62 protein-coding genes, 8 tRNA genes, 3 rRNA genes and 1 pseudogene (1 of these 74 cut by a window edge) are annotated in these 56,534 nt (G+C 38.8%); 55 read left to right on the top strand and 19 right to left on the bottom strand.

All coding sequences use genetic code 11. The annotated features are described in order from the left end of the window. On the bottom strand, window positions 1-620 hold the 5' portion of the coding sequence (locus MHB48_RS18060; RefSeq protein ID WP_342601427.1) for a rhomboid family intramembrane serine protease. Its footprint begins 7 nt before the window's first position; 620 of the gene's 627 nt are visible here — the first part of the coding sequence; it begins with the start codon at window positions 618-620; the stop codon falls past the left edge of the window. Between the two features lie 68 nt (window positions 621-688). Here MHB48_RS18060 and acpS point away from each other — a divergent pair, with 68 nt between their 5' ends. The 27 genes from acpS (at window position 689) to MHB48_RS17925 (ending at window position 19,601) form a co-directional block, all read left to right on the top strand. Then, window positions 689-1,042, top strand: a complete 354-nt coding sequence (acpS, locus tag MHB48_RS18055; RefSeq protein WP_342599243.1) for a holo-ACP synthase — start codon at window positions 689-691, stop codon at window positions 1,040-1,042. A gap of 97 nt (window positions 1,043-1,139) precedes the next feature. After that, on the top strand, window positions 1,140-2,117 hold the full coding sequence (locus tag MHB48_RS18050) for an outer-membrane lipoprotein carrier protein LolA (RefSeq protein ID WP_342601426.1): 978 nt from the start codon (window positions 1,140-1,142) through the stop codon (window positions 2,115-2,117). A gap of 69 nt (window positions 2,118-2,186) precedes the next feature. After that, the gene (alr, locus tag MHB48_RS18045; RefSeq protein WP_342599242.1) at window positions 2,187-3,293 is read left to right on the top strand and encodes an alanine racemase; all 1,107 of its coding nucleotides are present in this window, start codon (window positions 2,187-2,189) and stop codon (window positions 3,291-3,293) included. 134 nt (window positions 3,294-3,427) lie between these two features. Continuing rightward, on the top strand, window positions 3,428-3,709 hold the full coding sequence (locus tag MHB48_RS18040; RefSeq protein WP_340923940.1) for a transcriptional regulator: 282 nt from the start codon (window positions 3,428-3,430) through the stop codon (window positions 3,707-3,709). Window positions 3,710-3,713: 4 nt separating this feature from the next. After that, window positions 3,714-4,064, top strand: a complete 351-nt coding sequence (locus MHB48_RS18035; RefSeq protein WP_340923938.1) for a type II toxin-antitoxin system PemK/MazF family toxin — start codon at window positions 3,714-3,716, stop codon at window positions 4,062-4,064. Between the two features lie 635 nt (window positions 4,065-4,699). Next, on the top strand, window positions 4,700-5,527 hold the full coding sequence (locus MHB48_RS18030; RefSeq protein WP_342599241.1) for an STAS domain-containing protein: 828 nt from the start codon (window positions 4,700-4,702) through the stop codon (window positions 5,525-5,527). Continuing rightward, the gene (locus MHB48_RS18025) at window positions 5,527-5,889 is read left to right on the top strand and encodes an STAS domain-containing protein (protein WP_342599240.1); all 363 of its coding nucleotides are present in this window, start codon (window positions 5,527-5,529) and stop codon (window positions 5,887-5,889) included. The genes MHB48_RS18030 and MHB48_RS18025 overlap by 1 nt, the downstream gene beginning before the upstream one ends. A 6-nt stretch (window positions 5,890-5,895) precedes the next feature. After that, window positions 5,896-6,297: an anti-sigma regulatory factor gene (locus MHB48_RS18020; protein WP_342599239.1), complete on the top strand. Its 402-nt coding sequence runs from the start codon at window positions 5,896-5,898 to the stop codon at window positions 6,295-6,297. 15 nt (window positions 6,298-6,312) lie between these two features. Then, complete coding sequence (locus MHB48_RS18015) at window positions 6,313-7,311, top strand: PP2C family protein-serine/threonine phosphatase (RefSeq protein WP_342599238.1); 999 nt, start codon at window positions 6,313-6,315, stop codon at window positions 7,309-7,311. A 69-nt stretch (window positions 7,312-7,380) separates the two neighbouring features. Continuing rightward, window positions 7,381-7,725, top strand: coding sequence for an anti-sigma factor antagonist (locus MHB48_RS18010; RefSeq protein ID WP_340923925.1), 345 nt, complete (start codon window positions 7,381-7,383; stop codon window positions 7,723-7,725). Continuing rightward, a complete protein-coding gene (rsbW, locus tag MHB48_RS18005; protein WP_340923922.1) occupies window positions 7,712-8,182 on the top strand; it encodes an anti-sigma B factor RsbW in 471 nt (156 codons plus the stop codon). The genes MHB48_RS18010 and rsbW overlap by 14 nt, the downstream gene beginning before the upstream one ends. Beyond that, entirely contained in the window at window positions 8,160-8,945 is a 786-nt protein-coding gene (gene sigB, locus MHB48_RS18000) for an RNA polymerase sigma factor SigB (protein WP_342599237.1), read from the top strand. Before rsbW ends, sigB begins: the two co-directional genes overlap by 23 nt. Next, window positions 8,942-9,538, top strand: coding sequence for a PP2C family serine/threonine-protein phosphatase (locus tag MHB48_RS17995; RefSeq protein ID WP_342599236.1), 597 nt, complete (start codon window positions 8,942-8,944; stop codon window positions 9,536-9,538). Before sigB ends, MHB48_RS17995 begins: the two co-directional genes overlap by 4 nt. Window positions 9,539-9,737: 199 nt before the next feature. Next, window positions 9,738-11,906, top strand: a complete 2,169-nt coding sequence (locus MHB48_RS17990) for a Tex family protein (protein ID WP_342599235.1) — start codon at window positions 9,738-9,740, stop codon at window positions 11,904-11,906. Window positions 11,907-11,968: 62 nt separating this feature from the next. After that, window positions 11,969-12,439, top strand: a complete 471-nt coding sequence (locus tag MHB48_RS17985; protein ID WP_342599234.1) for a SprT family protein — start codon at window positions 11,969-11,971, stop codon at window positions 12,437-12,439. A 79-nt stretch (window positions 12,440-12,518) separates the two neighbouring features. After that, window positions 12,519-12,593: transfer RNA gene (locus MHB48_RS17980), tRNA-Asn, on the top strand. A gap of 5 nt (window positions 12,594-12,598) precedes the next feature. After that, window positions 12,599-12,670: transfer RNA gene (locus tag MHB48_RS17975), tRNA-Glu, on the top strand. A 22-nt stretch (window positions 12,671-12,692) separates the two neighbouring features. Continuing rightward, window positions 12,693-12,768 (top strand) — tRNA-Asp (locus MHB48_RS17970). 3 nt (window positions 12,769-12,771) lie between these two features. Next, a tRNA-Gln gene (locus tag MHB48_RS17965) sits at window positions 12,772-12,846 on the top strand. A 10-nt stretch (window positions 12,847-12,856) separates the two neighbouring features. Then, window positions 12,857-12,929, top strand: a tRNA-Lys gene (locus MHB48_RS17960). A gap of 64 nt (window positions 12,930-12,993) precedes the next feature. Further along, window positions 12,994-13,080 (top strand) — tRNA-Leu (locus MHB48_RS17955). Between the two features lie 16 nt (window positions 13,081-13,096). Further along, a tRNA-Arg gene (locus MHB48_RS17950) sits at window positions 13,097-13,173 on the top strand. 28 nt (window positions 13,174-13,201) lie between these two features. Beyond that, window positions 13,202-13,275: transfer RNA gene (locus MHB48_RS17945), tRNA-Gly, on the top strand. A 150-nt stretch (window positions 13,276-13,425) separates the two neighbouring features. After that, window positions 13,426-14,979: ribosomal RNA gene (locus MHB48_RS17940) — 16S ribosomal RNA — on the top strand. A 235-nt stretch (window positions 14,980-15,214) separates the two neighbouring features. Then, a 23S ribosomal RNA gene (locus MHB48_RS17935) occupies window positions 15,215-18,143 on the top strand. 56 nt (window positions 18,144-18,199) lie between these two features. Then, a 5S ribosomal RNA gene (gene rrf, locus MHB48_RS17930) occupies window positions 18,200-18,315 on the top strand. The 16S, 23S and 5S rRNA genes sit together here with 8 tRNA genes alongside, the layout of an rRNA operon. A 326-nt stretch (window positions 18,316-18,641) precedes the next feature. Next, window positions 18,642-19,601 carry a nuclease-related domain-containing protein gene (locus tag MHB48_RS17925; protein ID WP_342599233.1) on the top strand — a complete coding sequence of 320 codons (960 nt, stop codon included), beginning with the start codon at window positions 18,642-18,644 and terminating at the stop codon, window positions 19,599-19,601. A gap of 150 nt (window positions 19,602-19,751) precedes the next feature. Here the strand turns inward: MHB48_RS17925 and MHB48_RS17920 are convergent, their stop codons facing one another. Next, complete coding sequence (locus tag MHB48_RS17920; protein ID WP_342599232.1) at window positions 19,752-20,105, bottom strand: VOC family protein; 354 nt, start codon at window positions 20,103-20,105, stop codon at window positions 19,752-19,754. A 235-nt stretch (window positions 20,106-20,340) separates the two neighbouring features. Here MHB48_RS17920 and MHB48_RS17915 point away from each other — a divergent pair, with 235 nt between their 5' ends. The 5 genes from MHB48_RS17915 (at window position 20,341) to MHB48_RS17895 (ending at window position 23,579) form a co-directional block, all read left to right on the top strand. After that, window positions 20,341-20,715 (top strand): GntR family transcriptional regulator, encoded by a 375-nt coding sequence (locus tag MHB48_RS17915; RefSeq protein WP_342599231.1) that lies wholly within the window; start codon window positions 20,341-20,343, stop codon window positions 20,713-20,715. Next, the gene (locus tag MHB48_RS17910) at window positions 20,715-21,599 is read left to right on the top strand and encodes an ABC transporter ATP-binding protein (protein WP_342601425.1); all 885 of its coding nucleotides are present in this window, start codon (window positions 20,715-20,717) and stop codon (window positions 21,597-21,599) included. Before MHB48_RS17915 ends, MHB48_RS17910 begins: the two co-directional genes overlap by 1 nt. Continuing rightward, window positions 21,583-22,317 carry a hypothetical protein gene (locus MHB48_RS17905; protein WP_342599230.1) on the top strand — a complete coding sequence of 245 codons (735 nt, stop codon included), beginning with the start codon at window positions 21,583-21,585 and terminating at the stop codon, window positions 22,315-22,317. The genes MHB48_RS17910 and MHB48_RS17905 overlap by 17 nt, the downstream gene beginning before the upstream one ends. Further along, complete coding sequence (locus MHB48_RS17900) at window positions 22,314-23,012, top strand: hypothetical protein (protein WP_342599229.1); 699 nt, start codon at window positions 22,314-22,316, stop codon at window positions 23,010-23,012. The genes MHB48_RS17905 and MHB48_RS17900 overlap by 4 nt, the downstream gene beginning before the upstream one ends. 81 nt (window positions 23,013-23,093) lie before the next feature. Next, on the top strand, window positions 23,094-23,579 hold the full coding sequence (locus MHB48_RS17895; RefSeq protein WP_342599228.1) for a GNAT family N-acetyltransferase: 486 nt from the start codon (window positions 23,094-23,096) through the stop codon (window positions 23,577-23,579). A 460-nt stretch (window positions 23,580-24,039) separates the two neighbouring features. Here MHB48_RS17895 and MHB48_RS17890 read toward each other — a convergent pair whose 3' ends face one another. Beyond that, complete coding sequence (locus tag MHB48_RS17890) at window positions 24,040-25,023, bottom strand: PQQ-dependent sugar dehydrogenase (protein ID WP_342599227.1); 984 nt, start codon at window positions 25,021-25,023, stop codon at window positions 24,040-24,042. Window positions 25,024-25,186: 163 nt separating this feature from the next. On the opposite strand from MHB48_RS17890, the gene MHB48_RS17885 reads away from it, so the two are divergent. Together MHB48_RS17885 and MHB48_RS17880 are read left to right on the top strand one after the other, a co-directional pair. Then, window positions 25,187-25,921 (top strand): sulfite exporter TauE/SafE family protein, encoded by a 735-nt coding sequence (locus tag MHB48_RS17885; RefSeq protein ID WP_342599226.1) that lies wholly within the window; start codon window positions 25,187-25,189, stop codon window positions 25,919-25,921. A gap of 22 nt (window positions 25,922-25,943) precedes the next feature. Further along, a complete protein-coding gene (locus tag MHB48_RS17880) occupies window positions 25,944-26,903 on the top strand; it encodes a D-2-hydroxyacid dehydrogenase family protein (RefSeq protein ID WP_342599225.1) in 960 nt (319 codons plus the stop codon). Window positions 26,904-27,029: 126 nt separating this feature from the next. On the opposite strand, the gene MHB48_RS17875 is transcribed toward MHB48_RS17880, so the two are convergent. The 6 genes from MHB48_RS17875 to MHB48_RS17850 form a co-directional block, all read right to left on the bottom strand. Further along, complete coding sequence (locus MHB48_RS17875) at window positions 27,030-27,362, bottom strand: hypothetical protein (protein WP_342599224.1); 333 nt, start codon at window positions 27,360-27,362, stop codon at window positions 27,030-27,032. A gap of 322 nt (window positions 27,363-27,684) precedes the next feature. After that, on the bottom strand, window positions 27,685-28,284 hold the full coding sequence (locus tag MHB48_RS17870; protein ID WP_342599223.1) for a YitT family protein: 600 nt from the start codon (window positions 28,282-28,284) through the stop codon (window positions 27,685-27,687). A 252-nt stretch (window positions 28,285-28,536) separates the two neighbouring features. Continuing rightward, window positions 28,537-28,947: a DUF3021 domain-containing protein gene (locus MHB48_RS17865; RefSeq protein WP_342599222.1), complete on the bottom strand. Its 411-nt coding sequence runs from the start codon at window positions 28,945-28,947 to the stop codon at window positions 28,537-28,539. Then, complete coding sequence (locus MHB48_RS17860) at window positions 28,944-29,402, bottom strand: LytTR family DNA-binding domain-containing protein (protein WP_342599221.1); 459 nt, start codon at window positions 29,400-29,402, stop codon at window positions 28,944-28,946. Before MHB48_RS17860 ends, MHB48_RS17865 begins: the two co-directional genes overlap by 4 nt. A gap of 52 nt (window positions 29,403-29,454) precedes the next feature. Continuing rightward, entirely contained in the window at window positions 29,455-30,195 is a 741-nt protein-coding gene (locus MHB48_RS17855) for an ABC transporter permease (RefSeq protein ID WP_342599220.1), read from the bottom strand. A gap of 12 nt (window positions 30,196-30,207) precedes the next feature. Beyond that, a complete protein-coding gene (locus MHB48_RS17850) occupies window positions 30,208-30,927 on the bottom strand; it encodes an ABC transporter ATP-binding protein (RefSeq protein ID WP_342599219.1) in 720 nt (239 codons plus the stop codon). A 407-nt stretch (window positions 30,928-31,334) separates the two neighbouring features. On the opposite strand from MHB48_RS17850, the gene MHB48_RS17845 reads away from it, so the two are divergent. The 12 genes from MHB48_RS17845 to MHB48_RS17790 all read left to right on the top strand — a co-directional run bounded on the left by MHB48_RS17845 (window position 31,335) and on the right by MHB48_RS17790 (window position 41,925). Beyond that, entirely contained in the window at window positions 31,335-32,264 is a 930-nt protein-coding gene (locus MHB48_RS17845; protein ID WP_342599218.1) for an AEC family transporter, read from the top strand. Between the two features lies 1 nt (window position 32,265). After that, the gene (locus MHB48_RS17840) at window positions 32,266-33,876 is read left to right on the top strand and encodes a sensor histidine kinase (RefSeq protein WP_342599217.1); all 1,611 of its coding nucleotides are present in this window, start codon (window positions 32,266-32,268) and stop codon (window positions 33,874-33,876) included. Next, complete coding sequence (locus MHB48_RS17835; protein ID WP_342599216.1) at window positions 33,860-34,552, top strand: response regulator; 693 nt, start codon at window positions 33,860-33,862, stop codon at window positions 34,550-34,552. Before MHB48_RS17840 ends, MHB48_RS17835 begins: the two co-directional genes overlap by 17 nt. Before the next feature lie 141 nt (window positions 34,553-34,693). Beyond that, window positions 34,694-35,707 (top strand): tripartite tricarboxylate transporter substrate binding protein, encoded by a 1,014-nt coding sequence (locus MHB48_RS17830; RefSeq protein ID WP_342601424.1) that lies wholly within the window; start codon window positions 34,694-34,696, stop codon window positions 35,705-35,707. 54 nt (window positions 35,708-35,761) lie between these two features. Beyond that, window positions 35,762-36,211 (top strand): tripartite tricarboxylate transporter TctB family protein, encoded by a 450-nt coding sequence (locus tag MHB48_RS17825; RefSeq protein ID WP_342599215.1) that lies wholly within the window; start codon window positions 35,762-35,764, stop codon window positions 36,209-36,211. 18 nt (window positions 36,212-36,229) lie between these two features. After that, a complete protein-coding gene (locus MHB48_RS17820; RefSeq protein WP_342599214.1) occupies window positions 36,230-37,756 on the top strand; it encodes a tripartite tricarboxylate transporter permease in 1,527 nt (508 codons plus the stop codon). Between the two features lie 377 nt (window positions 37,757-38,133). Next, entirely contained in the window at window positions 38,134-38,955 is an 822-nt protein-coding gene (locus MHB48_RS17815) for an alpha/beta hydrolase (RefSeq protein WP_342599213.1), read from the top strand. A gap of 353 nt (window positions 38,956-39,308) precedes the next feature. Next, a complete protein-coding gene (locus MHB48_RS17810) occupies window positions 39,309-39,626 on the top strand; it encodes a hypothetical protein (protein WP_342599212.1) in 318 nt (105 codons plus the stop codon). A 12-nt stretch (window positions 39,627-39,638) separates the two neighbouring features. Next, entirely contained in the window at window positions 39,639-40,043 is a 405-nt protein-coding gene (locus tag MHB48_RS17805; protein WP_342599211.1) for a MerR family transcriptional regulator, read from the top strand. Next, on the top strand, window positions 40,040-40,648 hold the full coding sequence (locus tag MHB48_RS17800; RefSeq protein ID WP_342599210.1) for a pyroglutamyl-peptidase I: 609 nt from the start codon (window positions 40,040-40,042) through the stop codon (window positions 40,646-40,648). Before MHB48_RS17805 ends, MHB48_RS17800 begins: the two co-directional genes overlap by 4 nt. A 74-nt stretch (window positions 40,649-40,722) precedes the next feature. Next, window positions 40,723-41,391, top strand: a complete 669-nt coding sequence (locus tag MHB48_RS17795; RefSeq protein ID WP_342601423.1) for a GNAT family N-acetyltransferase — start codon at window positions 40,723-40,725, stop codon at window positions 41,389-41,391. Between the two features lie 138 nt (window positions 41,392-41,529). Further along, entirely contained in the window at window positions 41,530-41,925 is a 396-nt protein-coding gene (locus MHB48_RS17790) for a DUF4181 domain-containing protein (RefSeq protein WP_342599209.1), read from the top strand. Window positions 41,926-41,934: 9 nt separating this feature from the next. On the opposite strand, the gene MHB48_RS17785 is transcribed toward MHB48_RS17790, so the two are convergent. The 6 genes from MHB48_RS17785 to MHB48_RS17760 form a co-directional block, all read right to left on the bottom strand. Then, on the bottom strand, window positions 41,935-42,801 hold the full coding sequence (locus MHB48_RS17785) for an AraC family transcriptional regulator (protein ID WP_342599208.1): 867 nt from the start codon (window positions 42,799-42,801) through the stop codon (window positions 41,935-41,937). Window positions 42,802-42,953: 152 nt separating this feature from the next. After that, on the bottom strand, window positions 42,954-43,406 hold the full coding sequence (locus MHB48_RS17780) for an 8-oxo-dGTP diphosphatase (protein WP_342599207.1): 453 nt from the start codon (window positions 43,404-43,406) through the stop codon (window positions 42,954-42,956). Window positions 43,407-43,575: 169 nt separating this feature from the next. Continuing rightward, the gene (locus MHB48_RS17775) at window positions 43,576-43,992 is read right to left on the bottom strand and encodes an NUDIX hydrolase (protein WP_342599206.1); all 417 of its coding nucleotides are present in this window, start codon (window positions 43,990-43,992) and stop codon (window positions 43,576-43,578) included. A 134-nt stretch (window positions 43,993-44,126) separates the two neighbouring features. Beyond that, on the bottom strand, window positions 44,127-44,582 hold the full coding sequence (locus MHB48_RS17770) for a hypothetical protein (protein ID WP_342599205.1): 456 nt from the start codon (window positions 44,580-44,582) through the stop codon (window positions 44,127-44,129). Between the two features lie 280 nt (window positions 44,583-44,862). Then, window positions 44,863-45,531 (bottom strand): GNAT family N-acetyltransferase, encoded by a 669-nt coding sequence (locus MHB48_RS17765; RefSeq protein ID WP_342599204.1) that lies wholly within the window; start codon window positions 45,529-45,531, stop codon window positions 44,863-44,865. 46 nt (window positions 45,532-45,577) lie between these two features. After that, complete coding sequence (locus tag MHB48_RS17760; RefSeq protein ID WP_342599203.1) at window positions 45,578-46,486, bottom strand: carbon-nitrogen hydrolase family protein; 909 nt, start codon at window positions 46,484-46,486, stop codon at window positions 45,578-45,580. Window positions 46,487-46,884: 398 nt separating this feature from the next. On the opposite strand from MHB48_RS17760, the gene MHB48_RS17755 reads away from it, so the two are divergent. Together MHB48_RS17755 and MHB48_RS17750 are read left to right on the top strand one after the other, a co-directional pair. Beyond that, a complete protein-coding gene (locus MHB48_RS17755; protein ID WP_342599202.1) occupies window positions 46,885-47,400 on the top strand; it encodes a hypothetical protein in 516 nt (171 codons plus the stop codon). Window positions 47,401-47,475: 75 nt separating this feature from the next. Continuing rightward, window positions 47,476-47,901, top strand: a complete 426-nt coding sequence (locus MHB48_RS17750; protein ID WP_342599201.1) for a GatB/YqeY domain-containing protein — start codon at window positions 47,476-47,478, stop codon at window positions 47,899-47,901. A gap of 37 nt (window positions 47,902-47,938) precedes the next feature. Here the strand turns inward: MHB48_RS17750 and MHB48_RS17745 are convergent. After that, window positions 47,939-48,709: pseudogene (locus tag MHB48_RS17745) on the bottom strand (NRDE family protein). 191 nt (window positions 48,710-48,900) lie between these two features. On the opposite strand from MHB48_RS17745, the gene MHB48_RS17740 reads away from it, so the two are divergent. Further along, complete coding sequence (locus tag MHB48_RS17740) at window positions 48,901-49,539, top strand: hemolysin III family protein (protein ID WP_342599200.1); 639 nt, start codon at window positions 48,901-48,903, stop codon at window positions 49,537-49,539. Window positions 49,540-49,619: 80 nt separating this feature from the next. On the opposite strand, the gene MHB48_RS17735 is transcribed toward MHB48_RS17740, so the two are convergent. Continuing rightward, window positions 49,620-50,111 (bottom strand): hypothetical protein, encoded by a 492-nt coding sequence (locus tag MHB48_RS17735; RefSeq protein WP_342599199.1) that lies wholly within the window; start codon window positions 50,109-50,111, stop codon window positions 49,620-49,622. Window positions 50,112-50,495: 384 nt separating this feature from the next. Here MHB48_RS17735 and MHB48_RS17730 point away from each other — a divergent pair, with 384 nt between their 5' ends. After that, window positions 50,496-50,771, top strand: a complete 276-nt coding sequence (locus MHB48_RS17730; protein ID WP_342599198.1) for a hypothetical protein — start codon at window positions 50,496-50,498, stop codon at window positions 50,769-50,771. 380 nt (window positions 50,772-51,151) lie between these two features. Here MHB48_RS17730 and MHB48_RS17725 read toward each other — a convergent pair whose 3' ends face one another. Beyond that, entirely contained in the window at window positions 51,152-51,478 is a 327-nt protein-coding gene (locus MHB48_RS17725; RefSeq protein ID WP_342599197.1) for a nucleoside triphosphate pyrophosphohydrolase, read from the bottom strand. A 234-nt stretch (window positions 51,479-51,712) separates the two neighbouring features. Between MHB48_RS17725 and MHB48_RS17720 the strand changes: the two genes are divergently transcribed. Together MHB48_RS17720 and MHB48_RS17715 are read left to right on the top strand one after the other, a co-directional pair. Further along, window positions 51,713-52,444, top strand: a complete 732-nt coding sequence (locus MHB48_RS17720; protein ID WP_342599196.1) for an MBL fold metallo-hydrolase — start codon at window positions 51,713-51,715, stop codon at window positions 52,442-52,444. 272 nt (window positions 52,445-52,716) lie between these two features. Next, the gene (locus MHB48_RS17715; protein ID WP_342601422.1) at window positions 52,717-53,433 is read left to right on the top strand and encodes a DUF4386 domain-containing protein; all 717 of its coding nucleotides are present in this window, start codon (window positions 52,717-52,719) and stop codon (window positions 53,431-53,433) included. Window positions 53,434-53,440: 7 nt separating this feature from the next. Here MHB48_RS17715 and MHB48_RS17710 read toward each other — a convergent pair whose 3' ends face one another. Continuing rightward, window positions 53,441-54,025, bottom strand: a complete 585-nt coding sequence (locus MHB48_RS17710) for a Crp/Fnr family transcriptional regulator (RefSeq protein ID WP_340923822.1) — start codon at window positions 54,023-54,025, stop codon at window positions 53,441-53,443. Between the two features lie 297 nt (window positions 54,026-54,322). Between MHB48_RS17710 and MHB48_RS17705 the strand changes: the two genes are divergently transcribed. The 3 genes from MHB48_RS17705 (at window position 54,323) to MHB48_RS17695 (ending at window position 56,443) form a co-directional block, all read left to right on the top strand. Further along, a complete protein-coding gene (locus MHB48_RS17705; protein ID WP_342599195.1) occupies window positions 54,323-54,946 on the top strand; it encodes a CoA pyrophosphatase in 624 nt (207 codons plus the stop codon). 162 nt (window positions 54,947-55,108) lie between these two features. Further along, window positions 55,109-55,429 carry a hypothetical protein gene (locus tag MHB48_RS17700; RefSeq protein WP_342599194.1) on the top strand — a complete coding sequence of 107 codons (321 nt, stop codon included), beginning with the start codon at window positions 55,109-55,111 and terminating at the stop codon, window positions 55,427-55,429. 222 nt (window positions 55,430-55,651) lie between these two features. After that, window positions 55,652-56,443: a 3D domain-containing protein gene (locus MHB48_RS17695; protein ID WP_342599193.1), complete on the top strand. Its 792-nt coding sequence runs from the start codon at window positions 55,652-55,654 to the stop codon at window positions 56,441-56,443. The last annotated feature ends 91 nt before the right edge of the window (window positions 56,444-56,534 follow it).

Genomic DNA, 56,534 nt, shown 5'->3' with positions numbered 1-56,534 from the left:
GATTTAAATTTATTTCTACGTTTCTTCCAAGCAGCGATTCGTTTAGGATGGAAATAAATAATTCCGATAACAAATCCAGTAATTAAACCCGCGATATGAGCGGTTGTATTAATGCCTGGTTGAATAAAAGTCATGATAACTCCAATAACGATAATTGGTATAATGATTTGTTTTAACTGTGGTAAGAAATTTTTCGTATAATAAACTAAAGCAGCAAAAGCTCCGAGCATTCCATAAATTGCACCACTTGCACCAACGCTCGTGTAATTCCAATCATGTATTAAATAAGTAGCCACATTCCCAATTAGACCTGCTAACAAATAAATAGTTAAGAAACGTGCTTTTCCAGCAATTTGTTCAAGCTCTGGTCCAAAAATAAACAAAGAGAACATATTAAATAATAAATGTGAGAGAGAAGCGTGCAAAAATATTGGTGTAACTAAACGCCAGTATTCGCCTTCACTAATAAGTAAGTTAAAATGAACACCTAAGTTAAATAATTGATTTCCGATTATCGGCATACTTGTCAAAATATAAATAGCAATGTTTAATGCCAGCAAAGTAGAGACAACTGGATATAATTTAATGTATTGTTTAAAACTTTCTGTTCTTGTAAACATCATCTCACCTCAAATTTTCTACTAATAGTATATCCTTTAATAAGGGTATTTGGAAAGGAGAAACAATCATGATTATTGGAATAGGTCTAGATATAACTGAAATGAATAGAATTAAATCAATTAAAGGAAAAACGTCAAAATTTGAAGAGCGTATTCTGACGGATAGAGAAAGATTACAGATGAACGATTTATCAGATCAACGACAAATAGAGTTTTTAGCGGGGCGATTTGCTGCAAAAGAAGCATTTTCCAAAGCAATGGGTACGGGCATTGGGAAGGAATGTAGCTTCCACGACATTGAAATTCTTCGAGAAATAAGTGGAAAACCATCTCTTTATTTTCAAGGAAAACAAGTAAATGGCTTTGTTTCTATAACACATACAAAAGAATATGCAGCTGCTCAAGTAATTCTGCAATCATAAACGGTCGTCCACCTACATACAATGAATGAACGCAGTGATAATAGAAAGGGTGGACTGATTGAAGAGCCGAGTGGCTAAACTGTTTTTTTTATTTGCAATGATCCTGGTACTATCTGCATGTGGAGCGGAGTCAAAAGAAGATGTCTTAAAGAAGTTGAGCAATAAGTGGGTGGACACAAAGGGATATGAATTAACTGCGCAAATGAGTATCCTTACAGGGCAAGAACCTAGAGTGTATGACGTGGAAGTATGGCATACAAAACCTGATTTTTACCGAGTAAAAGTGTCAGATGCAAACGCAGAAAACACGCAAATGATTGTCCGTAATACTGAAGGTGTATTCGTTGTAACGCCAGCTCTGAACAAAACGTATAAGTTCCAAAGTAAGTGGCCGACAGAAAATAGCCAAGCGTATTTAATTGGCTCTCTAGCCCAAGATATTAAGAAAGATAAAAATTCTACATTTAAAGAAGAAGGAAACCAGTATATATTTGAAACAAAAACAACGAATAATCATAAAAATATGCTGCCTTCCCAAAAGATTTATATCGATAAAAAAACATTACTACCAACGGACGTTTCTATCTTAAATGAAAACAAAGAAGAACAAATTCATATTAAGTTTAACCAAGTTTCACTTGGGAAAACGCGAGCAGCGGGGGAATACAAAATTGAAACGCCAGCTGCGAAAGCAGAAGGAAATACTGTAGAAGCATCTGCAGAGTTGGAAAACCCTGTATTTGAAACGCATTATCCAGTAATTAAATGGGACAATGTGCATTTAATAGATGAAAAAGTTTTGAAGGTAGAAGATGACAAACGAGTCATATTAACATTTAGTGGAGATAAAGATTTTACCATTGTCCAACAGCTAAGTAATCCAACTCTGTCTTCAACGATTCCTGTATTTGCTCCTGGAGATCCAGTAGATTTAGGAGTTGCAATTGGGGCGGTAACTGATCAATCGCTTACTTGGGAACAAGATGGCATGTCCTTCTTTATAGCATCTTCTACTTTAAGTAAAGAGGAAATGATTGAAGTTGCTTCATCTATGACTGTTACTGGCCTAAAATGATTATATATTGACGCCTTCTAATCTCAAGTAGCATAATCAGTGTAAATAGATGAAAAAGAGGGAAGTCATATGTCGCAGAAACACTATCGACCAACATTTATCGAAATAAATTTGCAAGCGATTGAATCGAATCTGAAACATTTGAAAGACACGCTTCCAAAGCATACCAACATCATCGCTGTAGTAAAAGCAAATGCATATGGACATGGGGATATTGAAGTTGCAAATGCTGCTCTACAGGCTGGTGCGATCCAATTAGCTGTTGCTACACCAGAGGAAGCTCTTCATTTAAGAGACGCGGGTATTACTGCGGAAATTCTTGTTCTTGGGGCATCACCAGCTACTTTTTTACAAGAAGCATTTGAACGTAATATTACATTAACAGCATATTCACTAGAGTGGCTTCTTGCCACTCGCCATTTTAACAATCCTTTGAAATTGCATATTAAAATCGATAGTGGTATGGGTAGGATAGGATTTACAGAGGCCGAAGAATTAACAGAGGCACTCGATTTTATACAGAAGCGAAATTGGCTGCAAGTAACGGGTGTGTTTACACATTTTTCTACTGCTGATGAAGAAGATCATCAGTACTTTATGGATCAAGTGAACAAATTTGAAAGACTACTCGATTTATTTAAAGAAAAACCAGCCGTCGTGCATACTTCTAATAGCGCTGCGGCTCTTCTATATCCAAGTCAAAGATGGGATGCGGTACGTTTTGGTATATCCATGTACGGAATTGCCCCATCCTCTTGGGTAAATAAACAACTTCCATTTCCTTTAGAAAAAGCACTCTCACTTCATACGGAAGTAGTGCATGTGAAGAAAGTCAATAAAGGCACATCTATCGGCTATGGAGCAATGTATACAGCAGATTCTGATGAATGGATTGCCACCCTACCAATTGGTTATGCAGATGGATTACTAAGAAAGCTGCACACTCAATCGGTTTTAATAAACGGAAAAAGAATGCCAATCGTGGGGAAAATATGTATGGATCAATGTATGGTACGTGTAGATGAAAAAGTTAATGTTGGGGAGAAAGTTGTGTTACTAGGGAACCAAATGAATGAAGAGATTAGCATAGAAGAATGGGCAAATACTTTAGATACAATACCGTATGAAATATGTTGCACATTTTCTACTAGAATCCCGAGAATTTACAGTAAATAATTATTCGACAAAACAAAAGTGCTAATTGCATAATTTGTCTAACCATTTCTTATTATGTCTTTTATTTCAGCTCTAGTAATGGTAAGATGAAGTAAATTGTCAGATAGGGAAATGTTTTGTCGGAGGTGTTTGCTGTGGTAAGTGATAAAAAGAAAAAGGAAGCGGTTATTGAGCTTCCAATGCAAATGGTTAATGGAGGAGTAAAAACCATTAAACAATCATTAACTGGTAAGGAAAGCGTTGTTCGTGTCCAAGCAAATGAATATATGAAGAAAGGCCAGGCAAATCTCATAAGAGAAGCGATGATGAAAGGCTATGTTGAAATGTCTCATATTAATTTAACCATTTCTTCGGAATGTTTACATGCAGAATATGAAGCGCAACATACGACAGAGCGACTCGTAAGTGGAGGATGAAAACTTGATCGTAAAACGTGGGGACGTTTTTTTTGCAGATTTGTCACCGGTAATCGGGTCTGAACAAGGTGGGACCAGACCCGTTTTGGTGATTCAAAATGATATTGGTAATCGATTTAGTCCAACTGTTATCATTGCCGCAATTACTGCTCAAATTCAAAAAGCAAAATTACCAACACATGTGGAAATTAATGCAAAAGAATATGATTTTGAACGTGATTCTGTTATTTTGTTAGAGCAATTACGAACGATAGACAAATCTAGGCTTACAGATAAAATTACGCATCTTGATGAAGATGTAATGGATCAAGTAGATCACGCATTAGGCATTAGCTTAGGTATCGTGAAATTTTAATACATAGACAAAACACAGTGTGTAAGCGACAAATACACATTGTGTTTTTTTAATTTCAAAAAATACAACACGTATTGATTAACCAAAAGTACCCAGTAAATTGCTTGTTAAAATGGTGATAACAGACTAGGCACTCTAGGTATAGGTGCTTTTGGAGTGCTTGGAACTGTACGAGTTCTACATCATTACCTGGATTTCTTGATGCGACAAAGTCGCATCCCTCCGCATTTTTTGATAATCGTATCGTGTGGTAGTCGTTCGTCCGTCACTCTCCATAGCTACTTGTAATAGAAGTGCCATAGCTTATGGAAATAAAAGAATAGGCCCTTTCCTATTGATACACTAAGCAGCCAAAGATGCAATTTTGGCTGCTCCGTCCTGCTACACTTAGCCCACGGTAATGATGTAGTGATCATTTCGTCCAAAGCGAACCAAAAACGTACAAGTGCAAAATGGAATCCTTGCGCATTTCTTGTGAAATTTTAATGGTGGGAATTGGACAATCAGCAGCCATAAAAAATAATTCTTAATGAAAAGAATACTTAGGAAAACTTAATAAGATGTAAATATCCCCAATCTTCGTTACAATAAAACTACTATTATTTCAATTTTCAATAAGGAGATGTATATAAAACATGAATAGACAAATTGCAACATACATTCACGAAAATATCGATGGGATACTAGAAAAATGGAAAATCAAAATGGAAGATGAGAAAGATGATAGATTCTTTCAAGTAATGTCTGATCAAGTAATAGATCATACAGCTCGTGAGTTTGGAGAGTTAATGATTTCTAGTTTAACAGAAGAAAAAGAAACATACAGAGGAAAATTAAATGAGTTTTCCGTACAGATTGTTCGATTCGGCTGGTCCGTTTCCTTTGTATTAAAGACGTTGTCTAATTTTACGGAAGTTATATATGAGAATCTAGAAAAAGCCGAGTACTTAAATGAAAGTAATTATAAGTCATATAGAGAAATATTGAACAATTGGCTAACTCCAATAACACATAGCATTGTAGATGCGTATTCAAAAGTCTGGGAAAAAACAGTAAGTTTACAAAAAATAGCGTTACAAGAACTATCTGCATCGCTTATTCCTGTTTTTGAGAAAATTTCAGTGATGCCTTTAGTTGGGACGATTGACACAGAGCGTGCAAAGTTAATCATGGAAAACTTATTACAAGGTGTTGTGAAGCATCGAGCAGAAGTAGTATTACTTGATATTACTGGTGTTCCAGTAGTAGATACGATGGTAGCCCATCATATAATTCAAGCAGCTGATGCCGTTCGTTTAGTTGGAGCTAAATGCATGCTAGTCGGAATTCGTCCAGAAATAGCCCAGACAATAGTAACGCTTGGTATAAATTTAAATGACTTTACAACAACAAGTACCTTACAAAGAGGTGTTGAACAAGCCCTTGCTCTTACAAATCGTGCAATTGTAGAGGTGAACTCATAATGATGACAAGGATTCCTATTTTAAAACTAAGAGATTGTTTAATTGTTTCTATTCAGTGGGAGTTAGATGATCAAACCGCTCTTGCTTTCCAAGAGGATTTATTGAACAAGCTACATACAACTGCAGCAAGAGGAGTAGTAATTGATTTAACACCAATTGATTTTATCGATTCATTCATCGCAAAAGTACTTGGTGATGTAATTAACATGTCGGGTCTTATGGGAGCTAAAGTAGTCATTACAGGTATACGACCTGCTGTTGCGATCACCTTAATAGAACTAGGTATAAGACTTGAAAATGTGGTAACAGCTCTAGATTTAGAAAAAGGATTGGAAAAACTAGAACGAGAATTGGAGGCCTAATTCAATATGAACTTAAGGTCTTCTGTGGATATTATCAGCGAGTGGGACATAGTTGCTGCCAGACAACTTGGAAGAAATGAAGCGAAAGATATAGGTTTCGGTACAGTAGACCAAGCTAGAATTACAACAGCAATAAGTGAGCTTGCCCGTAATATTTATTTATATGCTGGAAAAGGAAATATAGAGATCAAACAAATTACAGAGAGCAAACTTAAAGGATTATTAGTAATCGCATCTGATAGTGGTCCTGGTATTCCAGATGTTCGCAAGGTTATGGAAGATGGCTACACTACATCAGGCGGACTTGGGGCTGGTTTACCTGGAGTAAAGCGTCTAATGGATGATTTTAAGATAGAAACAGAAGTAGGAGAAGGTACTACAATTAGTGCCACAAAGTGGCTTAGGTAGGAGGTCAACTGAATAATGCCTCAAGAATTCAAAAAAGAATATAAAAAAATATTAGAACAATATACATTAAGACAAACAGAACATAATTTGTATGAAGGACAAAATTTTAGTAAGCAACTTATTCAAAAGAATATTTCCCCAGAAGAAGTAATTAGTATACATAAGGCTTCTTTAGAAGAAATAATTCCTGACTTACCAGCAAATGTTTTGCATTCTTTTGATTTATTAATAGAAGTAATGGTTCGTTATGGACTAGCTCTTAAAGAACATCAAGCATTAATTCAAAAACAGCAAAACTTTAAAATGGAAATGGAATTAGCTTCTAATGTTCAACAAACGTTACTTAAAACAAAAGTACCGGAAATGCAGGGATTAGATATTGGTATGATTTCTGTACCAGCAAAAGAAATGAACGGAGACTATACGCATTTCCTACATGACGAAAAAACGGTAGGAATAGCTGTGGCAGATGTTATCGGTAAAGGAATTCCTGCCGCTCTTTGTATGTCGATGATTAAGTATGGAATGGACAGTCTAGATGGTGCAGAAACAGATCCAATTATGGTGTTGGATGTTATAAACAGAATTGTGGAGAAAAGCGTAAGCGACTCCATGTTTATCTCTATGTTTTATGGAACATACGATACATTAAAAAGTGAGTTTACGTATGCTTCTGCTGGACATGAGCCACCACTTTTTTATTGTGCAAAATCTAGCAGTTTTGCAGAATTACAAGCAAAAGGCTTATTACTTGGTGTCATAGCAAACGTTGAGTACGAACAACATTCTATTGTCCTCGATAAAGGCGACTTCATTGTTATGATGACTGATGGCGTAACGGAATGTCGCTCGAAAGATGGCTTTATAGAACCACAAGCAGTCATGGATATTATTGAAAGTGTAAGAGATCAATCTGCACAGGAGATGGTAGAGTTTGTGTTTCATAGATTAGAAGAATTACAGGAATTTGAACTTCGAGATGATTTTACTCTTGTCATTTTCAAGAAAGTATAAAGAAAATGTTTATCATTAACTAGTATGTGGTATAGATTACTATATATAGTGAAGATGGGGGAGAAGTAGATGAATATTACGATAGAACTACAACAAGAGGATATGCAAGTAAAGGGGATAATTAAAGGAGAGATTGATGCATTTACAGCACCAATGCTTCGTGAGAGATTAGCAGAGATAGATTTAAAAGAAAATCGCCACGTGGAGTTAAATTTAACAGACGTAACCTATATGGATAGTACAGGATTAGGCGTATTTGTGGGCTTTTACAAAAGTGTGAATGAATCAGATGTGCATGTGGAATTAACTGGACTTTCATCTCGCTTGAAAAGATTGTTTGATATAACTGGCCTTGGAGATATTATGGATATTCAAACTGTGAGCGAAGAGGTGAAAATAGATGAAACCGTTTGATTATGTTGAAATCCGTTTGCCAGCAAAGCCGCAGTACGTTAGTGTAGCAAGACTTACTATTTCGGGTTTAGCAAATCGTCTGGGATTTACGTATGATGATATCGAAGATTTGAAGATTGCAGCAAGTGAAGCCATTACGAATGCAGTTCAACATGCATATACAGAAGATGAAGATGGTGTAATTGTTATTGGATGTGCATTATATAAAGATAAGATGGAAATTATGGTAGCGGATCATGGGAAAAGTTTTGACTTTGAAGAGACGAAAGCAAAAGTTGGTCCGTACCGTGAAATAGATGAGGTATCTTTTTTGCGAGAAGGCGGGCTTGGTTTATATTTAATTGAGACGTTGATGGATGAAGTAAAAGTCCACCACCAAGAAGGTGTAACTGTATTTATGACGAAGTATGTCGGAGTAGAGCAGGTGGATGAAAATGTCGAACACATCACTTCCTAACAAACAATCTAAAGAGAAGATATTAGAATGGATTAAAGAATACCAACTGACGGAGTGTGAAGAGGCTCAGACCAATTTGGTAGTCAATTATAAAAGGTTGGTTGAGTCTATCGCTCGTAAATACTCAAACGGTAAATCTCATCATGAAGACATTGTTCAAGTAGGGATGCTAGGACTTCTTGGTGCAATAAGAAGATATGATCCATCCTTTGGAAGGAATTTTGAGGCCTTTGCAATCCCAACAATCATTGGTGAAATCAAACGATTTCTACGAGATAAAACATGGGCAATACATGTACCTAGAAGAATAAAAGAACTAGGTCCTCGTATTAGAGCAGCAGTTGAAACTTTAACAGTCGAATTTCAACGATCTCCATTAGTGCCAGAAATTGCGGACTACTTAAGTGTAGAAGTAGAAGATGTGCTAGAAGCAATGGAAATGGGAAAAAGTTATCAAGCGTTATCGATGGACCATTCATTAGATTCAGATTCCGACGGTAGTACAATTACGTTATTTGATGTAATTGGAAACGAGGATGGAGAATTTGAAAAAACAGATCAGCGTTTACTTGTAGCCGATGCACTAAGTGTACTATCCGAACGCGAAAAAGAAATAATTCAGCTTACATATATCGGGCAGCTGAGTCAAAAAGAAACTGGAGATAAACTCGGAATTTCTCAAATGCATGTTTCAAGAATTCAGCGTAAAGCTATTAAAAAATTGCAACAGGCAATATTATCGTCAGGTGGCGTAATAAATTGAAGGATTTTTCAGATAAAAAAGTAGAGTTGCTAGTATATCAGGAAGCCAAAATGGGAAATTTAGAATCTGGAGATACATACTATGTATCTAAAAATGAAGACTTTATGATTTGCGCTATTGCAGATGGACTTGGAAACGGTCCTGTGGCAAAAGAATCAGCAGATATTATACCGAAAATATTGGAGCAATACCCGGAAGAATCTCTTGATGAATTACTATTACGTAGTAATGAGCTAATGGTTCAAAAAAGAGGAGCGGCAGTAGCGCTTGTTAAAATAGATTATAAAGCACAAACGATATCTTATAGCTGTGTCGGGAATATTAAATTTTACATGTATCAACGATCAACAGGTAAAATGATTTATCCTTTGCCAGTCATGGGTTATCTATCTGGTAGAAAACAAAAAATAAATACACAAACTTATGCCTGCGCAAAGGAAGATTTATTTTTACTTCATTCTGACGGTGTAAGCATGAAAAGTCCAAAAGCTACGATAAAGGAATCATGCAATGCCAAATGTCTATACGAATCTGTGTACAAGGAAATCGAACACGGAGACGACGCAACTTTTATAGTAGGAAGCTTACTCTAGTTAACTAGGGTAGGCTTTTTTTATTAAAACTGACACTTCTGACTGTTAACCATGATAGGAATGTTTGGAGTGTGGCATTTTGCATATTTAATGGATGAATATGTTTGGTCCTGTTTAGACAGTTGATACGACTCCAGTTAGAAGCGCTCTAGCTCTCCGTATGTTAAAATAAAACTTATAAGGAAAGGATGTGTTTGTTTTGGAAATAAAGAAAATGCTCCAGCTCGTTTCTAAAGAAACAGGCGTAAAATCTTCACAAGCTGAACAAGTAATTAAATTATTAGAAGAAGGAAATACAGTTCCTTTTATCGCACGATATAGAAAAGAACAAACTGGATCTCTAGACGAGGTTCAAATAAAAGCAGTAGAAGATCGATACAATTACATACAACAGCTAGAACAGCGAAAAGAAGAAGTCATTCGACTAATCGACGAACAAGGAAAACTTACCGACGAACTATCTGCTTCTATTCATAATGCAACGGTACTTCAACGAGTAGAAGATTTATATCGCCCCTATAAGCAGAAACGCAGAACAAAAGCGACAATTGCAAAAGAAAAAGGGTTAGAACCATTGGCAGATTTGGTAATGACTTTCCCAAAAGAATCAGTGCAAAAACTTGCAGCTGAATATTTGAATGAAGCAGTAGAAGTTCATACTGTTGAGGATGCACTACAGGGAGCGAGAGATATTTTAGCAGAGCAATTTGCAGATGATGCGAAAATCCGCGAACAAATCCGAACTATCTCACGTGCAGATGGAAAGGTTATTTCCTCTGTTAAAAAAGAAGAACTAGACGAGAAAAAAGTATTTGAAATGTACTATGATTACGAAGAACCGGTAAAAAAAATTGTTCCGCATCGTATTTTAGCTCTTAACCGTGGAGAAAAAGAAGATGTTTTAAAAGTAAGTCTTCAAGTCCCACAGGACAAAGTAATAACAGTTATGCAGGCGCACTGGATTCCCAATCATACATCTAGTGATGCTGTGGAGCATGTAAAGGTAGCATTAGAAGACTCTTATAAGCGACTAATCCAGCCATCTGTCGAACGTGAAATACGAACAGAGCTTACAGAAAAAGCGGAAGCACAAGCCATCCATATTTTTTCGGAAAACTTGCGTAACCTCTTATTACAACAACCTTTAAAAGGAAAAGTAATTCTCGGTGTAGATCCCGCGTATCGTACAGGGTGTAAGCTTGCAGTAGTAGATGATACTGGTAAGTTATTAGAGGTTTCTGCTATATATCCCCATGCACCAAAAATGGATATAGAAGGATCTAAAAAGAAAGTTCTTTCTTATATAAGTAAGTATCCAATTTCATTAATTGCAATAGGGAATGGAACAGCCTCTCGTGAAACAGAACAATTCATCGTAGATTGCCTAAAAGAAGTAGAAGGTGAAGTTGCATATGTGATTGTCAATGAAGCTGGTGCCAGCGTCTATTCTGCCTCTGAAACAGCAAGAAATGAATTTCCAGACTTACAAGTAGAGCAGCGTAGTGCAGTTTCAATTGCAAGAAGACTCCAGGACCCACTAGCCGAACTAGTGAAAATAGATCCTAAAGCGGTAGGAGTAGGCCAATATCAACATGATGTATCACAGAAAAAATTATCGGAATCGCTCACTTTTATAGTAGAAACTGCTGTTAACCAGGTTGGAGTAAATGTAAACACTGCATCTGCTTCTCTTTTACAATATGTTTCAGGATTATCTAAAACAGTTGCAGAAAATGTGGTGAACCTACGAAACGAACAAGGTAGATTTACTTCTAGAGCGCAATTAAAGAAAATTCCACGTCTTGGTGCGAAAACATATGAGCAAGCAATTGGGTTCTTACGTGTTCCTGACGCAAAAAATCCATTTGATGCAACAGGAATTCATCCAGAAAGCTATAAAGCAGCAGAGCAAGTATTAGAAATTGCCGGCTTGAAGAAAAATCAAATAGGCTCAAAAGAAGCAGAAGAAGCGTTAAAAAACATATCAATAGAAGAAGTTAGCAGAGAGTTAGAAATTGGTGAAATCACGTTAAAAGATATTGTAGACACTCTTATTAAGCCGGCGCGTGATCCGCGTGAAGCATTCCCGCAGCCTATATTGAAAAAAGATGTACTTAAGTTAGAAGACTTAAAAGCAGGAATGGAGCTCCAAGGAACGGTTCGAAACGTAGTAGACTTTGGTGCCTTTGTAGACATTGGTGTAAAACAAGACGGTCTAGTGCATATCTCCAAATTGAAAAAAGGTTTTGTCAAACATCCACTTGATGTTGTGTCTCTAGGAGATATTGTAACTGTATGGGTAGAACAGTTTGATGCGAATAAAGGAAGAATAGCTCTGACTATGCTTCCGCCAGAACAACAAGTATAACTAATTAGAGTTGTCCAATGAACTTTTCGTTGGACAATCTCTTTTTAATAGGAGAGAGTGATATGACAGATGAAAAATTGTATGAACTAGTTTGTAATGTATCGAAAGAGATTTTTGGTAAAGACTTTCTGCATAGAGCTTTTTTTAATAAACGATTGCGGAGTACTGGTGGAAGGTACATGTTAAGAACACACGATATTGAAGTTAATCCGCTTGTTTTTGAAAAACATGGCATAGAAGAATTAGTAGGGGTAATCAAACATGAGCTTTGTCATTATCATTTACATATAGAAGGAAAGGGATACAAACATAGAGATGCTGACTTCAGAGAGTTATTAAAGAGGACAAACTCTCCTCGATTTTGCTCCACGCTTATTGAAAGGAATAAGCAAGTAAGGGCCGCAAAATATACGTATCAATGCGTAAAATGCTCGCTTTTATATAATCGAAAAATTCGGTTAAATACAAAGAAATTCAGGTGTGGCAAGTGTTTGGGTGAATTGTTTTTAATTCCTTTAGAAAAACTTAAATAAATTTCTAAAAAGTAGTTGACGTTTCGCAAAAGGCTCTTTATAATAATAAAAGTCGAGTAAAACAAACGACAAAAATTATTCCGAAGTAGCTCAGTGGTAGAGCAATCGACTGTTAATCGATTGGTCGTAGGTTCGAGTCCTACCTTCGGAGCCATTCATGGCCCCTTGGTCAAGCGGTTAAGACACCGCCCTTTCACGGCGGTAACACGGGTTCGAATCCCGTAGGGGTCATTTACCAAAATACATATTTAAAGGTCCCGTGGTGTAGCGGTTAACATGCCTGCCTGTCACGCAGGAGATCGCCGGTTCGATCCCGGTCGGGACCGCCATATTGGGGTATAGCCAAGCGGTAAGGCAACGGATTTTGATTCCGTCATGCCCTGGTTCGAATCCAGGTACCCCAGCCATTTCTTGTACGAGCCATTAGCTCAGTTGGTAGAGCATCTGACTTTTAATCAGAGGGTCGTAGGTTCGAATCCTACATGGCTCATCAATTATTGTTGACATTGTTGTTTGCTGATAGTATAATCAAACTTGTCCTATTTAATAACTATGCGGTCGTGGCGGAACGGCAGACGCGCTAGGTTGAGGGCCTAGTGGGGGATAACCCCGTGGAGGTTCAAGTCCTCTCGGCCGCACCAAGCAATGCAAAAAGATGCGCCCGTAGCTCAATTGGATAGAGCGTCTGACTACGGATCAGAAGGTTGTGGGTTCGACTCCTGCCGGGCGCGCCAATAAAACAATAATTTATATAATATATATGCGGGTGTAGTTTAGTGGTAAAACCTCAGCCTTCCAAGCTGATGATGAGAGTTCGATTCTCTTCACCCGCTCCATTATTTAATACCATGAACATTGAAAACTGAACATGCAAAACGTTAAGACATATAGCTTGAAAGACTAACTTCGGTTAGCTTGATAGCAAAACAATTTTGACATCATTTAATGATGATGCCAGCAAAACAAATGAGCTTTTTAAGTTCTCTATTATGGAGAGTTTGATCCTGGCTCAGGACGAACGCTGGCGGCATGCCTAATACATGCAAGTCGAGCGAATGACGAAGAAGCTTGCTTCTTCTGATTTAGCGGCGGACGGGTGAGTAACACGTGGGCAACCTGCCCTGTAGATTGGGATAACTCCGGGAAACCGGGGCTAATACCAAATAATCCATTTCCTCACATGTGGAAATGTTAAAAGACGGTTTCGGCTGTCACTACAGGATGGGCCCGCGGCGCATTAGCTAGTTGGTAGGGTAACGGCCTACCAAGGCGACGATGCGTAGCCGACCTGAGAGGGTGATCGGCCACACTGGGACTGAGACACGGCCCAGACTCCTACGGGAGGCAGCAGTAGGGAATCTTCCACAATGGACGAAAGTCTGATGGAGCAATGCCGCGTGAGTGAAGAAGGTTTTCGGATCGTAAAACTCTGTTGTAAGGGAAGAACAAGTACGAGAGTAACTGCTCGTACCTTGACGGTACCTTATTAGAAAGCCACGGCTAACTACGTGCCAGCAGCCGCGGTAATACGTAGGTGGCAAGCGTTGTCCGGAATTATTGGGCGTAAAGCGCGCGCAGGCGGTCCTTTAAGTCTGATGTGAAATCCCACGGCTCAACCGTGGAAGGTCATTGGAAACTGGGGGACTTGAGTACAGAAGAGGAAAGCGGAATTCCAAGTGTAGCGGTGAAATGCGTAGAGATTTGGAGGAACACCAGTGGCGAAGGCGGCTTTCTGGTCTGTAACTGACGCTGAGGCGCGAAAGCGTGGGGAGCAAACAGGATTAGATACCCTGGTAGTCCACGCCGTAAACGATGAGTGCTAAGTGTTAGGGGGTTTCCGCCCCTTAGTGCTGCAGCTAACGCATTAAGCACTCCGCCTGGGGAGTACGGTCGCAAGACTGAAACTCAAAGGAATTGACGGGGGCCCGCACAAGCGGTGGAGCATGTGGTTTAATTCGAAGCAACGCGAAGAACCTTACCAGGTCTTGACATCCCGCTGACCGTTCTAGAGATAGATCTTTCCCTTCGGGGACAGCGGTGACAGGTGGTGCATGGTTGTCGTCAGCTCGTGTCGTGAGATGTTGGGTTAAGTCCCGCAACGAGCGCAACCCTTGATCTTAGTTGCCAGCATTCAGTTGGGCACTCTAAGGTGACTGCCGGTGATAAACCGGAGGAAGGTGGGGATGACGTCAAATCATCATGCCCCTTATGACCTGGGCTACACACGTGCTACAATGGACGGTACAGAGGGTCGCAACCCCGCGAGGGTGAGCTAATCCCATAAAACCGTTCTCAGTTCGGATTGTAGGCTGCAACTCGCCTACATGAAGCCGGAATCGCTAGTAATCGTGGATCAGCATGCCACGGTGAATACGTTCCCGGGCCTTGTACACACCGCCCGTCACACCACGAGAGTTTGTAACACCCGAAGTCGGTGGGGTAACCCTTACGGGAGCCAGCCGCCGAAGGTGGGACAGATGATTGGGGTGAAGTCGTAACAAGGTAGCCGTATCGGAAGGTGCGGCTGGATCACCTCCTTTCTAAGGATATATTACGGAATACAGATTTTTATCTGTATCTTAACGTTTTGCAGTTCAGTTTTGAATGTTCATTTTTATGAGCATTTGAAAACTTGTTCTTTGAAAACTGGATAAAACGACATTGAAAGAAACAAATTCAAGAAATTCAATTTATAATCACTTCGGTGATTATATGTTGTGTAGTACTTTTAACTACTAATTTTGAATGGACTCCAAGTAATTGGAAGCCATATTAGGTTAAGTTAATAAGGGCGCACGGTGAATGCCTTGGCACTAGGAGCCGAAGAAGGACGGCACTAACACCGATATGCTTCGGGGAGCTGTAAGTGAGCTTTGATCCGGAGATTTCCGAATGGGGAAACCCACTGTTCGTAATGGAGCAGTACATTTACGTGAATACATAGCGTATCTGTGGCACACCCAGGGAACTGAAACATCTAAGTACCTGGAGGAAGAGAAAGAAAAATCGATTCCCTGAGTAGCGGCGAGCGAAACGGGAATAGCCCAAACCAAGAGGCTTGCCTCTTGGGGTTGTAGGACACTCTACATAGAGTTACAAAGGAATGAGCTAGACGAAGCGATCTGGAAAGGTCCGCAGGATAGGGTAAAAGCCCCGTAGTCAAAAGTTCATTCTCTCTTGAGTGTATCCTGAGTACGGCGGAACACGTGAAATTCCGTCGGAATCTGGGAGGACCATCTCCCAAGGCTAAATACTACCTAGTGACCGATAGTGAACCAGTACCGTGAGGGAAAGGTGAAAAGCACCCCGGAAGGGGAGTGAAATAGATCCTGAAACCGTGTGCCTACAAGTAGTTAGAGCCCGTTAATGGGTGATAGCGTGCCTTTTGTAGAATGAACCGGCGAGTTACGATTACATGCAAGGTTAAGTTGAGAAGACGGAGCCGCAGCGAAAGCGAGTCTGAATAGGGCGAATGAGTATGTGGTCGTAGACCCGAAACCAGGTGATCTACCCATGTCCAGGATGAAGGTAAGGTAACACTTACTGGAGGTCCGAACCCACGCACGTTGAAAAGTGCGGGGATGAGGTGTGGGTAGCGGAGAAATTCCAATCGAACCTGGAGATAGCTGGTTCTCTCCGAAATAGCTTTAGGGCTAGCCTCAAACGTTAAGAATCTTGGAGGTAGAGCACTGTTTGGACTAGGGGCCCATCCCGGGTTACCGAATTCAGACAAACTCCGAATGCCAATGATTTATGTTTGGGAGTCAGACTGCGAGTGATAAGATCCGTAGTCAAGAGGGAAACAGCCCAGACCACCAGCTAAGGTCCCAAAGTATTTGTTAAGTGGAAAAGGATGTGGCGTTGCTTAGACAACCAGGATGTTGGCTTAGAAGCAGCCATCATTTAAAGAGTGCGTAATAGCTCACTGGTCGAGTGACGCTGCGCCGAAAATGTATCGGGGCTAAACAAATCACCGAAGCTGTGGATTGATACCTTTGGTATCAGTGGTAGGAGAGCGTTCTAAGGGCGTTGAAGTCAGACCGGAAGGACTGGTGGAGCGCTTAGAAGTGAGAATGCCGGTATGAGTAGCGAAAGACGGGTGAGAATCCCGTCCACCGTATGACTAAGGTTTCCTGAGGAAGGCTCGTCCGCTCAGGGTTAGTCGGGACCTAAGTCGAGGCCGATAGGCGTAGACGATGGACAACAGGTTGATATTCCTGTACCACCAAACCACCGTTTGAGTAATGGGGGGACGCAGAAGGATAGGGTAAGCGTGCTGTTGGTTATGCACGTCCAAGCAGTAAGGTGTGAATGTAGGAAAATCCGCATTCTATAACATTGAGCTGTGATGGCGAGGACTTAGTCCGAAGTTCCTGATTTCACACTGCCAAGAAAAGCCTCTAGCGAGGTGATAGGTGCCCGTACCGCAAACCGACACAGGTAGTCGAGGAGAGAATCCTAAGGTGAGCGAGAGAACTCTCGTTAAGGAACTCGGCAAAATGACCCCGTAACTTCGGGAGAAGGGGTGCTCTTTTGGGTGAATAGCCTAGAAGAGCCGCAGTGAATAGGCCCAGGCGACTGTTTAGCAAAAACACAGGTCTCTGCAAAACCGTAAGGTGAAGTATAGGGGCTGACGCCTGCCCGGTGCTGGAAGGTTAAGAGGAGTGCTTAGCGCAAGCGAAGGTGCGAATTGAAGCCCCAGTAAACGGCGGCCGTAACTATAACGGTCCTAAGGTAGCGAAATTCCTTGTCGGGTAAGTTCCGACCCGCACGAAAGGCGTAACGATCTGGGCACTGTCTCAACGAGAGACTCGGTGAAATTATAGTACCTGTGAAGATGCAGGTTACCCGCGACAGGACGGAAAGACCCCGTGGAGCTTTACTATAGCTTGATATTGAATTTTGGTGCAACTTGTACAGGATAGGCAGGAGCCTTAGAGCCCGGAGCGCCAGCTTCGGAGGAGGCGTCGGTGGGATACTGCCCTGGTTGTATTGAAATTCTAACCCATACCCGTAACCCGGGTAGGAGACAGTGTCAGGCGGGTAGTTTGACTGGGGCGGTCGCCTCCTAAAGTGTAACGGAGGCGCCCAAAGGTTCCCTCAGAATGGTTGGAAATCATTCGAAGAGTGTAAAGGCAGAAGGGAGCTTGACTGCGAGACCTACAAGTCGAGCAGGGTCGAAAGACGGGCTTAGTGATCCGGTGGTTCCGCATGGAAGGGCCATCGCTCAACGGATAAAAGCTACCCCGGGGATAACAGGCTTATCTCCCCCAAGAGTCCACATCGACGGGGAGGTTTGGCACCTCGATGTCGGCTCATCGCATCCTGGGGCTGTAGTCGGTCCCAAGGGTTGGGCTGTTCGCCCATTAAAGCGGTACGCGAGCTGGGTTCAGAACGTCGTGAGACAGTTCGGTCCCTATCCGTCGTGGGCGTAGGAAATTTGAGAGGAGCTGTCCTTAGTACGAGAGGACCGGGATGGACACACCGCTGGTGTACCAGTTGTTCTGCCAAGAGCATCGCTGGGTAGCTATGTGTGGACGGGATAAGTGCTGAAAGCATCTAAGCACGAAGCCCCCCTCAAGATGAGATTTCCCATTACGCAAGTAAGTAAGATCCCTCAAAGACGATGAGGTAGATAGGTTCGGGGTGGAAGCGTGGCGACACGTGCAGCTGACGAATACTAATCGATCGAGGACTTAACCAAAATAGAATTTGAAGAATTCAATGTCTTTTATCCAGTTTTGAGTGAACAACTCAAAGTCTAGTGATGATGGCGAAGAGGTCACACCCGTTCCCATACCGAACACGGAAGTTAAGCTCTTCAGCGCCGATGGTAGTTGGGGGTTTCCCCCTGCAAGAGTAGGACGTCGCTGGGCACTAAGAAGTCGTTACCGAGAAATCGGTAGCGGCTTTTTTTGTCGTGTAAAAAAATTGTTCAGTGATAGACGAAGCTTTTTACACTATGTGAAAAAAGAATTTATTGCACGATTGATGTTTGATTGACCATTCTATAAAAAGACATTTCCCGGGAAATAGTAGCATATGTCGACACAGATAAAAAATTGAAATTGATTTTTAGGGCTTTATTTAGGCTTAAAATGCAATTTTAATGCTTATTTATTGATTAAAATGAAGTTGTCTTCTTATTAGTTCAATTTACAATTTTTTCATATGTGGTATTATGCAAAAAAGGAGGGATGACTTGATTATTAAAAAACGTACAATCGACTATAAATACATAGGGTTGGAGATGTTATATCAGCGGTTGCCTGATGAACACCCGATGAAAAAAGTCATTAATTCGAAAATCTTGTCAGCAAAAGCAGGAATTATAGGCGAGACAATAGTGGAAGAAGTTTTTAATAAATATAAGTTCCCCTTTAACTACTGTGTATTGCATGACCTAAACTTGAGCTCGAATGGTAAATTTCAAATAGATACTTTGTTTATATGTCCGTACTATGTTGTGGTTTTAGAGTGCAAGAATATTGTAGGTGAGTTAAGTTTTGAGAAGGAACCACCTTATTTAAAGCGTGAATTAGAGAACGGTCAGATAGATGGATTTGAGAGTCCAGAAGTACAGGTGGATCGAAATATATATTTGTTAGGAGAGTGGTTGAGTGTACGAGGTATTGATATCCCGGTTATGGGAGTTGTCGTATTTAATAGTACGAAGTCTAAAATAGTTAACCCTCCAGATCATACATCTGTTATCTATGCTACAAGTATTCCTGTTTTTTTGAGGAGGTTACCAAGAGAAAAAGAATATTTAACTCTCACGCAAATGAGTGACTTGGCTCATAGTATTGCAAAGGCCCATCAAGCTTATTTTCCTTATCCAATGTGCAAGAATTGGAGGATTGATCCAGAAGATTTGATTACTGGGGTTCTGTGTGGGAAATGTGGTAGATTTGGGATGGAAAAATTAAAGGCTGGTTGGTACTGTTCTTCTTGTTGTAATATTGATCGCCGGGCGCATGAACGAGCAATAAAAGATTGGTTTGTACTAATTAAAGATAGTCTTACCAATAAGGAGTGTAGGAAATTTTTGCATTTAAGTTCTTATCAAACCTCACTACGCATATTGGAAACAATGAACTTAACAAGATTCGGAGATAACAATAAAACCATTTATAAATGGAATTGGCTAGAAAAGTCATAATCGGATGGTTATCGGTAGAAATCGGATGGTTTAGCAAAATAATCGGATGGTTATATTCAAAAATCGGATGGCTTAGCAATAAAATCGGATGGTTGATCTAAATGCGAAGCCAAAAAACAAAAAAGCCCCTCTCTGAGAGGGACTTAGATATTAAATTTCACTCATTAGTGCATGTGTATTGCCTTCTGTATCCTTAAAGAATGCCATCCATGTTTCGGTGTCGCCCATTTTTGCAACCATATGCGGTTCATCTATGAATAGTGCGCCCGCTTCTTTCATTCGTGCAACTTCTTCCTGTAAATTTTCTACTTGAAAATACAATACGGAGCTTGGGTGGTCAAACTCTTCCGTTTCCGGACGACTTAAAAGTAGTCTTGTATCTTCACATTGAAAAAAAGCCAATCCATTTGTTTCAAATAGTAGTGGTAGCCCAATTACCTCTTTATAAAACACAACTGCGCGTTCTACATTTTCTACGTTTACTGCAACTTGTCCTAATTTCATTTTAAATAACCTCCATTTTACTTATTTATTCTATATTAAAACCAAAAATCCTTTACAGAACATAAAGTTTCGCAAAAAATGTAAAATTTACTTTTTGCATTGAGTGTGTAGAAAACCACATTCAACAAATTATCTGTTTTATTTAGTTCTAATTAATTAGACTATTTACTAAATTTATTATATACTACATTACAACACTAATGCACTAAGTTTCAAAGGAAAGGAGAGTAGCCTCATGAATTTAAACGCAGATACAACGAAGCCTATTTACATTCAAATAGCCGAATGGATAGAAAATGAAATAATAGCAGATCGATTTTTGAGCGATGAAAAAGTGCATTCGCAGTATCAATTAGCGGATCTTTTTAATATTAATCCAGCGACGGCCGCTAAAGGCTTGACGATACTGGTGGAAGAACAGATTTTGTATAAGCGAAGAGGACTTGGCATGTTCGTAACACCAGAAGCGAAAACAAAGATTCTGGAAAAACGACGGAGTGAAACGCTAACACGTATGGCCATGGAGCTCGTATTAGAAGCAAGAAGGTTATCTGTATCAGAAGAGGAACTCATCTATCTAATAAAAAAGTGTGAGGGGGAAACACAGTGATGGTCATTGAATGTAAAAATCTAAAAAAACGTTATATGCGAAAAAATGCGCTTGAAGATATAACATTTCAATTAGAAGATCAAAAAATTACTGGATTGATTGGACGTAATGGTGCCGGAAAAACAACATTGTTAAAAATACTAGCAGGGTTTATCAAAGAAAGTTCAGGAGTGGTGAAAGTATTTTCTAACAAGCCATTTAATGATTTAACTGTATCCGGGAACAGTATTTTAGTGGATGATCAGATGAGTTTTCCAGATTCTTTGACGCTAGCAGAAATTTTACAAACTGCACCGAGTTTTTATTCGAAATGGGATGCGGAGCTTGCTACACGCTTGTTTGACTATTTTCATTTGGATTCAAAGCAGCAGCATTCAAAATTATCTAAAGGATCACAAGCCACGTTTAATATGATCTTCGGATTAGCAACTCGTTGTGAGTTAACTATGTTTGATGAGCCTACAAACGGGATGGATGAAGCAGTTCGAACGGATTTTTACAGAGCTTTGCTCAAGGAATATATAGCGCATCCTCGATCGATTCTGATTTCTAGTCACCACTTAGCAGAAATAGAACATTTGCTAGAGGATATTCTTTTAATTCATAAAGGAAAAGTGGTATTTCATAAATCACTCCATGAGGTAAAGGAGCACGCGGTTGGAATTCAAGGTCCTTTAGAGATAGTAGAAAAGTGGACTACTGATGAAGAGATTCTTCATTCCAAACAGCTAGAAGATCAGCGTCGATATGTTGTTGTAAAAGTAAATCCTTCTCTTGAAAAAGTACGGACAGAAGGAGTTACTGTCCATTCTATATCCGCTAGTGATGTTTGTATGTATGTAACGAGTGATAGGAAGGGAGGAATCGATGATGTTTTTAAGTAATCGCACTTTAGGAGAAGTCGTTAAAGCACAAGTGAAGTTTAAGTTGAATGCATATATGAGTGCATTTATGGGACTTATTATTGTGCAGATACTTGGCCTTCTTTTTTCATTAAATGGAACAAGTTCAATGGGAAGCGGGTTGAATTACGGTTGGGTAAAAGTATATTTGGTTACGAATGATCTTATATTTCTTTTTGTTGGAATTTGGGCGTTTTTTGTAGGTCATCTTCTGACGACAAAAGCATATCTATATGATGACTTTTCCTTTGTTGCAACTCGTCTAAGTAGTAATTTAGCAAATATAATTGTGCTTTTATTGATAAGTCTATTCGCTGGTACAACGTCGATTTTAATGAATTATGTAGGAAGAGTAATACTTCTACTTTCCAATAAAGCTGAATATATGAGAAGTCCTGGCCTTTTTGATGATCCGCTTAGTTCAATTTTGAACTTCATCGTTGTGACGCTTATAATATTAACGATAACTTCGAGCGGTTACTTGGTAGGAATGTTAGCACAGAAGAATAAACTATTACTTTTGCTTTTACCTATTATTGTAATAGGTTTGTTGATGGCAGACTTATGGCCAATAGTTCTTAATTTTTTATTTTATGAAAATGTTTCTATGTGGGTTTTACTTGTTAAGCTACTTGTTATATCGATTACTTGTTTTGCTCTTGCCATTGTCGCTTCGAATAGATTGGAGGTTAGGCCATGAGTAGTTGGGTGGTTGCCATCATTCCTATTCTTATTATCCTAGTCATTTCTTGGGTTATTCAGCGAGGAGTGAAGAGAGCGGTAAAGTATATAGGCTGGAATCGAAGACTGAACAAATGGGTAATAAGCGCATATGTGGCAATTCTTTTATTATCAGTTGTAGTGTATGAAGTTCTGCTCGTCGAAGGGGAAGAAACAATTACGACGAAAGAGTTTAAAAAGCTTGAAACTGAAAATGATGTTTTTGAGCAAGCATTTCTGAGCAAAGAAGTTAGCAACCTCAATTCAGCATTTTTAGTGGAGGAATGGACAAAGGAATTAGAGGGAGAGGAAATAAATATAGTATCTCCAGGCTCAGATCACCCTTCTGTAAAGGTATATGTAGAATGGACGGACTCGAAGGAAAAATTGGTGGAAGGAAAAGTGTATCGGACAAATTTAGTTATGTATGGAATGAACTTAAAGGAGAAAATCCCAGTATCAAAAATGGAATGGGAAGGTGATCAACTAGTTATAAAAAATTCTGCTGAGCAGGAATTTACATTTTATAAGTTCTCCGATAAGTTAGCCAGCCTTTCATTTAATGACCACATACTTGAGAGCGAATTTGGACAATTACGTGGTGAAACGTATGTACACTTGAAAGTACCAAAACATATAAACGTAGTAGATGAATTGGGATTCCAATTTTACTAAAAGGTATATGCCCTTACTTCGATGTGAGGGCCTTTTATTTTTCGAAAATTTGCTATACTAATATAAAAAGGGGTTGAGTACATGATTACACTTACTAAGTATGAATCACAATATAGAACGGCATTCGAAAATTATCCACTTTCGGAAGAACATCTCACATTCACAGCACATCCACTTAAATTACTAGTTCGAAGTGAAAATACACCTACGTACAATCCAATTGTTATATTGGAAGAGGAGAAAGTGGCTGGCTTCTTTGTGCTATATACTGGAGACGATAAATTTAACTATACAGAAGAGCAAGATAGTATATTACTTAGAGGGTATTCAGTTCATCCAGACTTTCAAGGGCGTGGTATTGCTAAAAAATCGATGAGGCTACTACCTGCGTTTACAGCAAAACATTTTCCTCATGTAAATCAAATTGTACTTGGTGTGAATGAAGCAAATAAAGCAGCGCAATCAGTCTATCTACAATCAGGATTTATCGATGAAGGTAAGCGATTTACTGGAAGATCTGGTGTACAAATCGCTATGAGCTTGAAGTTGCCGATTCCAGTTGAATAAAAAAATCCCCTACACCTGATACATCAATATAGTTGATTTCCATTATAGGCGGAAGCTTTCCGCGGGGTGAGCGATAAGCCGTCACCGCCGCTACGCGTCGTTTATGATGCCTTATCTGTCTCACTCATCCCGCTGGAGTCACCGCCTGTCGCTTCAACCAACGAAGTCATAGATATTCGTATTTTAATGACAAAGTACTATTTATGAAATTAACTTGAGTATTTATTTTATGGTGATTGGAGTGGAAGACGGCGACTCCAGCGGGAAAAGCGCGTCCAGGTGAGACCCCGCAGGAGCGCACATAGGAACAAAGGCTAAGAACGCCACCTCGTGTGGCAACGCCTTTGTGACCAACATCCTGTCGGCCAGAGGAGGCTCACGGACCGCCCGCGGAAAGCGTCCGCCTGCAACGGAATCACCTAGATGTTATATTTAATCAAAAAGCGAGTTCTTGATCTCATTACTCATTTAATTTATATAACACATCGTCATCTGCGCTTGGTGACCCACGACCATCCGTATTATTCGTAATAAAGTAAAGCGATTCTCCGTCAGAAAATACATCACGTACACGTCCGAATCCTATGATCGAACGCTCGACTTTATTTGTGGGTAGATCAATAACCTTGATTGCTTCACCCCTTAAAGTAGCAACATATAGTTTTCCTTTGTGGAAAGTAATACCCGAAGGAGCCCACGTTTCATTGTTACCGGAAGTAATGATTGGTGTCTCTAATCCCTCTTTTGTTTTAGTCCCTTGAATAACTGGGTAACCATAGTTTTTCCCTTGTTCGATTCGATTTATTTCATCATTTGCCGTTTGCCCATGTTCTGCTTCGTAAAGTGTGCCGTTCGAATCCCAAGCTAGTCCCTGTGGATTTCGATGTCCTGTGGAAAAGATTTCGAAAGAGCCATCCTCCTTCATTCGCAAAATCTTTCCGTTATATGTTGTATGATCCTGAGCGTTATCGGGATTACCTGCATCCCCTATCGTTACGTATAGAAGGCCATCAGGTCCGATTTCTAGTCGACCGCCGTGATGGATATTGCCTGTAGGAATCCCGTCTAGGTGAATTGCTGTTTCATGCCAAGCCCCATCTATCCGTTTTATTGTTACGACGCGATTGAAGGCATCTCCATTTTGATCGTAGGTGTAGTAAGCGAATGCTTCCTGTGAATTGGCAAAATTACGCTTCAATACAAATCCAAGTAAACCGGCTTCTGAAGCATTAGATAAATCATTAGAAAGCCTCACATCCTCATGCACAACCTTGCCATCACTCGTTATTTTAGCAATCGTTCCGACACGCTCGGATATATAGAAGGTATCTTCATATTGATTAATAGACCATGGAGTGTTTAAATTGGTAGCAACTTTTTCTGCAACTATTTCTTCATTCGTACAGCCGAATAAAATAAACGATAAGAGTAATAACCTCTTCATATGAATCCCTCCTATAATAATACTTCCCTTTTCTTTATACATTCACCTTCTAAAAATCGATAAGTTTTTCAAATGGCAATCGATACAGACAATCGAATTTACTTATCGATAATAGAGAGGTATGCTAAATCTACATTAGAACGTTTGGAAAGAAGGCTCTACAATGGAATTTATCCTCTTTTTTATGGTAGGAGTTGTAGGAAATGTCGTCGGCACATTAGTAGGAGGGGGAGGGCTTATTAGCTTACCAACGATGCTACTTATGGGCCTACCTGTTCACTCAGCAATTGGTGCGAACAAAGTATCCAATACAGTCAGTTCACTTACTAGCTTCCTTGTTATATTTAAACAGAAGGAAGTTACAACCAAAGAAGCGCTTTCGGTTGTGGCGTTTTGTTTAGGTGGAGGTATTTTAGGCGGACTTATCGCCTCATTTTTGACCGGCGAAACATTGACCATAATCGCAATTGTATTACTCAGTTTTGCATTTATTACTTCCTTCATAGGAAAAGGAAACTTTGAAGGAACAGAATCTTTACGTGTGAATAAAAAAACAGGGCCTGCATTACTTGGAATTGGTATGTACGATGGCATGTTTGGGCCAGGGAGCAGCACACTTGCCATGTATTTATATGCAAGCCAAAAGATTGCTTATATTCGTGCGGTTGGTCTGTCTCGCATTGGAGTATTCGCCAGTTGCTTTGGTGCATCCATTACGTATATATCCACAGGTAAGATTATTTGGCCGCTAACACTTGCTTTAATGCTAGGAGCAATTGTAGGTGCCCAGCTTGGAGTACGATTAGCAAGAAAATTAAAATCACAACATGTTAAACCACTACTTCGAATAATTACAGTTCTATTAATCATGCAAATTGTGGTAGATTATTTTAAATAAATTGTTTGGGGGAGTAGGAAGGATGAAAATGCGTTGCGCAGTTCTAGATGATTATCAACATGTAGCACTAAATATGGCGGACTGGGCTATTATATCCGATAGGGTTGAGGTACAATCCTTCACGAATCATTTTGAAAGGGAAGACCAGCTAATCGAAGCAATTTGTGATTTTGATATAGTAGTTATTATGCGCGAGCGAACACCCTTTACTGCTTCTCTTATGGATCAACTCCCGAAACTAAAATTACTTATCACATCTGGTATGAGAAATGCATCAATCGACCTCACTGTAGCAACAAAACAAGGTGTAATTGTCTGTGGTACTGCGAGTATGTCGGAGCCACCGACAGAGTTAACTTGGGCCCTGTTATTAAATCTTGCTCGCCAAATTACAAAAGAAAACAAAGAGCTTCGAAACAATGGGCCTTGGCAAAGTACGGTAGGGGCAGACCTATACGGCAAGCGTCTAGGAATACTAGGGCTTGGGAAAATAGGAATTCGAATGGCTGTAATTGCTCAAGCATTTGGTATGGAAGTTATTGCATGGAGTCAAAACCTAACTAAAGAGCAGGCAGACAAGTATGGTGTGCAGCTAGCAACATCTAAAGAAGAACTTCTAGAGACGAGCGACTTTGTTTCGATTCATCTTGTGCTGAGTGATCGAACAAGAGGATTGATTGGTACAAATGAATTAAAGCTCATGAAAAACTCAGCTTATTTGATTAATACATCTCGAGCAGCCATTGTCGACCAAGAGGCATTAATAGAAGCACTACGTGAAAACTGGATTGCGGGAGCAGGGATAGATGTGTTTGACATGGAGCCACTTCCGGCAAATCATCCTTACCGCACGCTCCAAAATGTGTTGGCAACTCCACATCTCGGCTATGTGAGTGAGGGAAATTACAGCACATATTTTCGAGAAGCAGTGGAGGACATTCAAGCATTTCTTGATGGGAAAGTGATACGTCAACTAAACTAAAATAGATTATGTGGTAAAGCCGCTAAAAAGCGTATGTCCTAGCCCAAAACGTGACCAACCATTATCAAAAAAAGCTGTCCCCGAGTTAAAAATCAACTCATGGGACAGCTTACTTTTTATTTCAACTTAGTCAGTATCTCGCCCAACCTCTTTCACAAAATGATCTTCTGCATACGTAAATGCAGCAAGCAAGCCACTGTTCAACTCTCGGCTTTCATCATATAGTTTTTTAGTTTTTTGTGTATCTCCTTCAGTCAGAGAATCTAAGTAGTCTTCATTTACCTTTGCTACTTTTGCATTAACTTCTTCTGTAACTGCTAGGACGTTATCGATCTCTGCCACAAGCTCGTCCGAAGAAATGCCGGCTTGTTTAAATATATCTCCGTCAATCTTTTCTTTCATTGCATGCAATCGAGTAGTGAAATCTAGTGGGACAACTGCAGTTTTATCATAATGCATAGATCTCTTTTAAACCTATTTGATAAAACTTGATCCTTTCTTGTACGTACATATTTAAAAAAGAGTAAAAGAGTGGTGCTTCATGGATGGCTAACGGGGCTTTAGCGGAAGAGCATTACGTTATAATGCAACTCTTTTTCTTGTTCAACTAAAGGGGCGGCTTAGTTGAAGGCAAAGGGGTGAGGTATATGAGTGACCGATTTGAACTAAGTTTTAAAAATGCAGAAGAAGCCTTAACAAAGTAAAGTTCTTAATAAAGAAATCCGAGGCCATGGATTATGTTACTATACGTTCAAAATTCATAATTCATTCTTTGGAAATTCTAAATCCGGACGAAATCAATAACAGTCGTTGCAATAAAATAAGTAATTATTGAAATTAAAGCACCTTTCCATCCAAATAGGAGTAAAGCAAAAATAAAAATGAAGATATTAATTGCAAGAATGGATTCTCCCACAGAAAATGACGTTTTACTTGAGAAAAGTAATGCTAACACATCAGTACCATCTAAAGCCCCTCCATTACGAAGGACAATCCCTATCCCCATTCCCAGTAAAATCCCACCTATAATTATGATTAATATTGAATTCCCTTCAAGGTAAAGTGGGAATTTTTCTAAAACACCTGTTGCAATCGTTAAAGAAAAGATACCTAGTGTAGCTGAAAAAGCAAAACGTTTCCCTAAATGTTTATAACCTAAAAGGACAAAGGGGATATTTAAGAAGAAAAGTAAAATACTTAACGAAAATCCTAGTTTTTCAGAAAGCATAATGGAAATACCTGTAATGCCTCCATCAATCAAACCGTTTGGTAATAAAATCACTTCAAGACTAATAGCTGTGAGTATGGCTCCTGAAATTATCCATGGAATTTTAAAGAGGAGATCAAAAAAATATAGCTTATATAGTTTTATCAATTTCAAATAAGTTCTCCTTAAGTACATAAGATGTATTGGCAAAGGAAGATGTTTAGTTGGCGGTAGTCATTCCTATATCATACCTATGAGTAAACATGGAAGAAAATACTCATTCTTTTAAATAAACTTTATTTTGTGGTATAGAAAGTCAGTGTAGTGAGTGTTCTAATGTTTGGTTTGAATGGCAAAATAGAGCTCTCAGCGCAATGTTGAGAGCTCTTGTTATGACCGGATATAAAAACAAAGATATGATTCTAGTTATAGCAAATCCAATTCTTCATTTAACTTCTTCGCTTGCGATTTGAAATATAGATAGAAAGATAGCCAATGTACGACATAGACTGTAATGAAAAGGACGATTGCAACTAAAAAGCTAGTCAAATGAAAAGGGATCCAGCCAATTCCAAAAGCTAACAGGAAGTATAGAATAACGGCTGTCATAAAATGAAGAGCAGTCTGTTGGGATAATCGCAGATTTGGAATTTCAAAGTAAAGAGAGGATACGGAGAATAGCCATCCACACGCGATACTCCCTAATGAGTTTTTTAAGAACAATTGACCATCGAGCATTTCTCTCCCACTAAATAGGACGACTGCATTTGTGGAAAGCACAGCAATGAATGCACCGAAGAAAATGCCAATCATACTTCTAAATAGAAAGGTTTTCATTCATTTTTCCTCCTGTTCATCTTCAAGGCCTCTTTAATAGCATTGACGTAAGTTCGGGAGACATATTCTTTAGCACCCGATTTAAAATACACACAAAGTGTTCCGTTAAACGATGCCTCAAAACGACTTAATTCATGTAAGTTTGCAATGACTGATTTCGAAAGGCGGATAAATTTATTGGAAGGAAGCATTTCCTCCAATTCGTACAGTTTCTCTTTTAATTTATAGGAACCAGAAGTAGTTATAGCGACAACTCCTTCATTTTCGGTATGGAAATAGTGAATTTCACCAGGTTTTAAAATGTGCTGCATTTCGCCAACTTTTCCAACAAGGAATTGGGTTTCGTGTCCCTTGATAAAGTCGAGAATCTCTTGCACAGAATCACTTAACTCTGGAGTTTCAATCTTTACTTTTGTTTCTTTAAAATCACTATCAATGTTTAATGATACTTTCATTCACGGACACCCCTCTCTTTCATAGTGTAACCGTTTATTTTTTAATTGTCTGTCAATTTTTTCGTTTATTCATGATACTGATAACTACTAAAGAGATAATGACAAGTACAAGAATGTAGCCAATGGAGAGGAGTGTACTATTGTCTAATATTAGCTGACCATTCCATACAGCGATAAATAATGTATTCATATGATACAACGGATTAAAGTCTGCAATGACTTGAATAAACTTTGGCATTAGGTTAATCGGCATGGCAAAACCACCCGTAAACATAACGACTTGGAAACTCACAATGGAGAACACTAAAGCACTATTCATATTCTTAAAGAAGGAATAAATGGCAGATGCCATAATGAGAAGCGCTGCATTTAGTAAGATGAAGAATCCATAAGAAGCGAGTGCCTCCATGAACCGGAACTGCAAATCATACATAACCATGCCGATTGCGTAAATGAGCACATATCCTAAGCTAGTAATGATAGTCGAACGGATGATACTAGACAGCAAGAGTGTAGTTTTCGAAACAGGTGAAAGCCTAATTCGTTTCTCTACTCCCGTTGTGCGATGGGTCACCTGGTCAAAACCGTAAGCAAAGAAGACGACAGTAAACGTAATGAGCAAAATATAGGAAGGGGTGTACGTTTGTGCATAACTTAAGCCAGCATAACTTTGGTCCCCAAACAATTGCCCCATGAAAATATACGCTGCGGGCGGTACAAAAACGCTAAATACTAAATAAAAAATCTCCCTTGAAAACATTAATAAGTCATATTTTAATTGTGTGATTAACATGTTTTCTCCCCCTTAAATAGATACTTTCTTCAGATAAAATTCATGGATCGAACTATAACCGGATGCTAAAATTCCTTCTGTTGTATCGAACACTTCATTGACCCCGTTATTGATCAACATTACCTTATCGCAATAAAGCTCAATTTCATCCATATTATGTGTCGTCAAAATGACCGTGCCACCAGTACGATTATTGTATTCCGTAATGTAAGACCAAAGAATGTTGCGCATATGTGGGTCTAGTCCGGTAGTTGGTTCATCCAATATAAGCAGTTTCGGTTCAGATAAAAATGCGATAGCAAGACTCACGATTTGCTTCCAGCCACCCGAAAGCTTATCGAAGTACTTCTTACGATAAGGCTCCAATTTAAAGTCAACCATAATTTGTTTAATATCGACCGATGATTTGTAATACGACTTAAAAAGCTTCAACAATTCCTCCACTTTCAACATTTTATAAAACTGAGTTGGCTGCAATACGACGGAAATTTGTTTTCGAACTTCCTCTAATCGATTGGTCGATATAGACTTAATATCGTTCTCCAAAACAACGACTTTCCCCGCGTCGTACTGCTTAATCGTCATGAGTATTTCTAAAAAGGTTGATTTACCAGCCCCGTTTTTTCCGATGACTCCAATTACTTCACCAGCCTTTGCTTGAAATTCCACCCCTTGTAACACATTGTTCGTACCGTACGCTTTTTTAAGATTGCTGACTTCGATGATATTCACTGCGAACCCTCCAATAATTTTCTTTGTACTCCAAGTGTATGTCGGAAATGTATGGAGGTCTGCCGTTTTTCGGTGACTGGCAATAATGGAGGAGTAACTTGCAGAAAATGAGCGGTCAATTACAGGAGGGGAGTTAATAATAGGAGAAGGAGCTCCTGACTTCATGTTGGGAGCTATATTGATGACCGGAAAATTAGAAATATGATCGGATATAAAAAATTGTGACCGTATGGAAAAAAATACGTCTGGATAATTAAACTTGTGATTGCATAAGCAAATGTATGACCGTTCACCATGATTGCGGATGTAGCGCTTCATCCTGTCGGCATCATTCTACACAAAATGACGTATAGCAGAAAATTTGAAAGAATGAGATAATGTGGGGAGGTTTGAAAGGAGCAATTCGGATGGTATATTTGGGAATGGTGTTTTTTCAAGTGGTTGCCCCTATTCTGATTATGCTTGGGATTGGAGCAGGTCTGCAGCTGAAGTTTCAGTTTAACTTGAAGGCGTTATCAAATTTGATTACGTATTGTTTAATGCCGGCTGCTGTTTTTATTAATATTTATGAAACAAAAGTGAATGCAGGGGTATTGAGTGAAATTGTCATCTACTTGGTGATTTTCAGTATTTGTTTAATGGTATTGAGTTCTATCATTAGTAAACTCCTAAGGTTAAATAGAAATCAATCAGCCATATACAAAAATAGTATTGTTTTAATAAACTCCGGTAATTATGGTATACCTGTTAGCCAGATGCTATTCGCCGCGAATCCTCTTGGTACGTCAATTCAAATTATCATTGTGATTTTTCAAAACATTATTACGTATACATATGGCTTATATAATTTAATTTCTTCTACCAAGTCGGGGTTAGATATTTTGCGTAGCTTGCTTCGATTACCTCTTGTTCATGCGTTGATCCTTGGGGCAGTGATGAATTTTTGGGATATCGGTATTCCTATCTTTTTGCGAATTCCGCTTGATTATTTAGCGAATGCGTTTATTTCAATTGCGCTCATTACGTTGGGTGCGCAATTAGCTCAACTCGATATTAAAACGATATTTAATAAGGTTATATTAACAAGCACGTTTGGTCGATTAATCTTAGGTCCGATCCTTGCGCTTGGGTTGATCCTGTTGATGGGCATTGAAGGGGTAGTGGCGCAATCATTATTTATCGCAAGCGCATTTCCGACCTCTCGGAATAGCTCCACGCTTGCACTGGAGTACGATATAGAAGCCAATTTAGCAGCACAGATTGTGTTGTTTTCAACAGTCGTTAGCTGTATTACAGTAACGATTGTGATTTATATTTCGAATATTTTGTGGGGGTAGTATGAAAAAGAGTTCTTTACAAGCACGTATTTTCAGATTTGGAGCACTTTTTGTAACTTTAGTGGCAATTGTGATCGGCATATCTTTTTACTTTATTATTTCAAATGCTATTGAACGGCAAATAGGGGAGAGAGCGCTAAGTATCGCGATCACAACAGCGGAACGACCAGATATTGTAGCTGGTTTCCAAGTGGAAAATCCAACGGAGGTATTGCAACCAATCGCTTCTGCTATTGAAGAGAGTACAGGAGCAGAGTATGTTGTTATTGGCAATAAAGACGGCATCCGCTATGCGCATCCCGTAGTGGAAAGAATCGGACAAAAAATGGTCGGCGATGATAATGAGCAAGCACTACAGTTCGGGAAGTCCTATATATCGGAAGCGACAGGTACACTTGGAACGGCTCTTCGGGGGAAGGCGCCGGTAATGGATGAAAATGGAGAAATTATTGGAATCATTTCAGTAGGTTTTTTAAAAGATAATATTTCTACCATATTTATGCAATATGTCGATAATATCACATACATCGTTGTAATAGCTATATTGATAGGAATCATAGGCTCTAGTATATTAGCTCGCAATATAAAGAAAGAATTGTTTGATTTGGAGCCATCGGAAATTGCGAATTTATTTACAGAACGTAATGCATTAATAGAATCTGTTCGGGAAGGAATTATTATGGTTGATGCGAATGGCATTATTACCATGGTGAATCTAGCAGCACATGAAATATTATCGTTACCGGAACAAACAGAATTAGTTGGTCGAAACATCTGGGAGGTAATACCGAATACGAATCTTCCGCATGTGATGGCATCAGGGGAAGGGCAATTAGATCGTCCGATGGAAATCAGGGGAAAAAAAGTAATTGTCAATCGTATTCCAATTCGTGTAGGCGACGAAATTGTAGGAGCAGTGTCTAGTTTCCGTCTTCAATCTGATATCGATCGTCTAGCGGAAGAGCTGTCACAAGTGAAGCAATATACGGAAGCATTACGTGCGCAAACACATGAGTATAATAACTTTCTATATACCATTTCAGGGCTTATACAATTAAATTCTTATGATGAAGCACTTAGTTTAATCCATGTGGAGACTGCGGAACACCAATCCTTAATTCAATTTATGACTAAGCGGTTGCGAGATCCGTTTCTCGGTGGGATTGTCATTGGTTTTTTAAATCGTGCGAAGGAATTGAAGGTGCGGTTTATTTTAGATGAAGATAGTTACTTAGAGAATTTACCAAAACATTTACAAAAGCATCTCTTTGTTTCGATTATAGGAAACTTAGTGACAAATGGGTTTGAAGCAGTAGAGTGTTTTCCTGAAGAAGAGCGTGTTGTTCGTGTGTTAATTTTCGATAATGGGGAAGAAATATTAATTGAAGTAGAAGACTCTGGTAAGGGGATATCAGAGAAAGTACTAGATGTTGTTTGGAAGGAGAAAGTATCCACAAAAAGTGGTGAGAATCGTGGATACGGCTTAGTAAAGGTAAAGGAAAATTTGGATGATTTAGGCGGTTCTATTGCTCTAGAAAGAGGGGATCTGGGAGGAGCACTGTTTATCGTTTCTATTCCAAAAAGGGGGTATTTACATGACAAAGCAAATTGAAATATTAATAGTGGAAGATGATAAAAGAATTTCTGACATTCATAGACGATTTATTGAAAAGATAGAAGGGTTTCAGGTTATCGGTTCTGCCAATACAGGGGAAGAGGCAAAGGATTGGATTATTTCTTATATGCCAGACCTTGTCTTATTGGATGTGTACCTACCGGATACTTTAGGTACGGACTTATTATCTGTTATTCAGGAGCATAGTCCAGATACGGATATTATTTTCATCACTGCAGCTGCAGAGGCAGATATTGTGAAAAAAGCATTTCGAAGTGGCGTAGCGGATTATATGTTAAAACCATTAACGTTTGAAAAATTCAAAGAAAGTCTACACGCTTATAAAGCCAAAAGAGATATTCTTACGGGCAAAGGAAATGTCCAAGAAGAGCTTATCAAGTCACTTTGGAACAATACAGTAACGCCAATAAATCATACAGAGTCCATTCCTCCAAAAGGAATCGATCCAATGACAAAAGATAAAATAGTAAATCAGATTCAAACAATTAAGGAAGGGATTACTGCCGAATCACTTGGCTTACAAGTGGGTGTGAGCCGTTCCACTGCAAGACGCTATTTGGAATATCTAGTATCCGAAAGGCTAGTTTATGCAGAGTTGACTTACGGAACAGTGGGCAGACCGGAACGGAGATATTTCATTCAGTCATCGTGAACAATATGAACAAAATGAGCTTAATCATCATTATCCAACTTATCACCAAAAGCATTGAGTTTGCTTAATGTTTTGATAAATTATATCTAAGCGTATGAAAACGCTATCATAATTAGGGGTTAAGGGGGATTTACGGTGAGAATGTGGAAGAAATTATCGTCTGTTGCTTTAGTAGCTTCATTGTCAATCGGATTAGCAGCGTGTTCATCAGATGAAGGGGGAAGCGGAAGCTCATCTTCTGACTATCCGAAGAATAATATTACATTAGTTGCTCCATCTGGTGCTGGAGGCGGTTGGGATTTAACAGCACGATCCATTGCCAAAACAATGAATGATACGAAATTAATCGAAAAACCAATCACGGTTGAAAATAAACCAGGTGGCGGCGGAGCAGTTTACATGGCCGAGTTTGCAACAAAAGAAGTAAAAAATGATTATGTCTTGATGGTAAAGTCACCACCAATTCTTATTAATAACAATAAAGCAGAGGGTAACAGTCCTTATGGTTACAAAGATACAACGCCACTTGCACAGTTAACTCGTGATTATGGGGCAATTGTTGTTAAAAATGATTCAGCATATAAAACATTACAAGACGTGTTAGATGCAATCAAAAAAGATCCGACAGCAGTGACACTTGCAGGTGGATCAGCACCTGGATCAATGGACCATCTTGTAGGAGTATTACCTGCATTTGAAGCAGGAATCGATCCAAAAACAGTGAAGTATGTTTCGTATGACGGCGGTGGAGAAGCGGTTGCTGCTCTACTTGGTGGAAATGCGGATGTGATTGCGACGGATGCATCTACAATTGCAACGTATGTAAAATCAGGGGATGTACGTGTATTGGCAGTGAGCTCTTCAGAACGTCTAGAAGGTGACCTAGCAGAAGTACCAACATTTAAAGAGTCTGGTATCAATGCAGAGTTTACCATTTGGAGAGGTCTATTTGGACCGAAAGAAATGTCGGAAGATGCTAAAAAATATTGGTCTGAAAAACTTGGAGAAATGGTAGAAACAGAAGAGTGGAAGGCTGAGCTTACGAAAAACGGTTGGGCAAGTGAGTACCGTAATGCAGAAGACTTTACTACTTATTTAGAAGATCAAGATAAAGTGATTGTTGAATTATTAACAGCACTTGGCATGCAGAAATAACATTATGTAGGCGGCCATAGTTGCCGCCTTTTCTGTTAGGAGGGAATAAAAAGTATGAATAAAAAATTCGATCGATTTAGCGGTGTCGCCTTTTTGTTAATAGGAATTATATTTTTGATAGAAAGTCAAAAAATTTCCGATAGCGCATATGGTTCATCCGTCGGTCCAAAGATATTTCCGATGGGCCTTGGGATTATTTTAATCGCACTGAGTATCCGGCTGTTATATGAAACATTTAAATATAAAACAGAAGAGTCAAAGGAAGAGAAGCTTCAATATAAGAAGTTTTTGATCATTTTTGGGAGCGCAGTTTTATATGCATTTTTCTTAGAGAAAATTGGATATGTCGTATCAACTTTTCTATTTTTATTGATTGCATTTCAAACGATGGAACGAGGAAAAACGGTTACTTCAGTAATCATTGCTGGAGTTTTCTCATTTGGCATTTATTATTTATTTTCGGAGCTTCTTGGTGGTTCATTGCCAGGGTTCCCACTGTTTTAAGGAAGGAGGAGTTAAGCAATGGATACATTACAATTTCTAGCGGACGGATTTGGTGTCGCTTTTCAATGGCATAACATATTGTTCGCATTTGTCGGTGTTGTCATCGGAACTGCAGTAGGAGTATTACCGGGTATTGGACCGATGAGTGGTGTCGCACTTCTTATACCAGTAACGGCAACAATCACTTCGGGGATGCCAACGGGAGCAGCAGCTGCGAGTTCGATAATTTTATTAGCAGGGGTATATTATGGAGCGATGTACGGAGGCTCTACCACTTCTATTTTGTTAAATACACCAGGGGAATCATCTTCTGTTGTGACGACATTAGATGGTTATCAAATGGCAAGACAAGGTCGTGCAGGTGCGGCTTTAGCGATATCGGCAATTGGGTCGTTTTGTGCAGGAATTGTATCATTAATTGGGCTTGTGCTTCTAGCAGAACCTCTCTCCAATGTTGCCATAAAATTTGGACCGGCCGAATATTTTTCATTGATGTTACTAGGCTTAGCTGCGGTTAGCGGACTAGCGGGAAAATCAATGACAAAGGCATTAATCATGACGGTTTTTGGACTTATGCTAGGAACAATAGGCATTGATGCAGTGTCTGGTATTGCCCGTTTTACATATGATCAACCAATTTTATTTTCAGGACTCGAGTTTTTGACAATTGCTGTTGGTTTATTTGCACTCGGTGAAGTCTTTAAAACGATTTTAGAGCGTGATGAAGAATCGGGAGCGATTGCGAAGATACATCGAATTTTACCGACAAAGCAAGATATGAAGGATAGTGCAGTACCAATAGCACGTGGATCTCTTCTTGGCTTCTTTATCGGCGTTTTACCTGGAGCAGGTGCAACACTTGCATCGTTCTTCTCCTACATGACAGAGAAGAAATTCAGTAAAAACCCAGATAGTTTTGGAAAAGGAAACATTGCTGGTGTAGCTGGTCCCGAATCAGCTAATAACGCTGCTTCTGGTGGTGCAATGATTCCCCTTCTTACACTAGGGATTCCTGGATCAGGTACAACTGCAATCCTAATGGGCGCACTCATCATGTACAACATTCAGCCAGGCCCACTACTTTTTGACGAACATCCAGAAGTTGCATGGGGACTTATCGCAAGTATGTTCATCGGGAACTTAATGCTACTCGTGCTGAATATGCCACTAGTACGCTTATTTGCAAAAATCATTCAAACACCGAAAAAGTATTTAATCCCTATAATTGTCGCGATTTCTTTCTTTGGTGTTTATGCAGTACAGTATACAACGTTTGACTTGTACTTATTGTTAGGGTGCGGTGTCTTAGGTTATCTATTATCAAAGAACGATTACCCAGTAGCTCCTTTAGTGCTCGCACTCGTATTAGGACCAATGATTGAAAACAATATGCGCCGTGCTTTAACAATCTCTAACGGAGACTTCAGCATCTTTGTGACAAAGCCATTATCACTCGTTTTCATTATTGCAGCTGTAGCGTGGTTGTTAGTTCCTTTATTACTCAAGCTTAGAGGACGAAAAGTTATTATAAATGAAGAAGGTTGATAGGAATGCAGACTCCGGGTAGGTGGGTCTGCGTTTTTCTATTGAAACAATAATTTGTGACCGGATAGATAAAAATATGACAGGATAAAAAAGTTTTTGACCGGTTAAACGAAAATATGACCGGATAGAGAAGTTTGTGACCGTATAAATGCAAGTATGACCGGATGGAAAATTTCGTTACCATATAAATCAAAACATGACCAGATTCCTCACGATCTGAGTCTGCATTTTTTAATTTCGTAGGTAAATAGATTTCAAGGGTGAATATTTTTTGCTTCTGGGGAATGGAATTTTTACGAGATTTTTCGAATATGGTGTACATAACGAGGAGCGGACAAGAATTCATTCAGTCTGCTCTTATATCATAAGGGGGTTGGATGGTGACAGAGAGGTTTGTTGAAGTAGACGCTGGTGTAGAATTATTTGTTCAAGATGTAGGAAGTGGGGACCCGATTGTTTTCATCCCGGGCTTTACATTTACAACGGAAGTGTTTACCCATCAAGTCGAACATTTCTCCAAAACAAATAGAGTAATTGTTCTCGACCCAAGAAGTCATGGTCGTTCGTCGATTACGCTAGAAGGAAACGATTATGTAACACATGGAACGGACTTGGCAAAGGTAATTGATGCATTAGAACTAAAGAACGTAACGCTAGCAGGCTGGTCGTTTGGTTGCTTAACTGTTTGGGAGTATCTTAAACAGAACGGGTATGAAAATGTAAAATCACTAATTTTCATTGACATGTCACCAAAGGCGTTGTCGACAAATCATGAGGAAGATTGGGTAGAAGGTCCTCTCAATGACATTGGAGCAATCTATAACACCTATTTACGCAATGCAGCAGGTCAGCGGGAATTTATCAAGGCATATACAACAAGTGTCATGGTGCAACGTGATGTTACAGAGGATGAGTTGAATTGGCTGGTGGAACAATCTTTAAAAACACCATATTATATTGCAGCGAATCTATTTGCTTCAGGCATGTTCTCTGATTATCGCGAAGAAGCGAAGGAAGCGAGCGAAACTGTACCAACAATGACGATCGTAGCAGATCATTGGGCGGATACAGCGGTTCGATTCACGCAAAAAATTTCTCCAAAATCCTCCATCGAAGTACTAGGCGGCCACCTGATGTTCTGGGAGCATAGTAAGGAATTTAACGAACTGGTGGAACAGTTTTTGTCTGTTGAAAACTAAGAATGAATATACTAAAAAGCTTACCAGTTAAATGGATAAGCTTTTTCCTTCGTTAACTCTGTTATCAATACAAAAGTATGAAGAATAATAGAAATGCAGACTCCGCGTGTGTTGGAGTCTGCATTTTTCTATAGAAACAATAATTTGAGACCGGATAGATAAAAATATGACCGGATAAACGAAAATGTGACCGGATAAAAAAGTTTCTGACCGGATAAACGAAAATATGACCGGATAGAAAATTTTGTGACCATATAAACCAAAACATGACGATCTGAGTCTGCATTTCTTTGTTGACATGGAGTTAACTCCATCTTTTAAAGTAAGTATATAAAAAGATGGGAGAGATGAAAGTGGTCATGGTAACGTATGTATTAATTGGACTGTATGCAATATTAACAGGTGCTGCAGGAGTGATACAATGGAAAGAAACAGGGGTTCAAGTTCGTTCATTCTTATTTGTACTCGTATCTACTGGAATGCTCGTAACTTTATTTCTTCCGAATAAAAACATGATGTTTGCTTTATTAATCATGGTATTTCTCGCACTGCATATACTCGCAATTATGGAAGGACTGAAGAAGAAAGGACGGCTGACGTATAGTCATCACCTTGTACGATTCCTTGTCCATTTGATATTTGTAGCGCTTGTTTTTAAATATATAAATTAGTAGGTGATTCTAATGAAAATCGGAGAATTTGCAGAACGCACAGCTCTTAGTAAAGATACCATCCGTTACTATGAAAAAATCGAACTACTACAGCCAGATTTGCAAAACAAACAACGTGTATACAACGAGGAGGACGTCGTCAAAATAGAGACCATCGTCAAACTAAAACAAAATGGCTTTTCCCTACAGGAAATACAAATGCTATTTGACTGGTCCATAAATATGGATAAAGATAAGGAAATGACGAAAGATGAAATCGAAAAGCTTCTATTATTAAGGGAAGTATTCCAAACTAAATACAAAGAAATGCTTCAAAAAGAAGAACAAATCAAGCAAATAAAACAGGTACTCCTGCGAGCGGATCATAAACTGGAGCAGTTACTTGAAAAGAATATTAACAAGGGGGCATTCAAATGAAGAAACTTCTATTAACAGGGTTTGAACCGTTTTTATCATTCACGGTGAATCCAACGATGAGAATTGTGGAAGAATTAAATGGACTGGAGATTAGTGGCTACCGGGTGTATGGAAGAGTACTGACAGTTGACTTTGCTTCCTCTGGAGCTGAACTAATTGCACATATGGAGGATATTAATCCAGATGCAGTCATCTCATTAGGATTAGCGGGGGGAAGATACAAAATCACCCCGGAACGTATCGCTATTAACGTGAAAGACGGAGCAGCTGACAATCAGGGGCGTGTTCCAGTCGACGAGTCTATTGATCTGGAGGGACAACCCGGCTACTTTTCAACGTTGCCAATTCGTCCAATGGTTAACAAACTAATCGAAGAAGGCTATCCAGCTGAAATCTCTAATACAGCAGGTACCTACTTATGCAACAACGTGATGTACGAAGCACTCCACTTCGCACAAACACATACCCCCAACATGCGAGCAGGATTTATCCACATCCCAGCATCCCATGAACTAGCCATCCAACATGGGAAAATTCCAAGCTGGTCCCATGAAGACTTGAAGAGAAGTGTGGAAATTTGTATTGGGGTGTTAGGGGAGAATTAAACCTGTTTTCTTTCACATTCCCCTTGTGCTGTGGAATGTGAAAGAACAAGGCTACACTAAGGAGGCAAGAGATGATGTATCGAAAAGAAGTGTTCGTATTGCAAGAAGGTAGACCTGTTTTAGCGGTTGTAAGAAACTATGAGAAAGCGGATTTCGGAGATTTAATTGCTATTCAGCAAGAAAGTTTTCCTCCTCCTTTTCCGTCTGATTTGTGGTGGAGTGAAGAACAGCTCGAAAGCCACGTAGAGCATTATCCGGAAGGTGCACTATGTGTGGAGATAAACGGAGAAGTTGTCGGCTCGATTACAGGTTTATTGGTTCATTTTAATCCAGAAAACCCTGTACATACATGGGAGGAAGTTACGGATCACGGGTATATCCGCAATCACGATCCCAAGGGGGGGACGTTGTATATTGTCGATATTTCTGTCAAACCTGCCTATCGCAAGTTGGATCTTGGAAAGTTGTTGATGCAGTCGATATATGAACGAGTCATTCATGATGGATTGGATAGAGTGCTTGGGGGAGGGCGAATGCCGGGGTATCATCATCATGCGGAGCAACTCTCACCGGAACAGTATGTGGAACGTGTCTTGACAGGAGACTTGAAAGATCCGGTGATTTCATTTTTACTCAGATGCGGACGGACACCAGTTTGTGTGGTTCCAGATTACCTGGAGGATGAGCAGTCACATCATAATGCTTTGTTGATGGAGTGGAAAAATCCTTTCAAGCAAGAGTAGATGAGTAATATGGCGTAAGTTTTGCAGTGATGAGCAATGAAAAGACTAATCCATTGAAACTTTCCACTTGAATGAACAGTAAAGTAGATATCACTTAATTTATTTGAAAAGAAAAAGTGAAAAAGGGGATGAAGGATTATGTTTTTGTTTAAATCAATCATTTTTATTTTGATTGTTCTTGCCATTATGACTGTTATTGAAATGGGTTTACGAAAAGTTTTTAATATAGAGAAAAGAGATAAGAATCGACCAAAGTATGTGAACGAGTTTCATAAACGGGGCGAAATTGGCCTAATCGTTGTGTTCATATTGAGTTATCTCTTTGTTCAAATTTATTATTCAGAAGCACAGTGGAGTCATTTATGGATTGCTTTCTTCTTTACAGTCCTTCAATTATTTCGTGCATGTATGGAATGGAAATATCCAATTAGACCACGTGAATATATCATTCATCTTTTTGCTGCAGTTGTTCTAATTGCATTTATTTTCATTGCATTATACACAGATTGGCTTAATCAACTATTTGGATTTTAAGAAAGTCCTTCATGTTTGAATTTCTTTCACAGAAGCTTTCGTTTGATATTCTTTTGGAGAAACTCCATATTTCTTTTTGAATTGCTGCAAGAAGGCGGACATGCTTTGATAACCGACTTGAAGTGCCACATTGGTTACACTTTGGGAAGGATTACGAAGCAATTGTGCTGCTTGCTCCATGCGAATCGCCGTAACACGTTCCATTGGTGATAATTGAAAAGTCCTTTGGTACATGCGGTTCAGCTGTGATTCACTAACATTTGTTACTTCTGTTAACTGCTTCATCCGAATCGGTTGGTGATAGTTTTGTAAAATATAGCTTTCTGCATCTCGGATTGGGTCTGGCAATAAATAATGTTCGAGGACATATGTGATTTTGGACAACATATGTTCATTTGGAAAAATATAAGCCATGACCTCCAGTAAAGCAAGATGAACGAAATATGGTTGTTTTTTAGAAACATGAACAAGGATTTTTTCGAGCAGACCATTGATTTCCTCCGTCCACGGCTCCTGTAAAATACATACGCGATTGGGATCTTCGAGCAAAGCGGGCGAAAAGCGATTATGCTGCTGCAAGAGGTGAACAAATTGCTCCGTGATGGAAATGGATAAGGGAAACAGTAGCGTACTGCTCAACTTCCCAATTTCAAAACGAACATTTACACCTTGCGGATAAAACACATATTCCCCAACTTTAAGTATACGAGATTCGTCTTCTCCGATTTGGTAAGACAATCCTCCTTCCAGTAAAAAGAGGATTCCCGGCTCGGGAGACTTGAAATGAGAACTTATTTTCTCTTGATGATGAGTAAACGAGATAGATTCAAGCACCACATGATTTTCTTTTTTCAATATTTCCAGTACTTGTTTCAATTCGTCGCACCCCTCATCCTTTTTAGTCAGTTAAAATAACTAGGCTATGTTATAGTTAATGGTTGATTTTTACCTCTCTTATTTCACTAAAGCACTCCGTTAGTTGAACAATATCTATCTTTTAAAGGCAATAATTTTTTATATGATATTTCTTACACTATAAGCTTTATTATACCGTCTTTGTACTCAAATAAATAATCATTCTCTTTTTCTAATAAAACAGGTAGGTACTGAAATAACATTTCAGCAACCCCTAAGTTATTCGGGTTCATTATCCAATCTATTTTTTTCCAATCGAGAATTCCTTCTCTTGTTTTTTGTATGGGTTCATTCCCTAATATCGCATCTACTTCGAATAAGTACACATATAACCCATCTTTTTCCCCATCACTTTTATCCCATGTAATTAAACCTTTTGAGTAATATTCGTTTACTTTGATACCTGTCTCCTCAAATACTTCACGTATTGCACCCTCATCAGCTGTTTCTCCTGCTTCATATTTACCGCCAACCCCGTTCCACACACCCATAATCGGTGGCTTTTCACGATTCAGCATTAAGATTCGTTCATTACTTTTCAAAAAACATACATTATATTTAAACACTAAATCATCTCCACAAATAAATTAATTTATTATCTCATTATACTTCAACTAATATTGAACTAAACTGCTATGTAAGTTGAACAAGAATCATACGCATTGTTGTCCGAATGTGGACCAAAGATTGTAGGCTTATTTAACTAAAGCACTCCGTTAGTTGAAGAAGATTTTATTAACATTCACCTTGAAAAACGTAAGGTGTTGAGGATATTAATAAGCTCTCTACTCCACCTGGATGGTAAGGCATTAAGTTATTAGCAGTATTTATGTCCACCCATTTTATTTCTACAATTTCGTTTTTATCTTCAATTGTAATTTCTCCGTCAATAACTTTTGCGGCAAATGTAATCATTAAACCGTGATGTCTGTGTTTTGAAAAGAATGCTTCATTAACTGCAATAATATTTCCAATTTCAACTACTAAACCAGTTTCTTCTTTTGTTTCACGGATAACCGCCTGTTCTAAGGTTTCACCTTTTTCAACTGCTCCACCTGGTAGAGACCAAGTTGAATGTCGATTATTAACCATTAATATTTTCTCTGTTATTTCGTCATAAATAAACGCATATACAACATCTACTCTCTTCACACTTAACACCTCTTGCTATTGGTCTATATATATTTTAACATTTTTGCTTTTTTTAACTAACCTGCTGCGTTAGTTCAATAAGAAAAAGAGTTACCTCTGGCAACCAATGATTTTTTACTAAAGCACTCGTTAGTTCAACAAGGTTTTAGTATTTTTTCAAGTACAATAGGACCCGTTTTCTTTGTCGTTGTATTGACTGTCCGAACTATGATACGAGTAGGTCGCATTATAGGAGAAACTTCATCCAAATTCCCAGCCCAAGTAGTTTCTCCATATTTAGTTAAAGGGGACAATGAGAAAATCCAACTTATTTCCTTTGGAATATATGCTAATACTTCATAACCATCATAATCCCCAAAACTAGATGGTTTTGGTAAATGAAGTGCGTGAACACTGAGACTTGTTCGTTCATCATTAAACTTTCTTTCAATATTATAAATCAGTGCTACTCCTCTGGCATTTTTAGGTACGTTTTTTGTTGGTTCAAGTATTGCTGAACAAGGTAGCAACTCTTCAATTTTATTCTCAGAGTGTGTTTGTGAAGGAAGAATTACTAATACGAAGATAAGGCTAAAAAGCAATTTTTTCATTTCTGATTCTCCTTAAATTTGTTTAGTATCATTATTCCCCAAAACTCCATATTTATTGTATTTCAATCGTTCCTTCTTCAACTAACCTGCTGCGTTAGTTTAAGTGAACACTTTCACATTCTGATGTTTATATTAACATAAATATCCAGTACCAATATTATATAGGAAAACCCATTCTCCATATTCATTAACGACTAATCAACCTTTTCCTTTAACAAAGCCAATAACAATAACGGAAAAACCCTCTCTAATTCAATAGAGAGGGTTTTAGAATGTTATATTATAAAGGAAGTAATTCGATCTCTTCTTTTGTTTCCAATTGTGCAATCATCGTGTGCCAAGCTTTCGGTTTATGTGACAGAATCGCATAATATGATTTCAAAAAATCGGAGATAAAATGGGCATTTAACGTTTGGGCATCCTGATATGGTAAGAAACAGAAATCCAAATCTGTTACAGCATCCCCTTCATTAGTCCAAGAAGGATGTACATAAGAGAAATTCAAACGTTTGAAACCGAGATGAGCCAACACTTCACGACGTACAAAAGGATTCATCGCCTTAATACCACCAAACGCATGGTCACCAATACGGTAAGGATCGTAAATCTCCGCGAACACTCCGATTAACTCAACGTTATGCTCTTTGGAGAGTTGCATTAAATCTTCGTGCCGTTTTTTTGCAAGAAACGGTCCGACTCCAATGCCTTCTTTTCCGATCATTGTAAAGTCCGTCATCGATAACATTCTGTCTGCATAGAAACGATATTCTGTTGCACCTACAACTTCGCCATCTTCTACTGCCACAAACATACGAATAGTGGGATCAAGTAAAGGTTCTCTCCATAATTCGTACTCTAGCACTTCTTCAGCAGGAAACACCTCTTGCATCAATTGGTGCATCTTCGGAAACAAGGGATCCTCAATGTTTTTAATTTGAACATACTCCATTACACGCACTCCTTCAAAGTTATTTAGAATGGAAAGAAAGTCTTTCCTATTTTGTCTTTTGCAGTACCATTTCCTTTGTCATGGATGATTCCACTGTCAGTGTACCAAGGTCTGGATATAAATCAAAACGACGATCTCTCCAAGTGGTGACAGAGCCGTGTTCACGGACTTCATACAGAAGCGACAAATCAAGATCGGCAGAAATAACCATGTCGTTATTGATCTCTCCTTGGACTAAAATGCCATCTTGCGGGAAAGGAATATCATTTGGTGTGATCACAGCAGCTTGACCAAAATTTCCGCGCATAAAGTCTACTGTTGGAAGGGAGCCAACCGTTCCAGTTGTCACCACATACACTTGGTTTTCAATTGTACGTGCGTGACTTGTGTAACGCACACGGTTAAAACCATGGCGGTTATCGGTACAAGCAGGGGAGAAAATTACATCCGCACCCATTCCACGAACCATTCGCACAACTTCCGGGAATTCGATATCGTAACAAGTCAAGAGAGCTACTTTTCCTTTCGATGTTTCGAAAATTCGAATAGATTCTCCAGGTGAAATGCCCCAATCAGAAACTTCAGTTGGTGTTAAGTGCAGTTTCGCTTGCTCGCCAATATGGCCATCCGGTGAAAATAAATGCGCGACATTGTATAAACGGTCGCCTTTACGAACGACATGTGTTCCACCAATAATGTAAACACCCTGTTCTACAGCTAGTGTAGAAAAAAGACGATGATATGCTTCCGTGTAATTAGGTAGATTTTGAAATGGTTGACCTTCGCCATTATCGGAAATGGACAATAACTGAGTCGTTATAAACTCTGGAAATAAAATAAAATCAGTATTGAATTCAGCAGCTGTTTTCACATAATGTGTCACCTGTGCCGCGAACTCATCAAAACTATTAATTGTATGAAGATGATATTGTACAGCAGATACACGTAATTTCATCTGTATACCCCCTTGAAAATGTATGCTTTCTTTTTGAATAGTAGATGAATCATACCATAAAGTGTGAAATAATCCTTACGAAATTCCGTCATAAAATGATGTAATTCATTCATCCTGATTCATTTTCAAGAGTAAAATCACCTCAAAGTGCTAGTGTGGGAATATCTTACTTTGTATATACTAGAAATAGAGCTTGGTAAATAGAGTAAACTAGTAGTCCACGAGACCGATTTGTATATGCTTTTAAAGCAAACAAAACTTTTGGTATAATAAGAAAAAAAGAAAAAAATTCCATCTTGTATAAAAAGAATGGAAACAATCACTCCTTATACAAAAGACTACACAAATATATGCTTCTAAATGTTGCGGGAAATAGGGAAAGGTACGGAGGAAACTAAATGTACGATCCAACCATTTTTGAAAATTTAAAAGTAGCATTTGAAAATCACGTGTATGATTTAGATAATATAGACCACAAAATAAATATTACAAACCGCGTGGATCAAATGGATTTTTCCATTATGGCGAGGAAGTTTGCCATTCAATTTACACTAGTCGATCAACAAGGCGTAACAGCAGAGATTGTATTAAAGGCTTCTTTAGATGATCTAGCTGGGGAGATATTAGAGATTCCCGGAAAAAATCTAGGTTGTTCCTTGAAGTTACGATTTTACAAGCATGTTCAAAATGTATCCGTACAGTGTGAAAAAATAGAGCAAGCCCTAAACGCTATTTGGGAAAATGAAATCCAGTTAACTCAAACATTGAGCTATGTGTATGAACAAGAATCGTCAAGTTACCTAGACCTAATTGAAGTGCAGTTTGTCCAAAAAATTAATGAAGACCATATGGATGAAATTGCAGATTTCCTGGACCATATACTAGAATCGGTGGAAATATTGCACGGTATATAAAGGTTTTATTAGTTTTGAAAATGAAGAATGGACTAATGTTAAAATAGAAAGTAGAAAGAAAGGAGATTCAATACGATGCTAAAAACTACTGTATTTGAAGAATTAAAACGTGCGATGAAAGAGAAGGACGTACTGGCAAAAGGAGTACTGACGCTTTTAAAAGCTGCACTGGATAATGCCGAAAAAGAAAAAGGTTCAAGCCTTGCTCCAGAAGAAGAAATTGCTATTGTGAATCGCGAAGTGAAACAAACGAACCAAGCATTAGAAGGAGCTCAAAAAGCAAATCGAGACGACTTAATCGAAAAAGAAGAAGCAAAACTAGTATTACTAAAAAGCTTCTTACCAAAACAATTAAGCGAAGAAGAAATTGCAACGATTTTAATGGAGGCTGGAATTGTAAAAGGTATGAATATGGGCGATGCAATGAAAATCGCAAAACCTTTACTAACTGGAAAAGCAGACGGATCAATTATGTCCAAAGTCGTGAAAAGTTTGATTTAAAAGGAGAGTGCCTTGCGCTCTCCTTTTTTAATAGGTCTTATATTTCCTCAATCTTAAACGCAAATCGATTTTCCACATGGAATTCCCCTTCATGAAAAGTCCGTTCCACAAATGTTACATTCCGTTCTTTATCCATTAGCAAAACAGTCGATGAACGCGTACCATAGCTTGGGATTTTGATAAACAAAGGAGACAGTACTCTCTCCAATTCTAATCCGACACCCGTGTGCGGGAGTTCCTCATCCTCTGCTATTGTTCGATCTGAAATAATAGCAAATAATGATTCTATCTGCACTTCATCCTGATGTACTTGAACATACTCACTTAGTCTCTTCTTGCCTTTCGCCACTTTAGGCCAAGGGGTATTCAATGTATGATTGCTCAAACTATGCGTGCCAGATGGGATTACATTCATGTCATCTAATATATTATTGTAGTGGAATAGTTGATTTCCATCCCCAACAACCACATTATAACCACCATAATTTTCTCTGTTTTTCACAAGCGTTTGAATAAAATCAGCAGGTGTCTCTCCATTGGACAAAAAATCACGCACAATATCTCCTCGAGAAAATCGTCCTGTCTTCTCCCTCGGCTAACGATAATTCGTTAGCGCTGCAAAACGTCCAGTCTTTGTCACACCTAGCCAAGTACCCATCTGCAACAAATCACGTCCAGCTAAAATAGTTGGATGATCCTCCCAAAAACCAGCCACCGCGGTTGGCCGTTCATAGAACTCATCCCGATTTGCCACTACAATCAATTGATAAACTGGATGCTCCTGAAAATGAAAATTCACCAAACACATTCCCAACTACCCCTTTAAAAGTGATCTCTAATTTTTCCTTCATCATAACATGTTCCAATAAATTAATATTCAGAATTGCATTCTTCTCAACAACTTTTCTATTTTGATCAGCTCCATGGCTGGTTTCTGCTTTTATTCGAACAAAGTGGTAGGATATGGTATAGAGAATCAGCAGATGGGAATGAACAGAGATGAGCAATACACATATATTTACGAAGCGTGAAGAGATTGCCAATGCGATTATTCACGGGATTGGTGCTCTTTTAAGTGTAGCGGCACTTGTGATTTTGATTGTATCTTCTGTCATGCACGGAACGGTGTGGCATGTGGTAAGTTTTACGTTGTTCGGGGCGACCATGGTGCTTCTATATGTATCGTCCACACTTGTCCATGGGTTTCCGGCAGGTCGTGCAAAAGATGTGTTTGAGATATTGGACCACTCATCGATCTACTTTTTTATAGCAGGGACGTATACACCTTTATTATTCCTTGCAGTAAAAGGGACGCTTGGCTGGACATTGTTTGGAATTGTGTGGGGGCTGGCGATTGTAGGTACGGTGTTTAAGGCGTATTTTGTAAAGCGCTTTTTGCATATGTCGACGTTGATGTACATATTAATGGGCTGGCTGATTGTTTTTGCATGGAATCCGCTTGTTGCGAACATGTCGTCACAGGGGTTAATTTTGCTAGCGATTGGTGGTTTGCTCTATACGGTTGGAGCAGTTTTCTATGTGTGGCGCGGCTTTACGTATCATCATGCAGTCTGGCATTTATTTGTACTCGCAGCGTCCGTGCTGCATTTCTTTGCAGTAATGACGTTATTGCCATAATAAATAAAGAAGCGATTCTTGGAATGTAAAGATTCTCTGAATCGCTTTTTGTATTCACGATGAAAATTTCTCTACAGCTTCTAACACCAAACAATTATTTGATAGGGTGTGGTTTGGGCGGGGATACTTCTTGTGGTAGGTCCATAAATAACAATTAGATTCCGGTTTGCAGGATTTTTTGTAAAGGCTTGCCCATTTGTTAATAATATTTGCGTATAGGGGGAAATATTTAATTTTAATTGACCGTCACTACTCTCCAACTGGCCATTAAAATAGCCTACTTTTACATTTTGATTGGCATCATCTTCTACCATAACAAGCGCCTGATATTGTGGTGGGTAAATAAGAGGAACAGGTGCATTAGCATCATAGTATCCAGTTACCCGATCTCCTACTGTCACCATGGCCTGGTCTACAAAGTAAGTAGTGGGGGATACCACGAAATTAACTACACCTCCGTTTCCGTTAGCTACAGACATTAATGTATAACAACCTTCACCTTCTCCGTTTTGTCCTATCATAAAATCACTAATCATGGTGACAGTACCCTGAAAAGATTGAAAATTTACCATTCAACTATCTTCCTTTCCATTTCATTAGAAACATTAGAAAGAACCAAAAGCTGTTCCCATTCCTATTAATTTATGTGAAGTGATCAGCAGTGGTGAATACTTCTCGTATTCGTGCTCAAATTCACTTGTTTGTGCATATTTTATTAAAAAGCTGTATTAAACGACCGTGTAGTTACGTACCGAAAGCCCGCTTAGGGGGCTTGGCAGCCCGTTTATCCGCAGGAGTCTCGCGGATTTTCGTCACAGAACATATTCTTCTATAAAACAGTAACCTAATTATCAAAGCCTATTAATAAGTTGTAAGGATTGTTTTCATGCAACAAACATGTATGCTAATTTTGTGAAGGAAGTTGTTAAAATGAGGCGATTGCCGAGGAGGAAAGTATGAAAGCATATTTAATCATCACTCAAATTTTGTATTTCCTATTTTTGATGCCCTGGTTTCTCATTTGGGCCTTTTCATTTATGGTATTCGACAATGGCTTCGGTCTAGGGAATGTAACTTTTTTTCTAGTCATTACCTTTTATCCGATAGCTATTATACTATGTTCTATTTTGGCTTGGATTTTCCGAGTAAAAAAGCAACGATTTGCGATTGTGATTAATCTGCTTCCATCGTTATGGATTATTGCTTACTTGAGTTTAATGACGTTTATATAATTATAAAAGAGAAACCTAAAATAAGAGATAGAAAGAAGGTGTATCATTATACTTAGCATTTTTAGTTCTAAATGTGCAATTTGCAAACGTAAAGCTAGTCCGTACCGTCTCTATAAAAATCCTAAAGGTAAAAAAGTAAAGCTTTGTCTGGAATGTACTGTTTATGCTGAGAGACGTGCTTATCTTAAAGTAAAATAGTTATTATTAAAGGGAATTAGCTAGAATTGTAGAGTTGGTTTAGTTCCCTAAAACGAATTGAGGTAGTCACCGACTAATAGTCTGACTTCGGCATTGCGAATGCTGTGATCCAATAGATTCTCGATGAATCACTCGAAAGCTTTGTTAAGTCATGAATAAGGTTCGACGTAATTAGTCGCAGCTCACTCATCCTCGACCTCTATCAAGTAAATTCCTTCTTCAAATCCACCACGTTTTTCTTTCTTAGCAATACGTATTTTTTCTAGTTCTTCATAAGTAGCTTCGTGGATAGGAAGGGCTGCATGGATTAATTCCAAGATATCTGCTAGTTCTTCTAGTGCATCCTGGCGATTATCTGTTTCTGCGAATTCTTTTACTTCTTCGTGTAGTTTATTTTTAATTTCTATTAGGTGTTCAGATGGATCTAAAACGCGTGTGAAGAACTTGCTTCCTGACTTTTCGATGACTTGTGGTATTAGATCTCTTACTAATTTGTTGTAAACTGGCATTGGACATCCCCCTTTTTCATTTATTATAGAGAAAATTAGATTTATTTGAAAGGAGGGCTCTAGGAAAATCCGGGAGCTGAAGGGTATTTGGATATTATAAAGCTAACTATTGCAGCCAGAGGAAGTCGTTTTTATTTTGCATTGTAGCAGACAAAATTTGGTGCTCCCTAATATGTCATGATAATATTGTGGCATCAGATGATAAGAAAGATTCTGAGAAAGAGGCTATAACCTATGGAGTGTAGAGTGATTGGTATGTGGGGAGGTTTCCCTAAAAAGAATGGTCCTTGTTCAGGATATTTAATTCAGCATGAAGGGTTTTCGTTATTAATTGATTGTGGAAGTGGTGTCTTAACGGAATTACAAAATTATATAGATTTAAATGATATAAATCATGTCATACTAACCCATTATCATTATGATCATTTTAGTGATATTGGAGCTTATTTATTCTCTAGACTGGTGAATACAGATTTAGGTAGAGCTGGCGAAGAGTTATGTGTTTATGGACCAGAAGACGAGGGGATGCAAAAGCAGGTGGAGGATGTTGCTTATTCCCGATTTACTTCTTTTAACGAAAAAAGTAAGTTAGAAATCGGACCATTCACTTGTACATTTATGAGAAATATTCATCCAGTAGAAGCGTATAGTGCAAAAATTGTATGTGACAATAAAAGTATTGTATTTACGTCTGATACTAGCTTTACGAATGACTTAATTTCATTTGCAGCAAATAGTGATCTTCTTATTACTGAGTGTAGTTTGTATGAAGGAATGGACGGAGCAGCTTCCGGACATATGACGTCAGAGCATGCAGGAATACTAGCATATCAATCTAATGCAAAAAAGGTGTTATTAACACATCTACCACACTACGGTGACTTAAACGATTTATTAGTTAGTGCGAAAAAACAAGGCAATGAAAACATTGAATTAGCAGAGTCAGGAATGTTAATAAAATTATAAAAGCTGATAGAATGAATGCTCTTTGAAGTATTTGTTCTACCAGCTTTTTTGTACCCTGTGCAAAAATGATTCATGTTTATTTGCTACAAAGGGACAAACAAATTTTATTTTCCTATCTCCTCTTCATTAAAGCTTCATAGCGCGCCGCATCAAAATCCTTCTGCCCGAGCATAAATTTTTCTTTCGTAAAAACATCCAGTCTTGATTTAAGTCAATGAATCATCTTAACTGTCCTATTACAATAAAATTAATACAAGAATAGGGGGGATTTTATTATTAGCTCACAAAAGAACTTAACAAATTTAAGAAAAGCTGCTATTACTTCCGGTATATCGCTTATTATTATGGCCCTAGCTGCAGGCTTTTCTTATGGTTATGTCCATGGTAGCCTTGTCGTATCTGGCGATATAAGCACAACCTATCATAATATCGCATCATCCATTATGCTGTTCAAAGCTGAAATAATTGGTTGGGTTGTTATCTTAATCCTTGACGTAATTGTCGCCTGGTCATTTTATATCTTCCTAAAGCCGGTTAATCAGGAGTTAGCATTGCTTGCTTCATGGCTTCGTCTTACTTATGCAGCTATATTGGGAATAGCCATTTTAAACAAGGTCTTTGTGCTACTGCTCTTAAATAATACAGACTATTTATCATTATTGAAAATTGATCAGCTTCAAGTAAATATAGCGTTATACTTGGAAGCATTTGAAATGATTTGGTCTATTGGATTAATTGTTTTTGGTGTGCATCTACTAGTTGTGGGGTGGATTGCCTTCCAATCAAATAGTATCCCTAAAATTATTTCTATCTTGTTAGTACTTGCTGCAATAGGCTATATTGGTATTCACCTAGGCAAAACATTACTTATCGAACAACATATCATTACAACAATTGAACTTATTTTTAATATACCGATGATTGCAGGAGAATTAGGCTTTGGATTATGGCTGCTATTCAAAGGAGGAAGAGTCACGATTAAGTCGTGACTTCCGCTCACCTCCTATCTATATCTACACGTTTCTTTATTCTGCTTAATGACTCTGGAGTAATTCCGAGATAGCTTGCCAATTGATGTTGCGGTACACGATCTATTAGTTGAGGTCGTTTCAGTAATAGCGTCTTAAAACGTTCTTCAGGGGTAGAGGCGATAAATGTAGCAAATTCTTCTTGTACTTTACCAAAGCTTTCCTCTATCATCTTTCGTGTCATTATTTCTAATTGCGTATATTTGTTATACATGTTCTGTTCAATAGCTAAATCGCCTACAACCAATACAGAGTCTTCCAAACACGCAAAAGTGTATTCGGATGATTTATCTAGTTTATGATTATTGAAAACCGCAACTGCCTGTTCTTCTGTGTAAAAATTGGACGTTACTTCCTTTCCTTTTTCATCTACCGAATATTGCCTTATGCACCCCTTTAGCACAAAATAACATTTAGTGGGAACGTCTCCTTGTCTAAGAAGGATTGTTCCTTTTTTAAATTCCTCGATCTTTATTTCATTAGCGATTGCCTGTTGTTGTTCTTCGGTAAGCGAAGTGAATTTAGACATATACTTAAACAATATACTTTTCATTTTGCTCTCCCTCCATCTCAGGCGCTTTCTCTTTATAATACTACAATTAATAATGGAGAATTATGTTCATTATTAAAGGCATTGTATTGTAAGAGGTTGGATACAGAAGAAATAATCTTTCCCTGTGTAAGAAACATTCCAGTTAGTTCGAACAAACGTGAATATTGTGATTATCATGTTTGTTTCAAGTAAAAGAAGCAACACCTGGAAGAAGCGACCACTACACCACTTCATTTCAACCGTAGCCACATTAATGTTACGATAGTAGTAGAGAAAATTAGCAACGGGGGAAATTTCATGTTTTTGGATAAGCTGAAGAATGAGTTACATCATAGGCAACCACTTTTTATAGGGGAGGACACAGCGCTGCGTTGCGCTGTATTGATTCCGCTTGTGGAAGTGGATGGAGAATGGCATGTTCTATTCGAGGTGCGTTCATTAACGATGAGAAAACAACCAGGGGACATCAGTTTTCCAGGTGGCCGAATAGATCCCACTGATGCATCACCAATGGAGGCGGCTATACGAGAAACGCATGAAGAATTAGGGGTAGATCTATTAAGCATTCATGTCCTTGGCCAAATGAGTGCTTACATTTCCTCGCCAAGCTTTGTGGTCTATCCATTTGTAGCAACGATCGACCACCATCAAATCCAAAATTTCAACAAGCAAGAGGTCGAAGAAGTATTCACCATCCCGATCAGCTGGCTACTAAACTATGAGCCCTATATGCACACAATCTCTGTCCAACCAATGCCCCCTATGGATTTCCCCTACGACAAAATCGTCAACGGTGACAAATACCAATGGAGACCACGTGCAATAGAAGAGTGGTTTTATGATTACGAAGATTACACTATCTGGGGTTTGACCGCTAGAGTGCTGAAGCATTTCGTGGAGACGATAAAAAGCCAGAGATAAACAGGACCTAAAAGTCCTTGAGGATTTCAACCAACGATAAATCGTATTCGGCAAATTTTATCCATTACTTAAGTTTATTTTATTTCTGAAAATTATAAAAATAGGAATCCTTTTTATTATTTGCCTCGTATACTGTAGGAAATGTTACAAGGAGGAAGGTGTATGTTAGCGAGAATATCCACGACATTTCTTCATTATGTGAATGGACTATTAAAAGGTCTTGCATCACTTTTGATTTTTGGTGAAGAAAAAGAAGAAATGACCTCAGAGCGTAGTCGCAGAGCAGTACGTCATATGCGTAAACTCTATCAGTATGATTGGTATATGGAATTGAAAAACCAATACGAAAATAATTGGGATCACGATCCGGCTGTTTTGGATTTCATGAGTGACGTTAACTTTAAGCTACTGCATACAGAGGAAGGAAAGGGTACATTTTTGACAAACTTTCAGTTCCTTTTAGATTCTTTGAATTGGAAATAAAAAATAGTATATCCAGGTTAGAAACAGGGAAAGTGGTTTCTAACCTGGATTTTTTTGCCCTTCTACATATCTCGAAAACTAAAATAGAGAGGTCATTTTCTAAAACAGATTTTACTTGTTTTAGAGGGTGGCTTCTTTTTGTTTTATTAGAATGTTTGTTTTTCAAAGTTTTTGGGCATTACTGGAGAGAATTTTACAGATTACTTGCAAAGGAGGAACCTTATGTTGAAAATTAAGACTTTATTGGTCATTGCCCTTTTAGCATTTTCAACGAATTCAGTAACGTATGCCGCTGAAATTTTACCTGCCGCCACAATTGCTGAAGATGTAGCTTTTACATCTACTGCAGAAAACTATTTAGAATCTATTTTAGATAGCTCTGGGGAAATTGATATACACTTCCTGACCGCTTTTGAATTAAGGAAGGCTTTGGAGTTTATGCGAGAGCCCACAGTGTATACGGTGGTTGAAGGAGATAATCTGTATCGGATTGCACTCGAGCACAATGTACCACTAGAAACGCTTATGAGTTGGAATGATCTTACGGGTAGTCTCATTCATCCAGGTGAAGAATTAGTGGTGAGTGGTGAGGGAGGAGAGGATATCCCGCTCAGGGAGTTTGATTCAGACAAGGTGGTAGCTACAACCTCACCAATCCAGCCACCTCCACCTGCAGATGATTCTGTAGAAGATTCAAGTCAGGCCCCTCCAGCTACCGAAGATTCAACAGAGATGCTCGTTACGGCTACGGCTTATACAGCGTACTGTGCAGGATGTTCAGGGACAACAGCATACGGCATTGATTTGCGCGCTAATCCAGATCAGAAAGTAATTGCAGTCGATCCAAATATTATTCCACTTGGTTCAAAGGTTTGGGTGGAAGGATACGGAGAGGCAATTGCTGGTGATACAGGAGGAGCAATTAAAGGCAATAAAATCGATGTATTCATTCCATCACATGAGAGTGCGATGGAATGGGGAGTTAAAAAGGTAATCATTAGAGTGCTGAATTAGGTGAGAGAGTCTGTGCATAATTGCATAGGCTCTTTTCATTTAATTGGTCTCGGATTAACAGGGATTGGTCTTGCTTTGCGGACAAACGGTC

The organism is Psychrobacillus sp. FSL H8-0483 (assembly GCF_038637725.1).
Lineage (GTDB): Bacteria > Bacillota > Bacilli > Bacillales_A > Planococcaceae > Psychrobacillus.
Note: the sequence above shows the minus strand (reverse complement) of the source record. Positions and strands in the feature narration are given on the sequence as shown.

What these genes read in the sequence shown, in the direction of transcription:
- acpS (WP_342599243.1), top strand. Translation starts at nt 689, where the DNA reads ATGATTATTGGAATAGGTCTAGATATAACTGAAATGAATAGAATTAAA.
- MHB48_RS18050 (WP_342601426.1), top strand. Translation starts at nt 1,140, where the DNA reads ATGATCCTGGTACTATCTGCATGTGGAGCGGAGTCAAAAGAAGATGTC.
- alr (WP_342599242.1), top strand. Translation starts at nt 2,187, where the DNA reads ATGTCGCAGAAACACTATCGACCAACATTTATCGAAATAAATTTGCAA.
- MHB48_RS18030 (WP_342599241.1), top strand. Translation starts at nt 4,700, where the DNA reads ATGAATAGACAAATTGCAACATACATTCACGAAAATATCGATGGGATA.
- MHB48_RS18025 (WP_342599240.1), top strand. Translation starts at nt 5,527, where the DNA reads ATGATGACAAGGATTCCTATTTTAAAACTAAGAGATTGTTTAATTGTT.
- MHB48_RS18020 (WP_342599239.1), top strand. Translation starts at nt 5,896, where the DNA reads ATGAACTTAAGGTCTTCTGTGGATATTATCAGCGAGTGGGACATAGTT.
- MHB48_RS18015 (WP_342599238.1), top strand. Translation starts at nt 6,313, where the DNA reads ATGCCTCAAGAATTCAAAAAAGAATATAAAAAAATATTAGAACAATAT.
- MHB48_RS18010 (WP_340923925.1), top strand. Translation starts at nt 7,381, where the DNA reads ATGAATATTACGATAGAACTACAACAAGAGGATATGCAAGTAAAGGGG.
- rsbW (WP_340923922.1), top strand. Translation starts at nt 7,712, where the DNA reads ATGAAACCGTTTGATTATGTTGAAATCCGTTTGCCAGCAAAGCCGCAG.
- sigB (WP_342599237.1), top strand. Translation starts at nt 8,160, where the DNA reads ATGTCGAACACATCACTTCCTAACAAACAATCTAAAGAGAAGATATTA.
- MHB48_RS17985 (WP_342599234.1), top strand. Translation starts at nt 11,969, where the DNA reads ATGACAGATGAAAAATTGTATGAACTAGTTTGTAATGTATCGAAAGAG.
- MHB48_RS17920 (WP_342599232.1), bottom strand. Translation starts at nt 20,105, where the DNA reads ATGAAATTAGGACAAGTTGCAGTAAACGTAGAAAATGTAGAACGCGCA.
- MHB48_RS17915 (WP_342599231.1), top strand. Translation starts at nt 20,341, where the DNA reads ATGAATTTAAACGCAGATACAACGAAGCCTATTTACATTCAAATAGCC.
- MHB48_RS17910 (WP_342601425.1), top strand. Translation starts at nt 20,715, where the DNA reads ATGGTCATTGAATGTAAAAATCTAAAAAAACGTTATATGCGAAAAAAT.
- MHB48_RS17905 (WP_342599230.1), top strand. Translation starts at nt 21,583, where the DNA reads ATGATGTTTTTAAGTAATCGCACTTTAGGAGAAGTCGTTAAAGCACAA.
- MHB48_RS17900 (WP_342599229.1), top strand. Translation starts at nt 22,314, where the DNA reads ATGAGTAGTTGGGTGGTTGCCATCATTCCTATTCTTATTATCCTAGTC.
- MHB48_RS17895 (WP_342599228.1), top strand. Translation starts at nt 23,094, where the DNA reads ATGATTACACTTACTAAGTATGAATCACAATATAGAACGGCATTCGAA.
- MHB48_RS17890 (WP_342599227.1), bottom strand. Translation starts at nt 25,023, where the DNA reads ATGAAGAGGTTATTACTCTTATCGTTTATTTTATTCGGCTGTACGAAT.
- MHB48_RS17885 (WP_342599226.1), top strand. Translation starts at nt 25,187, where the DNA reads ATGGAATTTATCCTCTTTTTTATGGTAGGAGTTGTAGGAAATGTCGTC.
- MHB48_RS17880 (WP_342599225.1), top strand. Translation starts at nt 25,944, where the DNA reads ATGAAAATGCGTTGCGCAGTTCTAGATGATTATCAACATGTAGCACTA.
- MHB48_RS17875 (WP_342599224.1), bottom strand. Translation starts at nt 27,362, where the DNA reads ATGCATTATGATAAAACTGCAGTTGTCCCACTAGATTTCACTACTCGA.
- MHB48_RS17865 (WP_342599222.1), bottom strand. Translation starts at nt 28,947, where the DNA reads ATGAAAACCTTTCTATTTAGAAGTATGATTGGCATTTTCTTCGGTGCA.
- MHB48_RS17860 (WP_342599221.1), bottom strand. Translation starts at nt 29,402, where the DNA reads ATGAAAGTATCATTAAACATTGATAGTGATTTTAAAGAAACAAAAGTA.
- MHB48_RS17855 (WP_342599220.1), bottom strand. Translation starts at nt 30,195, where the DNA reads ATGTTAATCACACAATTAAAATATGACTTATTAATGTTTTCAAGGGAG.
- MHB48_RS17845 (WP_342599218.1), top strand. Translation starts at nt 31,335, where the DNA reads ATGGTATATTTGGGAATGGTGTTTTTTCAAGTGGTTGCCCCTATTCTG.
- MHB48_RS17840 (WP_342599217.1), top strand. Translation starts at nt 32,266, where the DNA reads ATGAAAAAGAGTTCTTTACAAGCACGTATTTTCAGATTTGGAGCACTT.
- MHB48_RS17835 (WP_342599216.1), top strand. Translation starts at nt 33,860, where the DNA reads ATGACAAAGCAAATTGAAATATTAATAGTGGAAGATGATAAAAGAATT.
- MHB48_RS17830 (WP_342601424.1), top strand. Translation starts at nt 34,694, where the DNA reads ATGTGGAAGAAATTATCGTCTGTTGCTTTAGTAGCTTCATTGTCAATC.
- MHB48_RS17825 (WP_342599215.1), top strand. Translation starts at nt 35,762, where the DNA reads ATGAATAAAAAATTCGATCGATTTAGCGGTGTCGCCTTTTTGTTAATA.
- MHB48_RS17820 (WP_342599214.1), top strand. Translation starts at nt 36,230, where the DNA reads ATGGATACATTACAATTTCTAGCGGACGGATTTGGTGTCGCTTTTCAA.
- MHB48_RS17815 (WP_342599213.1), top strand. Translation starts at nt 38,134, where the DNA reads ATGGTGACAGAGAGGTTTGTTGAAGTAGACGCTGGTGTAGAATTATTT.
- MHB48_RS17805 (WP_342599211.1), top strand. Translation starts at nt 39,639, where the DNA reads ATGAAAATCGGAGAATTTGCAGAACGCACAGCTCTTAGTAAAGATACC.
- MHB48_RS17800 (WP_342599210.1), top strand. Translation starts at nt 40,040, where the DNA reads ATGAAGAAACTTCTATTAACAGGGTTTGAACCGTTTTTATCATTCACG.
- MHB48_RS17795 (WP_342601423.1), top strand. Translation starts at nt 40,723, where the DNA reads ATGTATCGAAAAGAAGTGTTCGTATTGCAAGAAGGTAGACCTGTTTTA.
- MHB48_RS17790 (WP_342599209.1), top strand. Translation starts at nt 41,530, where the DNA reads ATGTTTTTGTTTAAATCAATCATTTTTATTTTGATTGTTCTTGCCATT.
- MHB48_RS17770 (WP_342599205.1), bottom strand. Translation starts at nt 44,582, where the DNA reads ATGAAAAAATTGCTTTTTAGCCTTATCTTCGTATTAGTAATTCTTCCT.
- MHB48_RS17765 (WP_342599204.1), bottom strand. Translation starts at nt 45,531, where the DNA reads ATGGAGTATGTTCAAATTAAAAACATTGAGGATCCCTTGTTTCCGAAG.
- MHB48_RS17760 (WP_342599203.1), bottom strand. Translation starts at nt 46,486, where the DNA reads ATGAAATTACGTGTATCTGCTGTACAATATCATCTTCATACAATTAAT.
- MHB48_RS17755 (WP_342599202.1), top strand. Translation starts at nt 46,885, where the DNA reads ATGTACGATCCAACCATTTTTGAAAATTTAAAAGTAGCATTTGAAAAT.
- MHB48_RS17750 (WP_342599201.1), top strand. Translation starts at nt 47,476, where the DNA reads ATGCTAAAAACTACTGTATTTGAAGAATTAAAACGTGCGATGAAAGAG.
- MHB48_RS17740 (WP_342599200.1), top strand. Translation starts at nt 48,901, where the DNA reads ATGAGCAATACACATATATTTACGAAGCGTGAAGAGATTGCCAATGCG.
- MHB48_RS17735 (WP_342599199.1), bottom strand. Translation starts at nt 50,111, where the DNA reads ATGGTAAATTTTCAATCTTTTCAGGGTACTGTCACCATGATTAGTGAT.
- MHB48_RS17730 (WP_342599198.1), top strand. Translation starts at nt 50,496, where the DNA reads ATGAAAGCATATTTAATCATCACTCAAATTTTGTATTTCCTATTTTTG.
- MHB48_RS17725 (WP_342599197.1), bottom strand. Translation starts at nt 51,478, where the DNA reads ATGCCAGTTTACAACAAATTAGTAAGAGATCTAATACCACAAGTCATC.
- MHB48_RS17720 (WP_342599196.1), top strand. Translation starts at nt 51,713, where the DNA reads ATGGAGTGTAGAGTGATTGGTATGTGGGGAGGTTTCCCTAAAAAGAAT.
- MHB48_RS17710 (WP_340923822.1), bottom strand. Translation starts at nt 54,025, where the DNA reads ATGAAAAGTATATTGTTTAAGTATATGTCTAAATTCACTTCGCTTACC.
- MHB48_RS17705 (WP_342599195.1), top strand. Translation starts at nt 54,323, where the DNA reads ATGTTTTTGGATAAGCTGAAGAATGAGTTACATCATAGGCAACCACTT.
- MHB48_RS17700 (WP_342599194.1), top strand. Translation starts at nt 55,109, where the DNA reads ATGTTAGCGAGAATATCCACGACATTTCTTCATTATGTGAATGGACTA.
- MHB48_RS17695 (WP_342599193.1), top strand. Translation starts at nt 55,652, where the DNA reads ATGTTGAAAATTAAGACTTTATTGGTCATTGCCCTTTTAGCATTTTCA.